52 protein-coding genes and 1 rRNA gene (1 of these 53 running past the window's edge) are annotated in these 57,671 nt (G+C 37.1%); 31 read left to right on the forward strand and 22 right to left on the reverse strand.

Going from position 1 to position 57,671, the window contains the following annotated elements; translation table 11 throughout:
• Positions 1–262: 262 nt before the first annotated feature.
• On the reverse strand, positions 263–1,024 hold the full coding sequence (locus tag ACFSQP_RS09730; RefSeq protein ID WP_376893897.1) for a LytR/AlgR family response regulator transcription factor: 762 nt from the start codon (positions 1,022–1,024) through the stop codon (positions 263–265).
• Between the two features lie 3 nt (positions 1,025–1,027).
• Positions 1,028–3,055 (reverse strand): histidine kinase, encoded by a 2,028-nt coding sequence (locus tag ACFSQP_RS09735; RefSeq protein ID WP_376893899.1) that lies wholly within the window; start codon positions 3,053–3,055, stop codon positions 1,028–1,030.
• A 494-nt stretch (positions 3,056–3,549) separates the two neighbouring features.
• On the opposite strand from ACFSQP_RS09735, the gene ACFSQP_RS09740 reads away from it, so the two are divergent.
• The 9 genes from ACFSQP_RS09740 (at position 3,550) to rrf (ending at position 10,597) form a co-directional block, all read left to right on the forward strand.
• Complete coding sequence (locus ACFSQP_RS09740) at positions 3,550–4,419, forward strand: hypothetical protein (RefSeq protein ID WP_376893900.1); 870 nt, start codon at positions 3,550–3,552, stop codon at positions 4,417–4,419.
• Positions 4,420–4,489: 70 nt separating this feature from the next.
• The gene (locus ACFSQP_RS09745; RefSeq protein WP_376893902.1) at positions 4,490–5,326 is read left to right on the forward strand and encodes a DUF4412 domain-containing protein; all 837 of its coding nucleotides are present in this window, start codon (positions 4,490–4,492) and stop codon (positions 5,324–5,326) included.
• Positions 5,327–5,341: 15 nt separating this feature from the next.
• Entirely contained in the window at positions 5,342–5,812 is a 471-nt protein-coding gene (locus ACFSQP_RS09750) for a hypothetical protein (RefSeq protein WP_376893904.1), read from the forward strand.
• A gap of 29 nt (positions 5,813–5,841) precedes the next feature.
• Positions 5,842–7,200: a T9SS type A sorting domain-containing protein gene (locus ACFSQP_RS09755; RefSeq protein ID WP_376893906.1), complete on the forward strand. Its 1,359-nt coding sequence runs from the start codon at positions 5,842–5,844 to the stop codon at positions 7,198–7,200.
• 139 nt (positions 7,201–7,339) lie between these two features.
• Positions 7,340–8,038, forward strand: coding sequence for a hypothetical protein (locus ACFSQP_RS09760; RefSeq protein WP_376893908.1), 699 nt, complete (start codon positions 7,340–7,342; stop codon positions 8,036–8,038).
• A 56-nt stretch (positions 8,039–8,094) separates the two neighbouring features.
• Positions 8,095–8,685 carry a hypothetical protein gene (locus ACFSQP_RS09765; protein ID WP_376893909.1) on the forward strand — a complete coding sequence of 197 codons (591 nt, stop codon included), beginning with the start codon at positions 8,095–8,097 and terminating at the stop codon, positions 8,683–8,685.
• An 86-nt stretch (positions 8,686–8,771) separates the two neighbouring features.
• On the forward strand, positions 8,772–9,677 hold the full coding sequence (locus ACFSQP_RS09770; RefSeq protein WP_376893911.1) for an Lcl domain-containing protein: 906 nt from the start codon (positions 8,772–8,774) through the stop codon (positions 9,675–9,677).
• 119 nt (positions 9,678–9,796) lie between these two features.
• The gene (locus ACFSQP_RS09775; protein ID WP_376893913.1) at positions 9,797–10,273 is read left to right on the forward strand and encodes a T9SS type A sorting domain-containing protein; all 477 of its coding nucleotides are present in this window, start codon (positions 9,797–9,799) and stop codon (positions 10,271–10,273) included.
• 215 nt (positions 10,274–10,488) lie between these two features.
• Positions 10,489–10,597: ribosomal RNA gene (gene rrf, locus ACFSQP_RS09780) — 5S ribosomal RNA — on the forward strand.
• A 52-nt stretch (positions 10,598–10,649) separates the two neighbouring features.
• Here rrf and ACFSQP_RS09785 read toward each other — a convergent pair.
• From ACFSQP_RS09785 to ACFSQP_RS09830, 10 genes are all read right to left on the reverse strand, one after another.
• The gene (locus tag ACFSQP_RS09785) at positions 10,650–10,895 is read right to left on the reverse strand and encodes a DUF6095 family protein (protein WP_376893915.1); all 246 of its coding nucleotides are present in this window, start codon (positions 10,893–10,895) and stop codon (positions 10,650–10,652) included.
• Positions 10,867–11,712 (reverse strand): N-acetylmuramic acid 6-phosphate etherase, encoded by an 846-nt coding sequence (gene murQ, locus ACFSQP_RS09790; protein WP_376893917.1) that lies wholly within the window; start codon positions 11,710–11,712, stop codon positions 10,867–10,869. The genes ACFSQP_RS09785 and murQ overlap by 29 nt, the downstream gene beginning before the upstream one ends.
• Positions 11,713–11,732: 20 nt before the next feature.
• A complete protein-coding gene (locus ACFSQP_RS09795; protein ID WP_376893918.1) occupies positions 11,733–12,554 on the reverse strand; it encodes a DUF4249 domain-containing protein in 822 nt (273 codons plus the stop codon).
• A 4-nt stretch (positions 12,555–12,558) separates the two neighbouring features.
• Entirely contained in the window at positions 12,559–14,934 is a 2,376-nt protein-coding gene (locus ACFSQP_RS09800) for a TonB-dependent receptor (RefSeq protein ID WP_376893920.1), read from the reverse strand.
• Between the two features lie 70 nt (positions 14,935–15,004).
• The gene (locus ACFSQP_RS09805; protein WP_376893922.1) at positions 15,005–17,230 is read right to left on the reverse strand and encodes an NADP-dependent isocitrate dehydrogenase; all 2,226 of its coding nucleotides are present in this window, start codon (positions 17,228–17,230) and stop codon (positions 15,005–15,007) included.
• A 771-nt stretch (positions 17,231–18,001) separates the two neighbouring features.
• On the reverse strand, positions 18,002–18,355 hold the full coding sequence (gene rplS / locus ACFSQP_RS09810) for a 50S ribosomal protein L19 (RefSeq protein ID WP_376893924.1): 354 nt from the start codon (positions 18,353–18,355) through the stop codon (positions 18,002–18,004).
• 140 nt (positions 18,356–18,495) lie between these two features.
• Entirely contained in the window at positions 18,496–19,173 is a 678-nt protein-coding gene (gene trmD / locus ACFSQP_RS09815; protein ID WP_376893926.1) for a tRNA (guanosine(37)-N1)-methyltransferase TrmD, read from the reverse strand.
• A 135-nt stretch (positions 19,174–19,308) separates the two neighbouring features.
• Positions 19,309–19,917, reverse strand: a complete 609-nt coding sequence (locus ACFSQP_RS09820) for a tRNA (guanine-N1)-methyltransferase (RefSeq protein ID WP_376893928.1) — start codon at positions 19,915–19,917, stop codon at positions 19,309–19,311.
• A 177-nt stretch (positions 19,918–20,094) separates the two neighbouring features.
• Complete coding sequence (locus tag ACFSQP_RS09825) at positions 20,095–21,543, reverse strand: glyceraldehyde-3-phosphate dehydrogenase (protein WP_376893930.1); 1,449 nt, start codon at positions 21,541–21,543, stop codon at positions 20,095–20,097.
• Positions 21,544–21,706: 163 nt separating this feature from the next.
• Positions 21,707–23,131: a trypsin-like peptidase domain-containing protein gene (locus ACFSQP_RS09830; protein ID WP_376893932.1), complete on the reverse strand. Its 1,425-nt coding sequence runs from the start codon at positions 23,129–23,131 to the stop codon at positions 21,707–21,709.
• Positions 23,132–23,276: 145 nt separating this feature from the next.
• Between ACFSQP_RS09830 and dapF the strand changes: the two genes are divergently transcribed.
• From dapF to ACFSQP_RS09855, 5 genes are all read left to right on the forward strand, one after another.
• Positions 23,277–24,056: a diaminopimelate epimerase gene (gene dapF, locus ACFSQP_RS09835; RefSeq protein ID WP_376893934.1), complete on the forward strand. Its 780-nt coding sequence runs from the start codon at positions 23,277–23,279 to the stop codon at positions 24,054–24,056.
• Positions 24,050–24,574: a GNAT family N-acetyltransferase gene (locus tag ACFSQP_RS09840; RefSeq protein WP_376893936.1), complete on the forward strand. Its 525-nt coding sequence runs from the start codon at positions 24,050–24,052 to the stop codon at positions 24,572–24,574. The genes dapF and ACFSQP_RS09840 overlap by 7 nt, the downstream gene beginning before the upstream one ends.
• Positions 24,575–24,577: 3 nt before the next feature.
• A complete protein-coding gene (gene mltG / locus ACFSQP_RS09845) occupies positions 24,578–25,621 on the forward strand; it encodes an endolytic transglycosylase MltG (RefSeq protein ID WP_376893938.1) in 1,044 nt (347 codons plus the stop codon).
• 3 nt (positions 25,622–25,624) lie between these two features.
• On the forward strand, positions 25,625–26,533 hold the full coding sequence (locus ACFSQP_RS09850) for a DUF2279 domain-containing protein (protein WP_376893940.1): 909 nt from the start codon (positions 25,625–25,627) through the stop codon (positions 26,531–26,533).
• A gap of 109 nt (positions 26,534–26,642) precedes the next feature.
• Positions 26,643–27,308 carry a peptidoglycan-binding protein LysM gene (locus ACFSQP_RS09855; protein WP_376893942.1) on the forward strand — a complete coding sequence of 222 codons (666 nt, stop codon included), beginning with the start codon at positions 26,643–26,645 and terminating at the stop codon, positions 27,306–27,308.
• A 2-nt stretch (positions 27,309–27,310) separates the two neighbouring features.
• On the opposite strand, the gene ACFSQP_RS09860 is transcribed toward ACFSQP_RS09855, so the two are convergent.
• The 4 genes from ACFSQP_RS09860 to dnaA all read right to left on the reverse strand — a co-directional run bounded on the left by ACFSQP_RS09860 (position 27,311) and on the right by dnaA (position 31,519).
• Entirely contained in the window at positions 27,311–28,027 is a 717-nt protein-coding gene (locus ACFSQP_RS09860; protein WP_376893944.1) for an SAM-dependent methyltransferase, read from the reverse strand.
• Positions 28,027–29,430: a PQQ-dependent sugar dehydrogenase gene (locus ACFSQP_RS09865; RefSeq protein ID WP_376893946.1), complete on the reverse strand. Its 1,404-nt coding sequence runs from the start codon at positions 29,428–29,430 to the stop codon at positions 28,027–28,029. Before ACFSQP_RS09865 ends, ACFSQP_RS09860 begins: the two co-directional genes overlap by 1 nt.
• A gap of 168 nt (positions 29,431–29,598) precedes the next feature.
• Positions 29,599–30,066 (reverse strand): low molecular weight protein-tyrosine-phosphatase, encoded by a 468-nt coding sequence (locus ACFSQP_RS09870; RefSeq protein ID WP_376893948.1) that lies wholly within the window; start codon positions 30,064–30,066, stop codon positions 29,599–29,601.
• Between the two features lie 22 nt (positions 30,067–30,088).
• Positions 30,089–31,519, reverse strand: coding sequence for a chromosomal replication initiator protein DnaA (gene dnaA, locus ACFSQP_RS09875; protein ID WP_376893950.1), 1,431 nt, complete (start codon positions 31,517–31,519; stop codon positions 30,089–30,091).
• A gap of 176 nt (positions 31,520–31,695) precedes the next feature.
• Between dnaA and ACFSQP_RS09880 the strand changes: the two genes are divergently transcribed.
• Positions 31,696–32,112: an acyl-CoA thioesterase gene (locus ACFSQP_RS09880; protein ID WP_376893952.1), complete on the forward strand. Its 417-nt coding sequence runs from the start codon at positions 31,696–31,698 to the stop codon at positions 32,110–32,112.
• Here ACFSQP_RS09880 and ACFSQP_RS09885 read toward each other — a convergent pair.
• Genes ACFSQP_RS09885 through ribD form a run of 4 tightly spaced genes read right to left on the reverse strand, consistent with a single transcriptional unit; the run spans position 32,096 to position 35,196 of the window.
• Positions 32,096–32,713: an IMPACT family protein gene (locus ACFSQP_RS09885; protein ID WP_376893954.1), complete on the reverse strand. Its 618-nt coding sequence runs from the start codon at positions 32,711–32,713 to the stop codon at positions 32,096–32,098. The genes ACFSQP_RS09880 and ACFSQP_RS09885 overlap by 17 nt on opposite strands.
• A 1-nt stretch (position 32,714) precedes the next feature.
• Positions 32,715–33,578, reverse strand: a complete 864-nt coding sequence (locus ACFSQP_RS09890) for an EamA family transporter (RefSeq protein ID WP_376893956.1) — start codon at positions 33,576–33,578, stop codon at positions 32,715–32,717.
• Positions 33,575–34,186: an HAD family hydrolase gene (locus ACFSQP_RS09895; protein ID WP_376893958.1), complete on the reverse strand. Its 612-nt coding sequence runs from the start codon at positions 34,184–34,186 to the stop codon at positions 33,575–33,577. The genes ACFSQP_RS09890 and ACFSQP_RS09895 overlap by 4 nt, the downstream gene beginning before the upstream one ends.
• Positions 34,183–35,196, reverse strand: coding sequence for a bifunctional diaminohydroxyphosphoribosylaminopyrimidine deaminase/5-amino-6-(5-phosphoribosylamino)uracil reductase RibD (ribD, locus tag ACFSQP_RS09900; protein WP_376893960.1), 1,014 nt, complete (start codon positions 35,194–35,196; stop codon positions 34,183–34,185). The genes ACFSQP_RS09895 and ribD overlap by 4 nt, the downstream gene beginning before the upstream one ends.
• 159 nt (positions 35,197–35,355) lie before the next feature.
• On the opposite strand from ribD, the gene prmC reads away from it, so the two are divergent.
• The 4 genes from prmC to ACFSQP_RS09920 all read left to right on the forward strand — a co-directional run bounded on the left by prmC (position 35,356) and on the right by ACFSQP_RS09920 (position 39,945).
• Complete coding sequence (gene prmC / locus ACFSQP_RS09905) at positions 35,356–36,222, forward strand: peptide chain release factor N(5)-glutamine methyltransferase (RefSeq protein WP_376893962.1); 867 nt, start codon at positions 35,356–35,358, stop codon at positions 36,220–36,222.
• A 5-nt stretch (positions 36,223–36,227) separates the two neighbouring features.
• Positions 36,228–38,222, forward strand: coding sequence for an NAD-dependent DNA ligase LigA (ligA, locus tag ACFSQP_RS09910; RefSeq protein ID WP_376893964.1), 1,995 nt, complete (start codon positions 36,228–36,230; stop codon positions 38,220–38,222).
• 93 nt (positions 38,223–38,315) lie between these two features.
• Positions 38,316–39,044: a hypothetical protein gene (locus tag ACFSQP_RS09915; protein WP_376893966.1), complete on the forward strand. Its 729-nt coding sequence runs from the start codon at positions 38,316–38,318 to the stop codon at positions 39,042–39,044.
• A 145-nt stretch (positions 39,045–39,189) separates the two neighbouring features.
• On the forward strand, positions 39,190–39,945 hold the full coding sequence (locus ACFSQP_RS09920; protein ID WP_376893968.1) for a hypothetical protein: 756 nt from the start codon (positions 39,190–39,192) through the stop codon (positions 39,943–39,945).
• Here ACFSQP_RS09920 and ACFSQP_RS09925 read toward each other — a convergent pair.
• Positions 39,935–40,852 carry a bifunctional metallophosphatase/5'-nucleotidase gene (locus ACFSQP_RS09925; RefSeq protein WP_376893970.1) on the reverse strand — a complete coding sequence of 306 codons (918 nt, stop codon included), beginning with the start codon at positions 40,850–40,852 and terminating at the stop codon, positions 39,935–39,937. The two genes, ACFSQP_RS09920 and ACFSQP_RS09925, sit on opposite strands and share 11 nt — an antisense overlap.
• Positions 40,853–40,857: 5 nt before the next feature.
• A complete protein-coding gene (locus ACFSQP_RS09930; RefSeq protein WP_376893972.1) occupies positions 40,858–41,619 on the reverse strand; it encodes a 5'-nucleotidase C-terminal domain-containing protein in 762 nt (253 codons plus the stop codon).
• A gap of 70 nt (positions 41,620–41,689) precedes the next feature.
• Here ACFSQP_RS09930 and ACFSQP_RS09935 point away from each other — a divergent pair, with 70 nt between their 5' ends.
• From ACFSQP_RS09935 to ACFSQP_RS09990, 12 genes are all read left to right on the forward strand, one after another.
• Positions 41,690–42,220 (forward strand): DUF6913 domain-containing protein, encoded by a 531-nt coding sequence (locus ACFSQP_RS09935; RefSeq protein WP_376893974.1) that lies wholly within the window; start codon positions 41,690–41,692, stop codon positions 42,218–42,220.
• Positions 42,210–43,109, forward strand: a complete 900-nt coding sequence (dapA, locus tag ACFSQP_RS09940) for a 4-hydroxy-tetrahydrodipicolinate synthase (RefSeq protein ID WP_376893975.1) — start codon at positions 42,210–42,212, stop codon at positions 43,107–43,109. The genes ACFSQP_RS09935 and dapA overlap by 11 nt, the downstream gene beginning before the upstream one ends.
• 95 nt (positions 43,110–43,204) lie before the next feature.
• Entirely contained in the window at positions 43,205–44,017 is an 813-nt protein-coding gene (locus ACFSQP_RS09945; RefSeq protein ID WP_376893977.1) for an outer membrane protein assembly factor BamD, read from the forward strand.
• An 11-nt stretch (positions 44,018–44,028) separates the two neighbouring features.
• A complete protein-coding gene (locus ACFSQP_RS09950) occupies positions 44,029–44,358 on the forward strand; it encodes a DNA-directed RNA polymerase subunit omega (RefSeq protein ID WP_376893979.1) in 330 nt (109 codons plus the stop codon).
• Between the two features lie 6 nt (positions 44,359–44,364).
• Entirely contained in the window at positions 44,365–45,576 is a 1,212-nt protein-coding gene (coaBC, locus tag ACFSQP_RS09955; protein ID WP_376893981.1) for a bifunctional phosphopantothenoylcysteine decarboxylase/phosphopantothenate--cysteine ligase CoaBC, read from the forward strand.
• Positions 45,569–46,456, forward strand: a complete 888-nt coding sequence (gene porD / locus ACFSQP_RS09960) for a type IX secretion system protein PorD (RefSeq protein ID WP_376893983.1) — start codon at positions 45,569–45,571, stop codon at positions 46,454–46,456. Before coaBC ends, porD begins: the two co-directional genes overlap by 8 nt.
• A 59-nt stretch (positions 46,457–46,515) precedes the next feature.
• Complete coding sequence (gene recN / locus ACFSQP_RS09965) at positions 46,516–48,168, forward strand: DNA repair protein RecN (protein WP_376893985.1); 1,653 nt, start codon at positions 46,516–46,518, stop codon at positions 48,166–48,168.
• Between the two features lie 46 nt (positions 48,169–48,214).
• Complete coding sequence (locus ACFSQP_RS09970) at positions 48,215–49,030, forward strand: enoyl-ACP reductase FabI (RefSeq protein ID WP_376893987.1); 816 nt, start codon at positions 48,215–48,217, stop codon at positions 49,028–49,030.
• Between the two features lie 131 nt (positions 49,031–49,161).
• Positions 49,162–50,883 (forward strand): FG-GAP-like repeat-containing protein, encoded by a 1,722-nt coding sequence (locus ACFSQP_RS09975; protein ID WP_376893989.1) that lies wholly within the window; start codon positions 49,162–49,164, stop codon positions 50,881–50,883.
• Between the two features lie 232 nt (positions 50,884–51,115).
• Positions 51,116–52,924, forward strand: coding sequence for a T9SS type A sorting domain-containing protein (locus ACFSQP_RS09980; protein ID WP_376893991.1), 1,809 nt, complete (start codon positions 51,116–51,118; stop codon positions 52,922–52,924).
• 217 nt (positions 52,925–53,141) lie between these two features.
• The gene (locus ACFSQP_RS09985; RefSeq protein ID WP_376893993.1) at positions 53,142–55,733 is read left to right on the forward strand and encodes a choice-of-anchor J domain-containing protein; all 2,592 of its coding nucleotides are present in this window, start codon (positions 53,142–53,144) and stop codon (positions 55,731–55,733) included.
• 241 nt (positions 55,734–55,974) lie between these two features.
• Positions 55,975–57,671, forward strand: partial view of a GEVED domain-containing protein gene (locus ACFSQP_RS09990; RefSeq protein WP_376893995.1) — the 5' portion only. The gene runs 886 nt beyond the window's last position; the window shows 1,697 of its 2,583 coding nt (coding positions 1–1,697); the start codon lies at positions 55,975–55,977; the stop codon falls past the right edge of the window.

The following is a 57,671-nucleotide window of genomic DNA, read 5'->3' on the forward strand; positions in this document are numbered from 1 at the left end:
GCGCCGATGGTACTGCATCTCGTGGGAGAGTAGGTCGCCGCCTTTTTTAAAATCCCGATTCAAATTACGAATCGGGATTTTTTTTTGTTTATAATTCTTTGGTTGTATATTGGGCTAAAGTGTGGTATTTCCCAAGATGCTTACTGTTCCTGGGACTTCTTGGTTTAAGGATTCCTCCATTATATGAGCATAAACCTTTTCTTTTTTTATTCCTTTTCATGTTAATCATTATTGCCCATTCGCAAACGATAGTAATACTCTTTTAATACTTAAAGCGTAACATGGACTCTAAAATACCAGTTATTTCACTGCGTTTTGCCCTTGAAACGGGAATTTCCTTGCCATCGCTCATAAGTACCGTTCCTCCGTCCTGTTTTAGAATGGCCTTTACGAACTGTGGATTGATTAAATGAGACTGGTGTACTCGTAAAAAGCCATAATTGCGAAGCAGTTCTTCTATTTCCTTAAGAGTTTTACAAATGAGTAGTTTTTGTTCGTTCTTAAGAAAGAAGTAGGTATAGTTATTGTCCGATTCACAGCGTGAAATATTTTTAATCTCCACAATGTGGTAGCCCACTCCTGTAGGTAGTGCTATTTTAGAAGTACTATTCGCGGAATTGTTTATATTTTTTTGCAACAATTGCCACTGTTCCATAGTGATTTTTTTGCGCCTTTTTTCCCAGTATGACAGGGCTTGAACAATACTTTTTTCTGTTATGGGCTTTAATAGGTAATTAATGGCACTATATTCAAAGGCGCGAATGGCATACTTGTCATAAGCCGTTGTAAAAATAATGTCGAAATCTATGGGTAGCATTCTATCTAACAAAGCAAATCCATTAAGATTGGGCATTTCAATGTCCAGAAATAAAAGGTCTGGGGGATTAGCTTTAATAAATTCTAAACCCTTCAAAGGATTATAAAAGGCGCCTAAAATGTCATAATCTGGATGCGCTTTTTTAATAAGATTTAGCAACACATCTACACAGTGTACTTCATCATCGATAATAATAATTTTTACCATGGCCTAATCTATATATGTTATGGTTATACGTGTACCTGAAGGGACACCATTCTCTTCAAGGTCTAAAATATTCAGTTGCATTTGGGTATGACTTATATGGTTATACAAGGTTAATCGCTCTTTTGTGATATTGGTTCCTAGAGGTTGGTGCATTTTTTTTGCTTTTCCGCTTTCCATTCGTCCAATACCATTGTCTTCAATGATAATTTTGAGCTGTTTGGAGGTGTCAAATATCACTGAAAGATTTTTTTGGGGTTTGTTGCTTGGGTGTAGGCCATGCCATATAGCGTTCTCTACAAAAGGTTGCAGCAACAATGGCGGTATGGTATATTGGGATAGTGCTTCACGGGAATTACATTGGATGTGGTAAGAAAAATTATTACCCAGCCTGCTTTTTTCTAATGAAAGATAGAGCACTAATATTTCCAGCTCTTCTTCCACGGTAATGATGTTTTTACTGCTGTTTTGCAAGATGGTTCGTAACAGTATTGAAAAATCATCCAAATAATTAATGGCAGCCTCATCTCGCGATTGCATTACCAAACTTTTAAGGGCATTAAGGCTGTTAAATATAAAATGTGGATTCATTTGAGAGCGCAATGCCAGCATTTCCATATTCCGAAGCCGTTCGGTAAACGATTTCTTAAACTGTTCCTCTTTTTGCTTTTCTATTTCTGAATAGAGTTGTATCAGTTCTTCGGTTTTTTGGTTAATTTGTTTATCCAACTCCTTGCGCATATTGCTTTCCATAATCTGGTTTTGCTGTAATTGCTCAATTAGTTTTTGGCTCGTCTTTTCTTTTTCTTTTTGAACAAGAAACATGCTTTCGCCCAAAGCTATTGAAAAACAAAGCACTTCGCCCAATAACCCAGCCATAAAGATGATGTTTTGGGAATGCCAAAAATTAAAAATACCATTTGGCACTAGGTGTAAGCCGTTGTAGTAAACAATGGATGAAAGAACGGAACCTACAAAAAAGAGACTCTGTCCGACAACAAAATATTTTAACAATGGATGTTTTACTTTGTAAATTATCCAACCAAACAAGAACAGATTAAATGGTAAAACAACAATACGAATAATGATGGATGCCATCCTTCTGACGTCCGAGTTGAAGTGAAAAACATTAAATCCAAACCACAATAGGGCATATCCAAAGCATACAATAGCCAGTATTTTTAAAGCTTTGGCAAGTTTAAGGCTAAAGGTTTTTAAAGAAAGCAAATACAGTATAAAGTATATATAAAAACCAATGAAGATAAATTGCACTGATTCTGCAATCAGGTATGAAAAATGGGGAAAATGTTGAGCCAGGTTTACTATAGTTGCAGGTGTGCTCTGTAAAACCAGAAATGCATAAACAATTTGAAAAAACAGATACATAAAGTAATAGTAATAGACTTGTTTTTTTAAACGAAAGCAAAACACTAATGTAAATAGGGCAATACAGCAAAGCGAAACCAAATAGACATAGATAAAGGCTACAGGCGGCGAATGTGCTCGTTTAACAGTGTCCATAAACTCCAAATACCCAAGTTTTGAAAACAAAATGGGCGCAGTATAATTTTTTTTATCGCTATGAGAACTCAATTTTATATAACATTGCGCTTGTTGAAATGCTGCAAGTGTGAGTTCTGTAAAATAATACGATTTCGGTTCAGATCGTTGGTTTACTGGTCTGAAGTACCCATTTTTGTAATGTTCGTAACCATTTTCTTGTTCCAAATAAATGTCCACGTAATAACCACCGTAAAAAAGATAAGTTGTGAGACTATCTTGAGAGGTGTTTTTTATTTCGAAATTAATCCATACTGCCGTTTCGCTATTTACAGCGAAAGTAGAATCGTAAGCCTTCCAGTTATTGGAGCCTAAAATAGTTTTGAAAGCAACATTACTATTGGTTTTAAGCGCTTTTACTTCTGGATGGTTTATGAGATCTAATTTTATAGCAACAGTATCAGCATTTATCTGCCCAGATATAGCAAGACAGTTGAAAATGAAAAAAATACCAATGATTACCGCTTTTTTCATGTATTAGTAATTATTCTTTCCTGGGATGTTTGTAACACCCAAATTAACATTTTGCTTAACACTTAAAACGCAATGAAGGGTCATTTTCATTTTTTCGTATTCTAAATCTAAAACCAATATTATCTTAACCTTCAATACCTTACAATATAAAAAATGATTTCTACTCCTTTATACAAAATTTAGAATTTGGTTGCCTGAATTTAGAATTTGGTTAACTAAAGCTTCTTTTTCCAAATTCTAAATGGAATCTGCCAAATTCTAAATACGTGTTTTTAAAACAACTGTTGCTAGTTAGATTTGGCATATACCATAAAATCCTAGCCATTATGAAAACAAAAGCTCTATTTCTTATCCCAATCGCTACCTTATTGTTATTAGTTACAGGATGCGATGCAGATAACAACGATGTAATACCCAATCCAGTTTATGACGTGTATGCAGTTGGTGCAGAAGTGATTAATGGTGTTAATGTTGCTAAACTTTGGAAAAATGGAGTGTCTCAAGACCTAACTGATGGAACAAACAAGGCAATAGGCTATTCCGTATTTGTTTCCGGAAATGATGTGTATGTTGCAGGTGCTGAAGACAATGGTTCAATCTGGGTTGCCAAACTCTGGAAAAACGGTATAGCTCAAGACCTATCCGATGGAACCAGGAATGCCACAGCGCGTTCTGTCTATGTTTCTGGTAATGATGTTTATGTTGCTGGTCGGGAACGCAGTGCTTCTACCTCTCAATGGGTTGCCAAACTATGGAAAAACGGCATGCCCCAAGATTTAACTGATGGGTCCAATCAAGCTGAATCCCATTCAGTTTTCGTTTCTGGCAATGATGTTTATGTAGTTGGACAGGAGCGAATTAATTCTACAGATGTTGCCAAACTCTGGAAAAACGGTGTGGCTCAAAACTTAACCGACGGGATAAACCATGCCAAAGCCCAGTCTGTTTATGTTTCCGGAAACGATGTGTATGTAGTTGGACGTGAATATAATGGTTCTGTTCATGTGGCCAAACTTTGGCGAAACGGAATATCTCAAGACCTAACCGATGGCGCAAACAATGCTGAAGCGCTTTCTGTGTTTGTTTCTGGTGACGATGAGTATGTGGTTGTGAACGAATATATCAATAATCATCACAGGGCAAGACTATGGAAAAACGGAGAAATAGTTCAAAACTTATCGGGCTTTCCATCTAGAGCCATGTCGGTTTATGTGTCAGAAAACGACGTGTATGTAGTCGGGGAAGAATCTGATGGTTTTTCCACTTTTAAGGCTATGCTCTGGAAAAATGGCGTACCAGAAATACTTTCTTCTTCCTCAATATCAGCCAGCTGTCAGGCAGTATTTGTAGTACAATCGAATTGATAGCGTTTTAAGTATAAAAAGTGAATAGCGAAAACGAGAATTTTAAATTTAAAAATCTAAAAAGATGGTCATGGAAAAAATAAAACACATCATACTCTTGCTTTTGGCAGTTTTCGCCTTTGTGCCAACCGCCGAAGCTCAATTTTTAAAGAAACTCAAGAAAAGGGTTGAAGAGAAGGTAGAACAGACGGTTGTTGAGAAAACTGCCAAAAAAGCCTCCGATAATGCGTCCAATTCTTTAGACAAAATTTTTGATGTCAATCTTAATAGTTCGCCATCAAAGGGTAAAAAGGTAGATGCCAAAAATGTTCCCGATTCTTATCAATTTTCATATAGGTACCAATTAAAAATGACCACCTCTAGCGGCGATATGGACATCGATTATTTTCTCCAGCCAGAAGCCACATATATGGGTATGAAAATGAATGCAGGTGTCCCTTTTTTTATGGTTATAGATGATGATCTAAATACCACCTATATGTTCATGGAAAGCGGCGGCAACAAAGTGGTAACGGCAACCTCTTTAGATATGAACGAAGACCTAGAGGATATTGACGACATAAAAGCGCCATCGTTAGAGAATTTAACCATAACAGACCTTCCCAATAAAACAATTTTAGGTTACGATTGTATAGGTAAAAAGTTTGAAAATGATGCCTATACATTTGTATCCTATTTTACGGTAAATGCTCCTGTAAGTTTAGATCACCTATTCAAATCTGAAATGGACCGGTATCCCGACCCCATTAAAAACCAGTTTAAAGAGTACGAGGGTGCACTGTTAATGTACATGGAAATGATTGATAAAACGAACAAGGGCAAGAAAAATACGTCTGGAACTATGACGTGTGTGGCCATTGAAGCTGTAGACTATAAGTTTAGCACCAAAGATTATTTAAAACTATAAAATACAATTTACTGTATGAAATCTTTTATCTATCCCATTGTTTTTATGCTCAGTATGTTTGGTTCTACCACTTTGGGGCAATCACTTTCGGGCAATCTTATTGTGGAAGGTTGGGGTAAAACCACCACATTAAAATTACAGGAACCAGTAGCTCTGTTCAAAAACTTTAGGGATGGCAAGCACAAAATCCTGTTCCGATTTAAGAATAATTCGGGAAACGAGGATTTAGTGCTCTTTCAAATGAAAACTACCATTACTTATAATGGAAAAGTTGTAGGGAGTAGCAGCCGTAACGATTGGCCATGGTTACCGGGTGATATGTATGTTCCCGTGGAAGCTTTCGATTTTATTCCGTTGCTTCAAAAAACAACCATTAAAAACAAAGGCAAACTCGCTCCAGGAAATTATGAAATACAACTGGAAATGAAACCAGTAAAGATAAATTCAGAATCCATAAATACCACGCTTTCGTTTAAGGTTGATTGATTTCTAGAATAAATTAAAACATGACAAATATGAAAACAACACTACACAATTTTACATTTTTTATAGTTTTAACACTATGCACTATACCATTGTCCATTGCACAAAGTTGGGAATATGTGGGTACGCCAGGGTTTTCAACTGGAGTTTCGACTTATTCTTCGATGGCTCTTAATAGTGCCGACGAGCCTTATGTCGCTTTTCGTGGTGGAAGTGGTAATTTTGCACATATTGAAGTCATGAAGTTCGATGGAACCGATTGGATAGGTGTTGGGCAACCAGATTTCTCGGCACAAATGGTTTCGGATATCTCTTTGGTATTCAGTAATACGGATGAGCCTTATGTGAGCTATACAGACCATGGGAATGATTTCAAGGCTACCGTTATGAAATTTGACGGAACCAATTGGGTTAATGTTGGTATTCCCGGTTTTTCAACAAGTGGTACACAATTTACCTCATTGGCGTTTAGCAATAGTGGTGAACCATATATAGCTTTTGCCGATGCCTCATTTTCACAAAAAGCAACCGTAATGAAATTTAATGGCACTGATTGGGTATATGTTGGATCACCAGGTTTCTCTGCTGGTAAGGCCGACTTTATTTCATTTAAGTTTAGCAGCAATGATGTACCACACATTTCTTATAAAGATTTTGGCAATTCAGAAAAGGCAACAGTGATGAAGTTTGATGGTACCAATTGGGTAGATGTGGGAACACCAGGCTTTTCAACAGGAAAAGCGTGGAACACTTCTCTAGCATTTAGTAGTAATAACGAGCCGTATGTGGCTTTTTATGATTTTATTGAAGATAGCTCCGTTATGAAGTTTGATGGCACCAATTGGGTAAACGTGGGATTATCAGGTTATTCGGGTGGTGGTCAAGATTATATTTCCATGGCACTAAACTCTAACGACGAACCTTATGTAGCCTATTCGGATGGTAGTTATCTTTATTGGGGATCCGTTAAAAAATTTAACGGCAGTAGCTGGGAAACAGTCGGAAACCAAGGTTTTTCCAATGAACAAATATACTACACTTCTTTGGTATTTAACAGTAATAATGAACCAATTGTAGCATTTACTGATACTGGCTACGGTTTCGAATTGTCCGTTATGAAATTTACAAACACTTTGAGTGTTCAAGACAACGAAGTTTTAAGGGTTTCTTTATATCCCAACCCAGCCAACGATTTGGTAACCTTATCAAATTTACCAAATGGCGAAACGGACATAAAAGTTTTTGACATTACGGGAAAAGAAGTGTTTTCAACAAACACCAAAAAAGACATAGAAACCATTAACACAACCAATTTTACCAACGGCATCTACATGGTACGCATTGCCCACAAGGATAAAATAACCTATAAAAAATTGGTTGTCAGTAATTAAGTTTAAGGCCGTCATCCTTGGGTGTAAAACACGAACAACGAAGCACTTTTCACAAATGATAACCAACCATTGAAAATGTTTCGTTTTTGACTGCTTTTAGGTTTACAATAACAAGTCTACAAACATTAAAAAACATACAATGAAACAGCAATTATTTACATTTCTTGGTCTACTTCTATGTATTTTAGGGCATACACAAACCCATACTGGAAAGCTTGAAAACCCGTTAAAGAACATGCCCGAAATGGACATAGTACTTTGGCCTATGGGGATGGACAGCGCTGTAACCATTGGGAAATTAAGCGCCAATGGTACTTTGGAATTCAATTTTCCGGAAAAAGAAGCCTTTCAATCTGCCGATACGGAAAAACAAATGGTAGCGGACGCTTTTAAATACGCACTCCGTTTTAATTGCATTGGGCAAGACGAACCCGAGTATCCAAAGGTTATGGCTACCAGTATAAGCCCCATTACACTGTGGCACAAAAACCGTTATGTAGGCGTATTGTTTCCAGTTACCGATGAGCGGTTGATGCATTGGATGGAAGACGAAGCCTACAACAATCCCGTTGAGGGCACATTTTACGAAATGGTTTACGTTGCTGAAGCCACCACACTTAAAACCGAATGTGCTACTATATTTCAGTTTTCAGAAGAGACGGTAAACGCCAGCTATCACTATCAATTGGAACTAAAAGCAGGATTGAATGTTATTGCCTATACCATTGAAGATATTCATAAAATGAATCCGAAAATTACCTCTAATAAACCTAGTAAGGTTGTAGTTAAAAATGTTCAAGCAGAGGACGGTATTAAATGGATTGCAAAATATTTCTAAACAATAGGAAAAAAACAAAATGACTTGTATATGTTGAATTTTAAAACCAAAATCTTATGAGACCCATTTTTTTGATGCTGATTTTCATCTTGTTAGCAACGAGTTCATGCAAGCAATCTTCAAATAAGGAAAATAATGTATTTGAAGAAAAGATGGATGAACTTGAAAATTCGACTAAAGTTGGTTCTTGGCAACAAAACTTGATAACAACAGAACCATTGCAAATAGACCAACTCAAGGCTAAACTGCCTAAACAATTGGCAGGTTTGCCTTTAAGAAGTTCAGATTCGCCAGCACCGCAAACCGTTGTAGGAACCTATAGTGTAAGTACAAACCCTAATCATGAAAGCGAAAATATAACAGTTCAAATTTTGGATGGTGCCGGAAATTATGGCTTTGGGCATGTCAATGCCGTCCACAAAATGATTTCCATGGAGGTAAACAACAAAGGGGATAATTATTGGGCAAAAACCCAAGACCATCAAGGTGTTAGGATGTTATTAAAAGAAGAGCGTGTTAAAGACATCCAATTTTCGGAGTTGCAATACATCAAACAAAACCGCTATCACATAGCCTTGACTGGTAGAAGACTTGACAGTAAAAAGCTGTTGCAGGCAAAAACCGATTTAGAAAAAATCAATTTTTAATAGATTGATGCCTTAAAATGGGTTCGGTAATAAGAATGAACTGATTAGGACAATTATAAAAAACGAAATAACAAAAACAGATTCACATGAAAATAATACTACAAATTATGGTGCTTTTCCTTTTTGGAAGCACGTTCGCACAACAAGGCATTAATTATAAAGCCATTGTAAAAGACGGCTCTGGTAACGTGGTTGCTAACGATTTAATACAGGTACAGTTTACCATTTTGCAAGGTGCCACAAGTGTATATCAAGAAACCCACAGCCCAACCACCGATGCCAACGGCATTGTTATTATAAACATTGGCGAGGGCACACCCATTTCAGGCACATTCAGCACCATTGATTGGAGTGCAGACGACCATTACCTAAACGTACAGATAAATACAGGAGGTGGTCTTACCGATATGGGTACGACGCAGTTTATGGCAGTACCTTATGCCATACACGCACAAACTGCTGAAAGTGTAAGCGGTGTAACCACCTATTCTGTGGGTGACTTTGCCCATGGAGGCATTGTATTTTGGGTTGACGAAACGGGACAACATGGTCTTGTTTGTGCCAAACAAGACCAAAGCACAGGAGTAAGATGGCATGCAGGGACCAACGGCAATACTCAAGCCAGAGGAAACGGACCTTATGCTGGCAAAGCCAACACATCAATTATTATTGCTGCACAAGTTGCCATTGGCGATGATGGTAACACCTATGCAGCTCGTATTTGCAATGAATTACTAATTACAGAAAACGGTAAATACTATGGCGATTGGTATTTGCCCTCGAAATACGAACTAAACCTGATATATCAAAACATGGTAAGCATTGATACTACGGCAATAGCAAACGGAGGTAGCCTTTTAAGTTATGCCCTCTATTGGAGTTCTACCGAGAGCAGTAGTAGCGACGCATGGTATCAGGACTTCGGCGATGGCAGCCAGCTCAGCGCTGGTAAACTCAACACACTCCGGGTTCGCGCTATTCGGGCTTTTTAACTATTCAATAATTTAACCGCGAAGCGGTCGAATTTTTGAAAAAAACTATAACAGAGCCAAGCTTGTTTGGGTTAAATGTAGCCGAAACATAGACTTTATAAAACAATAAAAATTAACACATGAAACACATACTAACATTCATCATCGGCTTTGGGTGCTTATGGGCTCAAGCTCAAACCATCGAAAAATTTTCTATTGATAGTGGTGGTAACAGTACTTCAAACGGCAACATAATTGTACTTTATACTATAGGTGAAGTAAACGTACAAGAACGCAATGCAGGTAACATACTTTTATCTGAAGGCTTTATAAGTCCGGATTTTGGAGAAACTTTAAATATTGGTTATGAAGACTCTACTGGTAACCAATTGTTGTTGTACCCAAACCCTGCTAAAGATTATGTAACTATTACCAATTTGCCTCATGGCGAAATACAAATGATAGTTTTTGATATAAATGGAAAAGCAATTGTGTCAAAAACAGCAAATACCGGAACCGCAAGGATAGATACATCCAATTTTCCCAATGGCGTTTACCTTTTGCGGTTTGACCACAATGGATATATAATTCATAAGAAATTGATTGTAAACAACTAGCAGTTGTTATGTTGAAAAATGATTTTACGAGGTAACCTTAAATGGTAAAAATAATCTCGTTTCAACTGTCTCGAACAACAACTGGAAAGTTGACATGAACAAAAAAATTAAACAATTGATATGATTTACACAGTGCCTTATTGTTGTTTCCTGTCTGTTTCTGAAAAATATATAATACAGAACTGTAATTACTCACCAAGTTAGAGGTCAAAATTCAAGGTGGTTATAGCAACGGGGCTCAACTCGTACCATTCCAATCCGAGAAGTTAAGTCCGTTAGCGCCGATGGTACTGCGTATTGTAGAAGAGTAGGTCACCGTCTTTTTTTATAATTCCATTTACTTTTTGTATTTGGGATTTTTTAATCTCGTTCGTTACTATTTTTTCTTTCCAAACATACTATCCATTATGGTATTTATACCTTTAAAAGCAAAATATATAGCTGCCGTACAAACAGCTATTCCTAGCGCTAAAATGGGTATATACAGTGGTTTTTCCTGATTTGAAAAAGCTATGTAAATTAACGTAGGTCCTATAAACATGGTTAGCACGGATAAGGCCATTTTTTTTATGCCTGTAATTAATAAATCTTTATCAGTGTGTTTGGTTTTTGCTTCTTTCATAATAGGTCTGTATTGCTTTATTAACGTTTTTATGTGTTTCTAATAAGCTAATAGCTTCTTGTTGGGATATGTTTAGTTGCTCTTGCAACATTTTTACACCTCTATTTTTTAATTTTTCGTTACTTAACATCATATTAACCATCTTGTTGTCTTTTATATAGCCCAGCTGAATCATGCTAGTGGTGGTTAACATGTTTAAAACTAATTTTTGAGCGGTGCCTGCCTTCATTCTGGAGCTTCCAGTTATAAATTCGGGTCCTACTATTACCTCTATTGGGTATTTTGAAATACGCGAAATAGGGCTATTTTTATTACATGTAATACTGGCGGTTGTAATTTGCGATTCGTTACATTTTTTAAGAGCGCTAAAAACATAAGGTGTCGTTCCAGATGCGGCAATACCTACTACCATATCTTTTGAAGTTATGTTGTGAGCCATTAAATCCTCCCAACCTGTGTTAGTGGAATCTTCGGCGTTTTCAACAGCATGTTTGAGAGCCTTATCGCCTCCTGCAATAATACCAATTACTAGGTTTGGAGATACGCCAAACGTAGGTGGGCATTCCGAGGCATCTAGTACCCCTAAACGGCCACTTGTTCCGGCGCCTATATAAAACAGTCTGCCGCCATTTTTTATTTTTTCAACAATTTTAATAACTAAACTTTCAATTTGAGGCAGTGCTTTTTCAATCGCTTTTGGTACGCTATTATCTTCCTTGTTTATATTTTTAAGAATATCGGCAACCGGCATATTTTCCAAATTGGAATAATGTGAGTCTTGTTCCGTTGTTTTGTGAAATGATTTATTAGGTTTCATTATTGCAGGTAATCAAGGTTTTATGGTTGCATTATAGTGTAGTTAATTTGAGCCACTTCAGACAGTCGAAAGTACCCTAAAGGATAATTTTCTGGATTGGTATTGTTTATACAGTTTCCGCGCACGGTAGCTGGTTGTGTTTCAAATGGACCACCACCATTATTACCTGTTTGTTGCAACAAAATAAACATGTATTCATAAAAGCGTTCCGATACACCATGGTTACGTATTGTAACAGATTCACCTGGTGTGAGGTCTTCCTCTACATAATAGCCAAATATTTGGTTGCCATTAACAAATTCGTCCTCTAAAACAGACAGTGTTTTGGTAACGGGAATGCTTGGTATAAATTCGAAAAAGTAATAATTTGTTGTTGCTCCTGGGTCTGTAAAATAGGCCTTAATTTCCGTTTCTTCGCCTGAAAACCCACCTTCCAATTTTTGCTCAATATAATCGAAATCTGGCACCGATGTCAATATTTCTGTTGCCGTATAGGTTTCATTATTATAAATTACTGTTAGCGTATACACCTCGTTTATAACGGGTATAAAGTTGGTGTTTAAGTATGTGCCGCTAGCACCGTCCTCAATAAAAGAGAATATAGTACTATTCTGGTTGGTTATAAAAACTTCAGCATCGTTTGCAGGTGGGATGGTGGTATCAAAATAAGGAGCTGTTAGTGATAATTTAATTTGTTGTTCATTACCACTAGTACCTTTTATCCAATTTATAGACGCATCTATAACTAATTTTGGTTCGGATGTGGGAACATTTACATCTATAACATCTTCACAACTAATAAGTAAAAGTCCTGTAATTATTAAAAGAATTCGATTTTTCATGAATTTAAAATTTAAAATTATAGGTTATAGATGGTACAATACCAAAAATAGATAATCTCGTAGCTTCATTTACCCCTGTATCTCTGTTTTCTGAAAATGTAATACTTGCCGCATTGGAGCGGTTATAAACATTGTAAATACCAAATACCCACTCGCTTTGCCAGCCTTCTTTTTTATCGGGTTTAGGCGTATAGGTTGCTGAAATATCTAATCGGTTGTAGGCCGGAAGTCGGAATTCATTTCGTAAACCGTAGTTTGGTATTTTAATGCCATTGTATTCGTATTGTGCATTTGGATAGGTTACTGGTTGGCCTGTTTGAAACAAAAAGTTCGCATTAAAACGCCATTTTTTGTTGTATTTATAGCTGGACGTAATAGATATATCGTGTGTTTTGTTGTAAGCCGTTTTGTACCATTCGCCGTTATTTATACCGGGGTCTGCAGAAGTAATTCCGGGTGTACGTTGTTCGGAATTGGATAATGTATATGAAAGCCATCCGGTAAGTTTACCTGTATTTTTTCGAAACAAAACCTCTAATCCGTACGCTTTGGCTTCACCATTCAAAATTACTTGCTCTATAGCATCGTTGGCAATTAAGTTGGCACCATCCACATAATCTATTCTATTTTTTACAGTTTTATAAAATGTTTCTACTTCAAGGGAGTAAGTATCGTTATTAAAGTTCTTAAAATATCCAAGCGCTACCTGATCTAGTAACTGCGGTTTTGTATAGCGGCCGCTGGGTGTCCAAATATCCAAAGGAGTGGGGGAACTGGTATTGGATAGTAAGTGCAAATATTGGGTAAGTCTGTTATAACTAGCTTTAACAGAGGACTGACTATTAATTTGGTAGGCAAGGGCTAATCGAGGCTCTAAATTTCCAAAACTTTTCATAACCTTTCCGCGTTTAAAGTTTTCTACGCCAATGGGCTTTGCTTTTTCATAAATTTGTAACTCGGAATTAAATACAACAGGCCTATTATTAGCGTATATATTTAGTTCGTCCTGACCTAATCGTAAAAAAGTACTATATCGCAAGCCATAGGATAGCTGTACTTTATTGGACAACTTTTGTTCCACATCTATATAAAAAGCATTTTCAAAAGCATATTTGTCAATTAATTTATCGGGGTTAATTCCAGAATCATCGGACGATGGTTTTATTTCGCCTGGATTAAATTTATGATAAATACTATTTAGGCCGTATTGCAAGGTAAAATTGTTGTTAAGGTAATGTTTAAAATCGTATTTAATATTAAAGTTTTGAATACCTGAATCCCAATTAAAACCTATGAAATTGAGGTTTAGTCCATAATAATAATCGGAGTAAATAAGCGATAAATTTGAAAACAGTTTGTTGCTAAACAAATGATTCCATCTAAAATTTAAAATAGTATTGCCATAGGTGTTTTTGAAACTATCGTTAAAACTTAACACATCGCGTCCAAAATAGCCCGATAAATAAATGTTGTTATTTTGGTTTAACTTATAACTTATTTTTGTGTTTAGGTCGTAAAAATAGGCACTGTTATCCAAATCGAATAGCGGTAAAAATAAATGCGCATAAGTTGCTCTTCCTCCCAATAAAAAGGAACCATTTCCTTTGTTTATTGGGCCTTCAGCCAATAATCTGCTAGAAATTAAACCAATACCACCATTCATTTTAAACGCATTTTTATTACCTTCTTTTTGGTAAATGTCTAAAACCGAAGAAACTCTGCCACCATATCGTGCAGGAATACCACCTTTGTAAAGCTTTAAATCTTTAATAGCATCCGGATTGAATACGGAGAAAAATCCAAATAAATGCGATGAATTATAGATAGTTGCCTCGTCCAACAGTATTAAATTTTGGTCGGCTGCGCCACCACGAACATTAAAGCCAGAAGCGCCCTCGCCAGCGGTAGTTACACCGGGTAATAAGCTAATAGACTTAATAACGTCTGCTTCACCAAAAACCACAGGAATTTCTTTAATGGTGTTTGCCGATAGGGCATTGAGGCTCATTTGTGGTTTTCGAATATTAAGTTTTTCAACGTTTTCTGTAATAACGACTTCATTTAAACTTTGAACAGATTCTGATAACAGAAAGTTTTTTGTGGTATCTGTTGTTAAGTTAATGGTATCGGATATTTGTGTATAGCCCAAATAGCTAATTACAATGGCATACGTTCCTTTTGGCAGGGTAATGGAATAAAAGCCATATTCATTGGTTGTTGCACCAGATTTTAATTCGGGGAATAGGATATTGACCCCAATTAAGGTTTCACTGCTTTCGGAATCGGAAATAATACCTTTTAAGGTAACTTTGTCTTGAGATAAACTAGTTTGTATACCACCAACAAGAAGTAGTACCAATCCGATTATACGGAATTTCATAAGCCAATTTTTATTAAAAATATAAAAAAAGCTCCTAGTAAAGGAGCTTTTAACATAATCTTATTTTAAGTTATAAGGTGTTTAATATCTTATTTAAGGTATTGCTTGGGCGCATAACATGCGCTGTTAATTTACTGTCTGGCGCATAGTAGCCACCAATGTCTGCTGGTTTTCCTTGAACCTCGGTTAATTCCTTCATAATGGTTTCTTCTTCGGCAGTAAATAACAGTGCTATTTTTTCGAAAGTTGCTTTCAAATCGCTGTTTTTAGATTGTTTAGCCAAAGCTTCAGCCCAGTATTTTGCTAGGTAAAAGTGACTGCCTCTGTTGTCTATTTCGCCAACTTTTCGGGATGGTGATTGGTTGTTGTCTAGAAGTTTTTCTGTAGCCTCATCCAATGCTTCTGCTAAAATAGCCGCTTTTTCATTTTGGGTTACCGTTGCTAAATGCTCTAGGGAAACCGCCAGAGCTAAAAATTCGCCAAGTGAGTCCCAACGTAGGTGGTTTTCTTGCACTAGCTGTTCTACGTGTTTTGGAGCCGAACCTCCTGCACCGGTTTCGAATAAGCCACCACCGTTCATTAAAGGAACAATAGAAAGCATTTTAGCGCTGGTTCCTAACTCTAAAATAGGAAACAAATCGGTTAAATAATCGCGTAATACATTTCCAGAAACGGAGATGGTATCTTTACCAGCCTTAACGCGTTCTAGTGTGAATTTAGTGGCTTCAATTGGCGATAAAATACGAATATCTAAATCTGTAGTGTCGTGATCTTTTAAATATACGGTTACTTTTTTAATTAATTCTTGGTCGTGTGCACGGTTTTTGTCCAACCAAAATACAGCTGGCGTTTGTGATGCTCTAGCACGGTTAACGGCTAGTTTTACCCAATCTTGAATTGGCGCATCTTTTACTTGGCACATTCTCCATATGTCGCCCGTCTCTACAGCGTGTTCTATTAATACATGGCCATTGGCATCTGCTACGGTTACAGTACCGTTTTTACTTATTTCGAAAGTTTTATCATGCGAGCCATATTCTTCTGCTTTTTGTGCCATTAGGCCAACATTTGGAACAGTACCCATGGTAACCGGATCAAATGCGCCATGCTCCTTACAAAAATCTATGGTTGCTGCGTAAATACCAGCATAGCTGCTATCTGGTATTACGGCTTTTGTATCTTGTAGTTCGCCATTTTTATTCCACATTTTTCCAGATGTCCGAATCATTGCTGGCATAGAAGCATCAATAATTACATCGCTTGGCACATGCAAGTTGGTAATACCTTTATCGCTGTTTACCATGGCTAAATCTGGGCGATTTTCCATAACTGTTTTAATATCCGCTTCAATTGCTTCACGTTTATCGGCTGGTAACTCGGAAAGATTGCTTAAAAGATTTCCGAAACCATTATTAACATCAACGCCTATTTTTTCAAAATCGCTTTTATAGGTTTCAAAAAGATCTTTAAAGAATACGCGTACAGCATGACCAAAAATGATAGGGTCGCTAACTTTCATCATGGTGGCTTTCATGTGCAATGAAAAAAGAACATCCTGTTTTTTAGCATCGGAAATTTCTGACTCCAAAAAGTTTATAAGCGCTTTTTTACTCATAACACTGGCATCTATAATTTCGCCTGGAAGAAGCGGAAAGGCATTTTTAAGAAGGGTTTTGTTGCCTTCCGTGTCTGTGTGGGTAATAGTTATGCTTGTAGCATTAGTTACCGTAACAGACTTTTCGGTGTGGGCAAAATCGCCTTCAGACATAGTAGCTACATGGGTTTTAGAATTTTCATGCCATACACCCATACTATGAGGATTCTTTTTGGCAAAATTTTTAACGGCTTTTGGAGCACGACGATCCGAATTTCCTTCGCGAAGTACCGGGTTTACGGCACTTCCTTTTATTTTATCGTATCTGTTTTTAATATCTTTTTCGGTATCTGTTTTAGCCGCTTCCGGATAGTCTGGAAGGGCAAAACCTTTAGCTTGTAATTCTTTTATAGCTGCGGTTAATTGCGGGATAGATGCACTAATATTTGGAAGTTTTATAATATTGGCTTCTGGTGTTTTTACCATATTGCCTAAGATGGCCAAAGCATCTTCTACGTGTTGGTCCGGCGTTAAGTATTCTGGGAAAGCTGCTAAAATTCTAGCCGCTAATGAAATATCTTTAATTTCTAAAGTAATACCAGATGGTTTTGTAAAGGCTTTAACTATAGGTAAAAAAGACGCGGTTGCCAGCGCTGGTGCTTCATCTGTTTTTGTATAAATTATGGTAGAAGAGTTTGTCATTGCTTTGATTATAATTTTGTTATGTGCATATATTTAAAAGTTCTGCAAATATATGAAATTCTATTAGGATAGCATCTGTAGAAAGAGGACTCTATTTGGAATTAATAAGGAATGAGCAGGGGGTGATTTTAGCTATTAGTTGGTGTGGTTTTTTTGTGAAGCGGTGTGTGATTAAAACAAAAGCCATATCCGAGCAAACCTATGTTTGTTTAGATATGGCTTTCTTTTGAAACGGTAATATCTGTTGTAATTGTTTCATACTCTCACTCCTTAAATAGGTGGTGAGTAAACAGACAAACAGTTTCAATTTCGAAACGATTTGCAAAAGTAGTTTTTAGCTACTTCCGTTTATAACATCTTATTTTTGCGCTTTTGTGGCATTATGTTACCAAGAGGGTACATAATTATATACTAGAACAAAACAATTTGCTGGCTGTAACTTTTATAAAACCCACATGTGCTTTAAAACGCTACTGTACATTAACACGATGTAGGTACTAAATCGTCTGATTTAGTTTACAATTAAACCGTTACAAATTACTCCTAAAAATAAGATATGTGCAAGAACGTTTCGGATAACAAATTAATAAGAATCTTAAAACAAAATAAATGAGATTTCCATTAATTTGATATTCAAATATAGGAAATTATAATAGATTTTTAAAATTAATAACATTCTGTTTTTCAACAAGTTATTAATATTGGTTATTAACATTTGTTCATAAAAAAAGCCCTGTAATTACAGGGCTTTTCAACGTTATAAACAATTAATTAACGTTTCATACTTTCTTTAATTCTAGCTTTCTTACCAGTTAAGCCTCTAAAGTAGTAAATACGTGCACGACGCACTTTACCACGTTTGTTAACTTCAATTTTTTGTAAAGCTGGCATATTTATTGGGAAAATACGCTCTACACCTACAATACCAGACATTTTTCTAATTGTAAATGTTTCAGAAGTACCTGTGCCTCTTTTTTGAATAACTACGCCTCTAAAGAACTGTGTACGTACTTTTTCACCTTCTCTAATTTCGTAGTAAACCGTAATTGTGTCTCCAGCTTTAAACTCTGGAAAATCTTTTTTTGGTACAAACTCGTCTTGTACAAATTTAATTAAAGATTCCATATTTTATATTTTTTACATTTAAATCCAAAACAACATACACGGTTCTCGCCAGAGGTTACTTTGAAATTGGGTGCAAATATAGCTATTTAATATAAATTAACAATTAATAAATTTACTTTTTAAAAGCTAGTTTTATGTTTTTAGGAGTCTAGTAGGTCTGGACGCCTTGCTTTGGTTCGTTGGTAGGCCTGTTCTTCTCGCCATTTTTCTATTTCTGGAAAATTACCACTAAATAATAATTCGGGCACTTTCCATCCTTTATAGTCACGTGGACGCGTGTAAATAGGTGGCGCCAGTAAATTGTCTTGAAAAGAATCTGTAAGGGCAGAGGTTTCATTGCCCAAAACACCAGGTATTAATCTTATTATGGCATCGCATAATACGGCTGCTCCTAATTCACCTCCGGACAAAACATAGTCGCCAATAGAAATTTCTCGTGTTATAAGTTTATCGCGAACGCGTTGGTCAACGCCTTTATAATGGCCACAAAGAATTATAATATTTTTTTTTAACGATAAGGTGTTGGCAATACCCTGGTTTAAGGTTTCGCCATCGGGTGTCATATATATAACTTCGTCGTAATGCCGTTGGGCCTTTAAGCTGCTAATACATTTATCAATTGGTTCTATCATCATAACCATACCAGCACCGCCGCCAAACTGGTAATCGTCCACGGTTTTATATTTATCGGTTGTATACTGGCGTAAATTATGGAAGTGAACAGACACCAAATTGGCATCAATAGCGCGTTTCAAAATAGAAGCCTCGAAAGGGCTTTTAAGTAACTCAGGTAAAACCGTTATAATATCTATGCGCATACTGGTATTTTTAGAGTGCAAATATATCGATTTCGTGGCGTTGTGTCTTGGTTTTTATTTCAGGTTTATGAAATATCAAAAAAAACGCATCGCTACTTGAATTTTTTAGGTTGAAAAAGGGGATTAAAATAGTTTTTACGAAGTACCTTTCTGTTTGTTAATCTCGTCTTGTAACTGGCGTCGTACTTTCTGTTCGCGCTCTAGCGCAATACGTCTGTGTTCTTCAAACTCGGCTTCTGTTTCCAAAAGGTTTTTTTGTGCCTGGCGGGTAATGGCATGACTATTTTTAAATTTGTAAACAAATAATAATAGTAAAAAGAAAAGCAAAGCAACTAGGGACCACATTACTAAATTATAATTTGGCTTTGTAAATTGTAAACCAAACATTTCCATATTATTTTTTTCGTTGGTGGTTTGCTGTAAACGCGCTATGGTGTCGTCTAAATTGGTTTGTAGTGTGTTAATTTCCGATTCGTGTTTCGTTATTTTGGCTTGTGCGTTTGCCAATTCCGAATGAATAGATTTTAAAGAATCCAGTGTATTAGCTTTAAGCGTGTAAAGCCAATTTTTTTTAACTACTTTATAATCTTGATAATTGTTGGAGCGTTGTATTACATATTCAAACTGATTGTCCAGTGTCCCATTTTCTAATGATAGTTGATCTGCTTCCGACTGATTTTGTGCTTGTAGCTGTATAATACTTAATAAGGTGATTAAAAATCCGAATTTTTTTAGAGTTTTCATTGAATGGGTTTGTAAAGATAGCTTGGCTAAAATAAGAAAATATGTTAAGTAATGGCTATAAATTCATAAAAGCCCGAATAGCTAGGGAGGTATTTTTTACTATTACGAACTAATTGGGCACAAAAAATCCCGTTTTATTAGAAACGGGATTTTAGTAAGGTTTATTGTTGTTTGCCACTAATAGTAGGTGTAGCGTCTAACTTTAGCTATATATTTTGCTAAACGAATTACTTGATAACTGTAACCATATTCGTTATCGTACCAAATGTATAAAATGGCATTTTTACCATCGGGACGTACAATGGTGGCTTTACTATCGTATATAGCAGGAGCCGAACTACCAACAATATCCGATGATACCAATTCGTCACTCAACTCATACTTTATTTGCTCTACCAAATCGCCTTCTAAAGCATACTGTTTTATTTGTTTGTTTAGAGCTTCCAGTGTGGTTTCTTTTTCTAATTCTAAATTTAAAATAGCTAGAGAGCCATTAGGTACTGGAACGCGAATAGCATTGGATGTTAATTTACCTTCAAAACTTGGTAGGGCTTTAGATACGGCACTTCCAGCTCCAGTTTCGGTGATAACCATGTTTAAGGCTGCGGCGCGACCACGGCGGTATTTTTTATGGAAATTATCTACCAAATTTTGGTCGTTTGTGTAGGCGTGTATGGTTTCTAAATGTCCACTACGTACACCAAAGGTGTCTTCCATTACTTTAAGGACCGGTGTAATGGCATTGGTGGTACACGATGCTGCCGAAAAAATATGCACAGAATCCGGATTGTGGGCTTCATGATTAACACCATGCACTATATTAGGAACACCTTTGCCTGGTGCTGTTAGTAACACTTTATCTGCCCCTTTAGATTTTAGGTGTCTGCTTAAAGCGTCATAATCTCTAAAAGCACCTGTATTATCTATAACCAAGGCGTTGTTAATGCCATATTGTGTGTAATCTATATCCTCCGGTTGGTTGGCAGATATAATGTTAACAGTGGTACCATTAATAATTAATGCGCTGTTTTTGGCATCGGCTACCACCGTTCCCGAAAATTCGCCATGCACGGAATCATTGCGCAATAAAGACGCTCTTTTTTCTAAAACGGTTTCGTTTATAGCACCACGTGTAACAATGGCGCGCAAGCGTAACTGACTACCTTTTCCAGTTTTAAACATAAGTTCGCGGGCAACTAGCCTACCAATACGACCAAAACCATACAAAACAACATCTTTTGGTTTTATACTATGTTCTTTATTCGCATCTTGTAATTTATGAGCAACAAATGCTAACGCATTACTGAATTTTTTCTCTTCTAAATGGTATTCATAGGTTAGTTTACCAATATCTAAACGAGATGGCGGTAGATCCAATGTTTGGATAGCTTGAGCTATTTCTACTGAATCGAAAATGGAAATTGGTTTTTGAACAAACTCACCGGCATATTCATGAAGGTTCAAGATTTCGCTTACATTACGGTCTATAAGCTGATTTCTGAACAAAACCAATTCAATGGATTTGTCGTACCATAAGTCGCTAATAATTTTAATAAATTCTACCGTTGCACGACGCCTGTCGGCCTGAAATGCTAATTCGCTTTCATAAGTTTCGTTAAAACTCATTGTTTACTAATTTTAGTGTGTTGTTAAATGGTTTTTATTTAGGTTGCCTAAATTATGCGGTAAAAATAGTATATTTCAATGGTTTAAATTGCGTTTTGTGCAATAAAAAATCCCTATTACTTAAAGCTTTGTAATAGGGATTTTTAAAATATTTAAATTTCTATTATCTAAAAATGAAACTTTGTTTTTGGCCACGCTTGGTAATAATGCTAATTTTTTCTAGATGTTTGTCTAAAGCGTTACCATATCTTCTTTTTAGTGTGGCAATATCTTCAATAGATTTTATAGGAACATCGTTAATTTCTGTAATAATATAGCCTATACTTAAGCCTATTTTTTGATACAGCCAATAGTTGTCACTGTCGGTAACGATTACGCCATAATCTATTCCGTAATGTTTTTTTATACTTTCGGTGATATTTTTTACTTCAATATCTAAAAATTCGGTTGTTAAAATTTCAAATTTAGATAAAGTAACAGGAAGTAATTTTTCTTTATCGTCTCGAACTACTAATACACTTACCACATCGTTTGGTCGTTTGGTGTTTAAATAACCGCGTAGGTCTGCAAATTTGCTAATTTCAACGTTATCTATTTTAGTTATAATATCGCCTTTTTTTATACCTGCTTTGTCTGCGCCGGATTTGGCTTCTACATCGCTTACATAAAATCCTTGCGTAATGTTTACGTTTAATTGTTCAGCGGATTTTCCTCCAAGGCTAATACCGCTCACGCCTAATATACCGTTTTGCACATTGCCAAACTCCAACAAATCTTCCACCACCTTACGTGCAATGTTACTTGGCACCGCAAATGAATAGCCTATGTATGAACCGGTTTGTGAGCTAATGGCAGTGTTTATGCCTATTAAATCGCCATTAATATTTACCAAAGCACCACCAGAATTACCGGGATTAACCGCAGCATCTGTTTGAATAAAAGACTGGTAACTTTGTCCGGTTAAATCGCGAGACTTGGCCGAAATAATTCCAGCCGTTACGGTTGAGGTTAAATTAAAAGGGTTTCCTACGGCTAAAACCCACTCGCCAACTTGTGCCGTATCCGAATCGCCAAATGTTACAAAAGGTAAATCGGTTTCAGCTTCAATTTTTAGTAAGGCTATGTCGGTTTTAGGATCGGTTCCTATTAGCTCTGCAGCATAAATTTTGTTGTCGTTGGTTGTAATAGAAATTTCTTTGGCTCCATCAATTACATGATTATTGGTTATAATATAGCCATCTTTATTAATAATTACGCCGCTACCAGTTCCAATTTGTGCTTGTTTAGAGCGTCTGCCAAAAAATAAGTCTTCCATGGTTGTGGGCGCCGAAACAATACTGGTGTTTTTAACGTGAACCACGGCGTGTACTGTTTCTTCAGCAGCTTCTACAAAATTTGGACCTATTGCCGAATCCAATGCAACGGGACGCGTGTAATTTGTTGGAAAATAGGCGGCCGCTTCATTTTGGGCCGGGTTGGTAACTATAGGCAGGTTTGTTGCGCCATTTTGTTCAACTAATTTGTATGCAGTTAAGGTTAAAACGCCACCTAAAATAGAAACGAACAAGAGGGTTAAAAGTTTTCTCATAATACGTATGGGTGTTTACTGTTTTATTAAACTAAAATTAAATTTTTATTCTGTGTCTTTTTCACGTTTAACTATTTTTAACGTCCAATTTAACGCGTATTTAACATGAAAAAAAACCGCGTTAAATTTATATCTTTGCTGGTTCATGACGAATTCATTTTATAAATATCAAGGAACGGGCAACGATTTTGTTATTATAGATAACCGTACAAATAGCTTCGGCAAAAATAATACCAAACTAATTAAAAGCTTATGCGACAGACGTTTTGGCATAGGAGCCGATGGTTTAATTTTATTGGAAAACCATCCGGAATACGATTTTAATATGGTATACTACAACGCCAATGGATACGAAAGTACCATGTGCGGTAACGGTGGGCGTTGCGCTGTAGCTTTTGCTAATTTTTTAGGAGTTATTAAAAATAAGGCTACTTTTTTGGCTGTAGATGGTGTGCATAAAGCGCATATTGAAGGGACCCATGTGAAATTACAAATGCAAGACGTTACTGCTGTTACCATACAGGATAATTTTGTTTTTTTAGATACGGGGTCGCCACACCATGTACAAATGGTTTCTAATTTAGAAGATTTAGATGTGGTTTCCAAAGGCGCTGCCATTCGTTATGGAGCACCTTACAATGAAACTGGTACTAATGTAAATTTTGTTAAAAAAATAACAGATACCCGTTTTGCTGTTCGCACATACGAGCGCGGCGTAGAGAACGAAACCCTTTCGTGTGGTACAGGTGTTACAGCGGTAGCTTTGGCCATGCACGCCATTAAAGAAACCAATAATACCATTATTACTTTGGAAACCCAAGGCGGTAGGTTGGAGGTTTCTTTTACAAAAACAGCATTAGGCTACCAAAATATTTGGTTAACAGGACCAGCTACACAGGTTTTTAAAGGAAACATAACATGGTAACATTGCAAGGAAACCTTATTTATTTACGAGCTTTAGAACCAGAAGACTTGGATTTTATCTTTACTATAGAAAACGATGAAACCATTTGGGAATTAAGCAGCACCCAAACCCCTTACTCCAAGTATGTGCTAAAAAACTATTTGGAAAACGCACATCTGGATATTTACGATGCCAAGCAACTCCGATTGGTTATTGTAAATAAACACCATGCACCCGTTGGATTAATAGATTTATTCGATTTCGATTTTAAAAACAAACGAGCCGGTGTGGGTATTGTAGTATACCATAAAAAAGACCGGCATGCAGGTTATGGCACCGAAGCGCTGAAATTAGTGACGCAATATGCCAAAACACATTTAAATTTACATCAATTATTTTGTAATATCGAGGCTGGTAATACAGCCAGCTTACACTTATTTAAACAACAAGGGTTTACCAGTGTTGGTCTTAAAAAAGATTGGAATTATGCCAATGGTACTTTTAAAAGCGAATACCTTTTACAACGAATTTTAAATTAGAAAATGTACATAAAAAAAATACTTTTAGCCATTGCGCTACTCGGTTTGGTAGTAGCAGCTTACTTAGCCTATTTTGTTTACAATGCTATGTTTGCGCCTAATACCGCTTTTAATAACGAGGAAGCCTATATTTTTGTTCCTACTAATGCGCCTTATTCAGAGGTAAGGGAACAGCTAAAACCACTGCTTAAAGACATAGCATCCTTTGATGCGCTTGCACAGCGTAAGCAATATATTACAAACGTAAAAGCGGGCCGTTTTGCTATTAAAAAAGGTATGAATAATAATGCGATTATTAATAGTATTCGGAGTAAGAACTTACCTATTACGGTGGCATTTAATAATCAGCCAACGTTAGAAGATTTGGCTGGTCGTATTAGCATGCAAATTGAAGCAGACAGTACCGCCTTGGTAGCGGCTATGCGCGATACATTGTTTTTGAAGCAACATAACTTTTCGGCTTTAAATGCCCTAGCTATGTATATTCCCAATAGCTACGAGTTTTTTTGGAATACCTCTGCCAAGCAATTTAGAGAACGTATGCAGACAGAGTATGAGCGTTTTTGGACAGCTAGTAGATTGCAAAAAGCCAAGGCCTTAAATTTATCACCACATCAGGTAATGACTTTAGCGTCTATTGTTCATGAGGAGACCAAACAAGCAGACGAACAGCCAAGAGTAGCCGGCGTTTACATAAATAGATTACGAATTAATATGCCATTGCAAGCAGATCCTACGTTAAAATATGCGGCGTATCAATTACCTGAATATAAAAATACAGTCATTAAGCGCGTATTAAATAAACATAAGGAAATCGATTCGCCTTACAATACGTATATGTACGGTGGTTTGCCACCAGGATTGGTATCCATGCCGGATATCTCGGCTATTGATGCGGTTTTGAATTACGAAAAGCATTCGTATTTGTATTTTGCTGCCGATGCCAAACGTATTGGCTATCATAAATTCGCAAAAACGCTGCGTCAGCATAATGCTAATGCGCGCGAGTACCATGCCTACTTATCTAAACAAGGTATTTATAAATAGCATTTGAAGCCCTTTTGTACATTTTTTATTGTCCTGTTATGCGGGTTAAATGGTTTTTCACAATCTGGAATTAATACCTTTTTAAAGCCAAGCGATACCCTACATGTGCCACGGCGCAATGCGGTTGCGCTAACCGAAGTTGTTTTGGGTGCAGGCGCTTTAGTTGCTTTAAATCGGTTGTGGTATGCCAATTATTCGCAATCTAAATTTCACGTTTACAACGATAACGCGGAGTGGTTACAAATGGATAAGCTGGGTCATGTTTTTACGGCATACCAAATGGGTAGGTTAGGTGCGAGTGCCTTAAATTGGAGTGGTGTAAGTAAAACAAATCAGTTACTTTATGGCGGCACATTAGGATTTACATTTTTAACTGCTGTAGAAGTCCTGGATGGCTTTTCTGAAGAGTGGGGATTTTCTTGGGGCGATATGGTTGCAAACGCTGCTGGTACTGGTTTGTTTATAGGCCAAGAGCTCCTTTGGCAAGAGCAACGTATTTTATTGAAATATAGTTTTCACAGAACAAGCTATGCACAACAACGCCCAGATGTACTTGGAAATGGATGGACCGAGGAGTTTTTAAAGGATTACAACGGACAAACCTATTGGTTGAGTTTTAATTTACACGCCTTTTTAAAAATAACGAGCCTGCCTAAATGGCTAAATATAGCTTTTGGTTACGGGGCGGATGGTATGCTTAATGGTAGCAACGTTAAAAATTCTCATACCATTTTAAACCAACAACAAGCGCGTCAATTCTATTTAAGTTTGGATGTAGATTTGACAAAGATTAAAACAAAATCGCACGTTTTAAAATCTGTTTTCGAAATTTTTAATGCCGTAAAAGTGCCATTTCCTGCACTTGCGTTTCATACTAAAAATGGGTTTTCGGTACACGGAATCTACTTTTAAAACCACTTAATCGATTAATTGTCAGATATTAAAAAAAAGTTGTATATTTGCACGCTGAAATTTTACACCCAATGCCTGTGGCAATTGGCTGTAAAAAATTCAATACATCATGAGAAAAAGTATCTTAAATTACCTAGTACTAGTGCTTGTAATATGCGTGTTAATTTTTAGTTCTTTTACGTCTAATAAGCGCATTGAAACGACCAATTATCAGGTTAATGATATAGCTTTAAATGAGTCGGAAGATTCAGAGCTTCCAACCGATTATTTTCTGCCATCGGAGAAAGTGTACAAACCTTTTTCGCCTAAATTAGGAAAGTCGTTTGTAGGTTTTAAGGAGGCTTTAGCGTTTAAGGAGTCTAGAGGCGACTACTTTATAGTTAACACCTATGGTTATTTGGGTAAATACCAGTTTGGAAAAGAAACCCTAAAATTAATAGGTATTCATAATCCAGTACATTTCCTTAACAATCCGGAGTTACAAGAAAAGGCCTTTGTAGCAAACGCACAGCGCAACAAATGGATTTTACGCAAAGATATTAAGCGTTTTGAGGGTAAAGTAATAAATGGTGTGCGCATAACCGAGTCTGGAATTTTAGCAGCAGCACATTTAGCGGGCCCCGGTAATGTAAAAAAATACTTACGAAGTTACGGTCAGGATGGGTTTAAGGATGCCTACGGAACCTCCATACAGTATTATATTAAGAAATTCTCTGGATACGATACTTCAAAGGTGGAAGCTAACCGAAAAGCAAAAGTGAAGCTTACAGCCTAAAATTAGCTTCTATGAATAATAAACAGTGCTGGTCTTTTATGAAGGTCTGCACTGTTTTTTTTCCATAAAGTTACCGATTGGGTTTTTATAAACTCGGTTGGTAAGGTTATATCGCAGGCTACACAAACCTGTGTGTCTGGATGCAAAACTTTACAAATATCTTGAAGCATGGCATTGTTTCGGTAAGGAGTTTCTATAAACAACTGCGATTGATTTTGTTGAAGCGATACACGCTCCAATCTTTGTAATTCTGCTTTACGTGCTTGTTTGTCTATTGGTAAATACCCATTAAAAGCAAAACTCTGACCATTCATACCAGAAGCCATAACAGCCATAATTATAGACGATGGCCCTACCAGTGGCACCACTTGTATTTGTTGGTTGTGAGCTATGCTTACAACATCTGCACCCGGATCGGCTACTGCGGGGCACCCCGCTTCAGATAATAAACCAACATTTTGCCCATTAAGGCATGGCTCTAAAAACGTTGGAATAACGGCTTCATCGGTAAACTTATTGAGAAGAAATAAACGCAGTTCGGATTGCTTTTTATGGGGTGTTATTTGTTTTATAAACCGCCTAGCTGTTTTTTCGTTCTCTACAATAAAAATTGTAAGATTTTCAATGGTTTTTTTTACGGTAATGGGTAGTACATCTAATGGGTTCGTATTTCCTAATGTTGTTGGAATTAAATATAGTTTTCCGAGTTGGGCGTTCATTAATTTTTGGCTATTTTTTTTGTAAATATACGATTGTTACTATCATAAATTTCTAGAAAATACAAACCCTTTGCTAGGTTGGCGGTATTTATAGTTATTAAGCTACTGTTTTTTCCCCAATTTGTTTCAAGGTATTTGCCGTCTGCGCTGTATACTAATACTTTTTGTAAAGTAATTGAGCTGTTTGTGGCACGCACATTTACTTCTGTTTTTGCGGGATTTGGATATAGTTGTATGTTAATTTTATTGGTTTCTTCTACACTTAAATTAGCATCTGTAATTTTAAAAACTTCGCCAGTTAAGGAGGCTACAATATACAATTCGCCCGCACTATCCTCTCCAAAGGAGGTAAATCCTTTATTGTTTAAAGGCGGTGTAAAGGACATATTCCAGGCGTTGTTCTCAAAACTTAAAATGCCTACTTCATCGCTACAGTAATCTGCAAAGAAATATTTCCCTATAAAATTAGGAAAGGCAGCTCCGCGGTATACATAGCCCCCAGTAATGGAGCATTTAAAATTACCGCTACCTGTATGGGTGTATTGGGCGACCGGAAATTGAAGCGTGTTGGGGTCAGGACATCCAGATGTGTTGTAAGGAGCATTTCCTTCGTAACAGCGCCAACCATAATTAATACCTGCAGTGGTGGTGTTTACGGCATTTATTTCTTCAATATTATTTTGGCCAACATCGGCAATCCAAATGGTATTATTTACAGTGTCGAAAGAAAAACGCCACGGATTTCGTAAACCATAAGCCCATATTTCATTTAAGGCATTGGGTGTATTAATAAAAGGGTTGTCTTGCGGAATACCATAATTATTGCCATTAGTTGCTTGGTTAACATCTATGCGAAGTAACTTGCCCAATAGGGTGGTAAGATCCTGCGAACGGTTTTCTGGATCGCCCCCAGAGCCACCATCGCCCGTAGCAATATATAAATAACCATCTGGACCAAAGGCCATATCGCCGCCATTATGGTTACCGTATGGTTGATTAATGGTTAATAAAATAAGTTCGGAATTAGCAGTGGCAACATTTGCATTGGTAGTACTCGTGCTAAATCGAGAGATTACGGTGTTGCCCGAATTATTAATGTAATTCACGTAAAAATAGCCGTTGCTGGCATAGTTTGGATGAAAGGCAAGACCCAGTAAACCGCGTTCGCCACCACTATTACTAACCAAATTATCTATGTTTAAAAACGGTGTCGTTAACACGTTTTGTTGCGCATCTATAATTTTTATTAGTCCGGCTTTTTCCACAACAAACAACCTATTATCGTTAGCGTGTTTTAAACCAACCGGGTTGTTAAAACCAGCGGCGTGCAAGTTAAATGTTAGCTGTTGCGCAAATAGGTTACAACCACTCCAAAGGATAAGTATAATGGTAACTAGTTTCATAATTTATAATTTTAGCTACAAATTACAAAAAAGCTACTTGTAAATACATGTTTTTTAAAGTAATTAGATTTTAACAGTTGTTTTAAAGGCGCTTTATAGGGTATTGGGGAGTTGAAAAGTTTTACTAATAAGTTACAAATACAACTGGGTAAAAGACATGTTTCGCTGTTAGGACTGAAGTTTTTCGGCTATCCGATTGCAAGCGTCGTCTAGCATTTTAAAAGTACTTTCAAAACCTTGTATGCCACCTGTATACGGGTCTGGAACGCTGTGGTTCTGATTGGGATAAACTTCGTTAAGAATGTAAGTTACTTTTTCAGCGTCTTCCGGGTTTGGTGCCATGTTTACCACATGCGTGTAATTAGCACTGTCCATAACGTATATAAAATCGAAGTTTTTAAAGTCAGACACCTTAAACTGTCTGCCGCGCTGTTCCGAAATATCAATGCCATATTTTTTAGCTACTTGAATAGAACGCGGGTCGGGCGCTTCATTTATATGATAATCGCCGGTACCTGCAGAATCCACAACAAAATTAGTGCTTGGTAACTTCGATTTTAAAATGCCTTCAGCCAGTGGCGAACGACAAATGTTGCCCAAGCATACCATAAGAATTTTAGTTTGTTTTGATTGCATTATACGAATTTTAAAACCAGCGTTAAATGGATAGTTTTTTGGTTAAATCTTCAACGTACTTTTTAAACTGCTTATCGGTTGCCGATAAATTATCGACCGTCTTACAGGCGTGCAATACCGTGGCGTGGTCGCGTTTTCCTATTTGTGAACCAATACTCGCCAAAGAGGCTTTTGTGTATTTTTTGGCAAAAAACATAGCTAATTGTCTGGCTTGTACAATGTGTCTTTTGCGTGTTTTGGATTGAAGGGTATCCACATCCATTTGAAAATAGTCCGATACAATTTTTTGAATATAGTCTATGGATACTTCGCGCTTGGTATTTTTTACAAATTTTTCAACCACTTGTTTGGCTAAATCGGTTGTAATTTCTTTTTTGTTAAACGATGACTGCGCAATTAACGATATTATGGCACCTTCTAATTCTCGGATATTCGACTTAATATGTTTTGCTACATATTCTACAATTTCTTCTGGCATTTCCACGCCGTCGCGGTAAAGTTTATTCTTTAAAATAGATACACGCGTTTCAAAATCAGGGCTTTGCAATTCTGCCGATAAACCCCATTTAAATCTAGAAAGCAAGCGTTGTTCAATGTCTTGCATATCTACAGGTGCTTTATCGCTAGTTAAAATTACCTGTTTACCGTTTTGATGTAAGTGATTAAAAATATGAAAGAAAACATCTTGCGTCCCCGATTTTCCGGATAAAAATTGAACATCGTCAATTATTAATACATCAATAATTTGATAAAAGTGTATAAAATCGATTCGGTTATTTTTTTTAACCGCATCTATGTATTGTTGTGTAAATTTTTCCGCAGAAATGTACAAAACCGTTTTTTCTGGGTACTTGTCTTTTATATCAACTCCTATGGCGTGCGCTAAATGCGTTTTTCCCAAACCTACGCCACCAAAAATTAGTAGCGGATTAAAAGACGTACCACCAGGTTTGGCAGCAACTGCTAATCCGGCACTTCTGGCCAGTCTGTTGGAGTCGCCTTCCAAGAAGTTTTCAAAACTATAATTAGGGTTTAACTGCGATTCTATTTTTACATTCCTAATACCTGGAATAACAAACGGGTTTCGAAGTTCCCGATTTTTATTATTCATAGGAATGTCCACGTCTTGAGCCTTTACGGCAGAGGCGCGGTTGGCACTAGGAATACGTTCTGTAAAAGGCTGTTTGTTGCCATAGGTATTTTCCATTTTTATAATGTATACCAATTTGGCATTTTCACCTAACTGTTTTGTTAGGGCCACTTTAAGTATTTTAACGTAGTGCTCTTCCAGCCATTCGTAAAAAAATTTACTTGGTACTTGAATGCTTAAAGCGTTGTCTGCAAACTTAACGGCAACAATCGGTTCAAACCAGGTTTTGTATGCCTGCGGTTGTATATTATCTTTAATAAATTCCAGACAATTTTCCCATACCGTTTGTGCAGTTACACTCATTATTGAAAAAAAAATTTACGCGTTAGTAGATGACAGGAACGAATTTCCTAGCTGATTATCGTTAGGCAAATATGTGAACAAAAATCTTAAAAAAAAAATGTAAAACTATTGAATGTTAAGATATTTTTTCGCATGTTGTAACGGTCGACTAATCTACAAAAAAATATTTATAACAGATGCTATTTTTTAATGAAATTCCAGTGCGTGTTCGATATGCTGAAACCGATCAAATGGGAGTGGTTCATCATGCTAATTACCCGTTATATCTGGAAATGGGACGCACCGAATGGCTTCGCGAAATGGGCCTTTCTTACAAAGAGTTGGAGTTAAGCGGTATTATGCTGCCTGTAATTTCTATGGCGCTTCAATATAAAAATTCGGCTTATTACGATGAGGTATTAACTGTTAAAACAAGCCTTAAAAAAATGCCTACTGTTAAGTTGGAATTCGATTATAAAATTAGCAATTCCGATGGCCTTGTTCTGGTGGAAGCTAACACTATTTTAGCATTTGTTAATGCTGCTACCAAACGGCCTATTCGTTGTCCGGAATATATTGAAGAAAAAATAGCAGCGTTTAGTTCAAAGCTTTAATGGAAACTTCGTAAATGGTTTTAAATTTAGCTGCAACAGATTCGCTATTTTTTAAACGGACAGAAAAGATAATTTGACAGTCCAATGCAAGGGTTTGGTCTGTAATTTTTAAATTATTCTCTTTAATGATACGCATGACTTTGTTGAGGTTTTTATAATCGCAAGTCACAAGATATTGTTTCTTTATGGTTCGGGTTACAGTTTTGCTGGCCTCAATAGCCATTTGTGATGTTGTTTTATACGCGTTTATAAGGCCGCCAACTCCCAACTTAACACCACCAAAATAACGCACCACCACAATAAGTATGTTTGTAAGTTGAAACGATTGTATTTGGCCATAAATAGGCATCCCAGCGCTATTGTTTGGTTCGCCATCGTCGTTGGCTCTAAATTGAAATTGTTTTGGATCTGTTCCTAACTGGTAAGCATAGCACCAATGACCTGCCGTATGATGTTTTTTTTTAAGATAATCTAAATTGTCTTTAACCGCTTCCTCTGTGGTTACAGGAAAGGCATAACCAAAAAACTTACTGTTTTTATCTTTAAATAATACAGGTTCTGATGCTTTTTGAATGGTTTTATAGGTGTCTGTTAACGTCATTTTATAAGGCAGTTACTAGTAAGATGGAAATCATAGCTAAACAAATTCCTAGCCAGTTTTTTCTGGAGAGTTTTTCTTTAAACAAAAGTAGCCCCAAAAGCGATGTACATAAAATAATAGCTACATTATTTACGGTAAAGATGGTAGAACTCTCTAAATTTTCGTGGTCTAGTGCTTTTAAGATGTAATAAATAGAGGCATAATTAACCAAACCTAAAGCCATACCGCCAACAATACTTTTGGGGTTAAAAACAAACTGGCCTCTAATTTTTTGCAACACTAACAACAAAACACCAACAACCGCAGCGAAACAGAATATAGTAGCGGAAAAAATAGGTATGCCGTTGTCTGGCAAATAGGTGGTTTCTATATATTTTATGGCGGTGTCTATAATACCCGAACCCAAAAATATAATTATTGGAAATATATAATATCCCTTATTTTTTATGCGTGTTCCTGGTTTTATAGAGGCTAAATATACAGCTATTAACGCAGCTAAAATACCCAGTATTTTAAACAAGCCCGCGCTTTCATTGTAAACATAAATACCAAAAACAACGGGAATAATAACACTCATTTTTGTAGCAACGCTAGCTACCGATAAGCCCACGCGTTGCGATGTTATAGCCATTACATTAAAAATAGCAATAAATAAAAAACCCAATGCAATAGCGCCATAAAACCAAGTGGAACTCACAATGTATTCTAAATTAACAGGTTCTGAATAAGCTAAAACGCCTGTTGTACAGGCTGTTATGTAATTAACTACAATGGCTTGTAGGGTATTAATTTTATATTTTTCAAAAAGTTTGAAAAGAATAAAAATGACCGTCGAGGCTAAAATACTTAACAAAAGATATATCAAAACAAGTCTTTTTTGGCGGTGAATAAATTAACAACATCGTGTTTTTCAGGATTTAAATGCCACGTATGGATACCCAAAGCGTGAGCGGCTTCAATATTCTCCTTGGTATCATCAATAAAAAGGCAATTTTCTGGTTGTAGCCTATTACTGTCCAATACAAATTTATAAATATCGGCATTTGGTTTCCGTAATTCGATGATATGCGATAAGTAAAATTGATGAAATTGAGCTTGGAAAGTTTCGTAAAACGACACGTTTTTCTTTATCCAATCTATATGAAGTTCGTTTGTATTACTTAACAATATGAGTTGGTAATTATTTTGTGTTGCTAACTTTTGTAAAAATGCGAGTCGGTGTGGCGGAAAGTCCCTTAAAAGCGCATTCCAAATAGTTATTAACTGGTTTTTAGTAGCGTTAGGAGCTAATTTTTGGTAAAAATTTAAGAAGGCATCGGTACTTATTTTGCCGGTTTCGTAGGCTTCATTGCAGGCCATCATTTCTGGCGAAAATTCTGTGATGTTAAAAAATTCCAGTGCCTTTATGCTAGCGCCTGTTTTATCTAAATTGATAAATACATCGCCAAAATCAAATATTATTGTGGTTATCATAGTGGGTTTTTGTAGTAGCAAAGCCTATCGTTTAATATGCCTATTTCCTTTTCTTTAGTTGGTGTTGATTTAAAAATGGGTGCTTTTGTGCCTGTTTTAAAAGTGGTACTACCTGTAAATACACGTGCTTCGTCCCATAAGTTTTCGTTAATAAAAGTTTGTAAAGTTTTAGTGCCGCCTTCAATAATAACCGACTGTATGTGGTGCGCATGTAAAATAGAAACTATTTGTTGGGCTAAAGGTTTTTCAGGATTAATATCCTTTTTAGTCAGTTTTAGGGTGTGACTTTCTTGGTTAAAAACGGCGTAGTGGTTTGGTATTTTTTGGTTTAAATCTAAAACCACTCGAGTTGGATTTTTACCAGCCCAAGTGCGAGCTGTTAATACGGGATTATCTGCTAAAACTGTTTGCGTGCCCACTAAAATAGCTTGTTCTTCAGTACGCCATTTATGCACTATTTGCCTGGAAAGCGGGTTGGTTATCCATACTGGTTTTTGTGCATCCCTGCTGCTCGGTGCTATATAGCCGTCTGCTGTTTCGGCCCACTTTAAAATAACATAAGGTCGCTTTAAGTTGTGAAATGTAAAAAAGCGTTTGTGGTGCAATTGGCAGGCGGTTTCCATAACACCAAGTGTAACTTGGCACCCCGCTTCTTGAAGCATTTTTATGCCAGTACCGGCCACTTTACTATGCGTATCCATAGTGCCAATTACCACACGAGGAATATTATGCGCCACAATTAAATTAGTACAAGGCGGGGTTTTTCCAAAGTGGCTGCAAGGCTCCAAAGTAACATATAAGGTAGCTTGGCTTAATTGCCGTTTATTCCGAACCGATTCTATGGCTTTTACCTCGGCATGTGGTCCGCCAAACGGACAGGTAAAACCCTCGCCTATAATACGGTTTTTATAAACAATTACCGCACCAACCATGGGGTTTGGGGCTGTTGTACCTAAACCATTTTTTGCAATTTGAATGCATCGTGTTATATATTTTTCATGTATCTTCATCCCAGAATTTCAAAGCATAAAAATATAATAATTTAACAAGCGGCGGTAGTTATTGGTTCGGAATATATTGCGTTCGTTCCTAATGCAACTGCTTTTTGCAATTAAACCGGTTTTTATGCGGCATGTTAGCTTTTTAAAATACTAAAACAAACAGATGTTGTGATATTAAAAGATATTGAACATATTTTTCATCAAGAATTAGATGCTATTTATGGTTCGGAGGAGGTAGGTAGTTTTTTTAATTTACTTATTCAGCACTACCTCGATTTAAACCGAATTACCTTGGTTTTAGAACCACAACTTGCTGTTACCAAACAAGAGGAACAACCATTATTTGAAGCTTTAAGTCGCTTAAAACAGGAAGAACCCATTCAATATATAATAGGCGAAACTGCCTTTTTTGGATTGCAATTTAAAGTAACCAAAGACACATTAATTCCCAGACCAGAAACAGAAGAGCTGGTGGCTTGGGTTTTAAAAACCGAAGGCCTCGCCACCCAAACACCTTTGCGTGTGCTGGATGTGGGCACTGGTTCAGGCTGTATAGCCATTAGTTTAGCAACACAACTTCCGCAGGCCGAAGTTTATGCTGTGGATATTAGTAAAAAAGCATTGGAGGTTGCTCGTGTAAATGCGCAAATAAATAAGGCGCCAGTGGTGTTTGTAGAAGCGGATATTCTGCAGTTGCACCAGCCATGGTTAGAAACTAAAAATGGCTTTTTTGATGTGGTTGTTTCTAATCCACCTTATGTACGCCAATTGGAAAAAGCTTACATGAGGAATAATGTTTTAAATTATGAGCCCCATCAGGCCTTATTTGTAAGTAATAATAAGCCATTAGTTTTTTACGAGGCCATTGTGCAGCATGCCAAGCAGGTATTAAAACCGCAAGGTCATCTATTTTTTGAAATTAATGAATATCTTGCTACAGATATGGTAAATCTGCTAAATAATTACGGTTTTAAACAAGTTGAACTTAAAACAGATATTTTTGGCAAACAACGGATGCTAAAAGGAATACGTTAATTTATATGACAATACAAGAGCAAATAGAAGCCATTCGCGAAGAATTACGCCAACATAATTACGCATATTATGTAATGGACAATCCTACAATTTCGGATTTTGAATTTGATGCCAAACTTAAACAGCTTCAGGCATTAGAATCTAAACATCCAGAATTTTTCAATCCAACGTCACCAACTAACCGAGTGGGTGGTGAAATAACTAAAAATTTTGAAACAGTGGTGCATGAACACCGCATGTATTCTTTAGATAATTCCTATTCTAAAGAAGATTTATTGGATTGGGAAACGCGCCTTAAAAAAGCTATTGATGGTCCTATTGAATATACCTGCGAGCTAAAATACGATGGCGCCTCTATTAGCATTACGTACCTTAACGGAAAGTTGCATAAAGCCGTTACAAGGGGCGACGGTTTTCAAGGAGACGATGTAACTGCCAATGTTAAAACCATTAAATCTGTTCCTTTGCAATTACGCGGCAATTACCCCGAAAAATTTGATATTCGGGGTGAAATTGTTTTGCCTTTCGACGGATTTATAAAATTAAATGAAGCGCGTGTAGCGCAAGGTGAAGAACCATATAGGAATCCGCGCAACACAGCCTCTGGAACATTAAAACTGCAAGATAGTGCAGAGGTTGCCAAACGCCCCTTGGAATGCTTGCTGTATAACCTAACAGGGCAGAATTTAAACATTCAAACGCAAATGGAAAGTTTAAACAAGGCGCGCGAATGGGGATTTAAAGTTCCAGAAATTGCGAAAAAAGCAAGCAATATTGCCCAAGTTTTAGATTTTATAGCCTACTGGGATACGCATAGACACCAGTTGCCATACGAAACAGATGGCGTGGTTATAAAGGTTAACAGTTTGCAGCATCAAGAGGAGTTGGGCTATACAGCCAAGGCGCCACGGTGGGCAATTGCTTATAAGTTTAAAGCAGAGCAAGTAGCTACACGATTAAATAAAATTACCTATCAAGTTGGCCGAACTGGGGCCATTACGCCGGTGGCTAATTTGCAGCCAGTGGAGTTGGCAGGAACCACGGTAAAACGGGCCTCATTGCATAATGCCGACCAAATAGAAAAGTTAGACATTAGGGAAGGCGATGTTGTTTTTGTTGAAAAAGGTGGCGAAATAATACCAAAAATTATTGCCGTAGATGTCACCCAACGTCCCCAAAACTCCAAGCCCACAGTGTACGCCACACATTGCCCAGAATGTCAAACACCATTGGTAAGAAAAGAAAGCGAAGCACAGCATTACTGCCCAAATGATACTGGTTGTAATCCCCAAATTATTGGTCGTATCCAGCATTTTATAAGCAGGAAAGCCATGGATATTGAAGGGTTGGGAGGCGAAACTGTTGCGCTTTTAGTAAACGCGGGACTTATTTCTAATTATTCCGATTTGTATGAATTAACCATAGCAGACGTCCTACCTTTAGAACGTATGGCACAAAAAAGTGCCGAAAATTTAATTAACGGTATTGAAGCCAGCAAACACATTCCGTTTGAGCGTGTTTTGTTTGCTTTGGGTATTCGTTATGTGGGCGAAACTGTTGCTAAAAAATTAGCAAATCATTTTAAATCGATTACTGCTTTAAAGAAGGCTTCTGTAGAAGAACTTATGGCGGTGGACGAAATTGGTAACCGAATAGCCGAGAGTGTAACAAGCTTTTTTGCAGAAGACATAAATAATAACATTGTTGAAAGGTTAAGTACATTTGGTGTTCAAATGGAAATTTCGGCGGAAAAACGCGCAAACCAAACCAATGTTTTGGCTGGGCAAAGTTTCGTGGTTTCGGGTGTATTCTATAAAGTTACACGAAATGAATTAAAAACACTTATTGAAAATAACGGCGGAAAAGTAGCCTCGTCCATTTCTTCTAAAACTAATTTTGTGGTGGCAGGCGATAAAATGGGACCGAGTAAAAAAGAGAAAGCCCAACAGTTACAGGTGCCCATACTAACGGAAGACGATTTTTTGAAAATGTTACCATAATTTTGTGTCGGATAATTTTCCGATTAAGTGTTGTATTTATTCGGTTAATTACTTAAATTGTTTATATTTGACATCCAATACGTACGTGAATTGATGAAAAAAACGGATATTCTTATATTTTTTATTATTGCCTTTTGTGTTATTTTTACATTACTGCAAATAAATGGCAAAACAGAACTTTCTGGTTTAAGCAAAGCCCTAATAGCGCCTCTTTTTGCTTTAATGTATTTTATTAATGTAGAGAAAAAAACCAGATATTTTTCACTTTTTTTAATAGCATTTTCTGCTGCAGAATTGTTTGTTTTTGTAGAATACTTTTCACTAAAAGCACCTCAAATTAATCTGGATGCTGTGTATGTAATAGGTAATCTATTTTACATGCTCTCCTATGTTTTTCTGATTATAGAGGTGTCTAAAACCATAAACTTTCGGAAAGCATTAAAAAATTATATTGTTCACATACTCATTTTAATGGCACTCAATATTTACATTGTTTATGTGTTGTTAACCATTGTGTTTCCTAGTTTTCCAAAAGGAGCCGAACTCTTTATTATGGTAGAACTGGTTTACAATATAATTATGTTGTTATTGCTATCTATATCGTTAATTAGTTACTTCTACAACGATAACAAAAAAACACTTTTTTTGTTCTTTGGGTCTATTTGTATTGTTTTTTCCGAGGTAATTCAAATTGCATATTACTATGTTGCCGAAGAGCAGGGTGTGCTTAATATTGTTCAAACGCTCTTGTTTTTAATGGCTTTCTGCTTCTTTTATGTGCAATCGAAAGTTAAAAATGAAAAGGTAGAGCTTTTTGTTTAAGTTTTTCCTGTAAGGAATCTAGTTACCTTTTCTGTACACACTAATATTTCGTTAAATACCGTCAATTAGTCGATAAAAAGCTAATATTTAACGATGAAATTCATTTTTTTGTTTATATTTGTCGCAACCTACTTATCTATCTACTGTGAGAAACTATCTCAAAATTAGTTATAACAGGAACGTATTACTTGTCCTGTTTGTTCTTATAGCCGTGCATGTTTTGGCTATTTTAAGCAACCATCATGTATTGCTACAAGTAACCAAGCCCTTATTTATACCATTTCTTTTTATGTGCTATTTGTTAAAGAATAAGCAAACAAAACCGGTGATGGTTGTTTTTCTGATTTCTTTTTTTCTGGCCGATTTTTTATCGGCTTTGGCTACCTCGCCGCTGTTAATAGGTTTAGCTAAAATATGTTATACCATTAGTTTTGTTAGTTTAATAACAGCTGTAGTTACCAGAATGGCTTTGCGTAATTTGGATAAGGTAATAGCTATTTGCTTGCTGCTGCTTTTTGGAATTGGTGTGTATCTTTTGTTTGGGTTTATATCCCTACTTCAAGTAGATGTATGGCAGTCCAAAGCTTTCCTATTAATTTTAGGAAAAAGTATTACCGTATTGTTGCTGGCCATTATAGCCTTTGCCAACTTTATTAGTAAACAAACCAGCCGATCTATTTTATTTTTAATAGCAGCGCTATGTTTTGCCTTTGCCGACACGTTTTTTTATGTACACAATTTTTTTGTAAGCCATTGGATTCTTGAGGTACTTAATACGGTGCTGCAGGTTGTTGGGTTGTTTTTCTTGTTTAAAGTGAGTGTGCAGTATGCCCAAGAGACCAAAAAAGCGTCGTTACTAAAAAACGGACAACATCCCAATAAAATGGTTTTTAAACAATAATGGCAGCACCTTCACTGCTTTCCAAACGTGTATTTTTAAAATAAAAATCTATTCTTCCTAGGTTTAAGCCAAAGCAGCCCACTTGATTAACCAATACGTTTTTGTTCTCACTATTTTTAACCACAGTTGGTTTGTCTAGAAAGGTGTGCGTGTGCCCTCCAATAATTAAGTCGATGTTTTTTGTTTTAGCCGCTAGTGTTAAATCGCAAATTTTGGAAGGATTTTTTTTGTAGTAATAACCAATATGCGATAAGCAAATAACCAAATGGCATTGTTCCTCATCCTTTAAAATGCGGGTTATATCCTGGCTAATTTCAACCGGGTCGTAGTATTTGGTTTCTTTGTACATGTTTTTGTCCACCAAGCCATCCAACTCGACACCAAGCCCAAAAACGCCTATTCTAATACCGTCTTTTTCGAAAACTTGGTAGGGTTTAATGTGGCCCTCTAAAATGGTGTTAGAAAAATCGTAATTAGCAGATAAGAATGAAAATTGAGCATGGGGTAGTTGTGCTAAAATACCTTCTAGTCCGTTATCAAATTCATGGTTACCAATGGTTGCCGCATCGTATTTTAATTTGCTCATTAATTTAAACTCCAATTCGCCACCATAGTAGTTAAAATAGGGCGTACCTTGAAAAATATCACCTGCATCCAAAAGAAGGGTATTGGGGTTTTCTTGCCGTATACTATCAATTAATGTTGCCCGCCTTGCCACGCCGCCTTTGTTTGGGTTTCTACCGTCCTTGGGTCCAAAGGGATCAATATGACTATGAACATCGTTGGTGTGTAATATGGTAATTTTCTTGGTGCTATTGGCAGGCGAAAAAGCGTTTAAGCTTAAACCACCCATGCCTAAAAAGGCACTGGTGGCCGCTGTTTGTTTTATAAATATTCGGCGTTTCATGAAGTTTAATTATTCAGTTTTATAAACCGGTTATCGGAAATGGGATTAATAGTATCCGTTTTTTTAAAATAGTCAATTAGTGCGTGGCGTATTTTGTAGTTTAAAACCGCAACCGATTCGTTTGGTTTAAAAAAGCTCATATTGTCGCCGCCGCTATACAAATAGTCGTTTGTTGCTACATAATAGGTGTGCTCCGGATTTATAGGGTTCCCCGAAATAGTAGCTGTTTTAACCTGGTAATTAGAATCCAATACCAACTGTAATTTGGCAATGGGATGTGCTGTTTTTTTCTGGGCTAAATAGGTAATTAACTCATTAATTTGACTGCCTTTTAAACCTACAACAACAATGCTATTCTCAAAAGGCATAATACTATAAGCGGTGCGTGCACTTACAGGTCCTTCGGATATAATGGCTCTAATGCCACCATGGTTTAGTAGCACCATGTCTATATTGTTTCCTGTGCGTTCTAAAAAAACAGGATTGGCTTGTTCAAAAACAACATCGGCAAACAAGTTTCCAATAGCTGTGTTTAATTCGCCATCTTTTTTAGAATAAGTTGCAACAGCATAACTTAATGTGCTGTCCAAATCTTTGTTAACATGGTCTCTGTAGGGTTTTATAAACGCCTCAATTTCTGCTTTACCAGTTAAGGAGTCCGTAATTTCTATCTGCTTGCCTACTACCTTATTTACTTGCCAATGCTTTGGTTTGCAGCTAGCTACTAATAGGGCGACACAAACAATTTTTATAAGATGTAATTTCATAGAAACGCTCGTAAATTTAATATGTGATTGTGGGTTCTTTTAGTACATTTGTAAAAAGCATAAAGATATAATGATTTTAAAGGGTTTTAAAGAAAAATCTATTAAAAAACAGCTTCGGTTGTTGTTGCGAGCTTCCGAAGGTACCCGAAAACCACAACCTGTTAAACAGGTAGGTGTTCTTGTAAATACGGGCGAAGTATCTAATATGGATATGTTTAAAGCGCTTATCTCTAGTTTGCATTTGGCCGCCAATAACTTACACGTTATTTGTTATTCCACAGAAAAGGATGAAGCCGTGGCTAGGGAATCGGGTTGTTTTTATTGTAAAGACATCGGGTGGAATGGTGCTGTAAAACATCCAGATTTACAACGGTTTTTGGATCGAGATTTCGATTTACTTATAAGCTATTATACAGCAGATTTGCTTCACTTAAAATGGTTAACCACGCGATCTAAAGCGCATTTTAAAGTGGGCATTTTTCAAAAAGATTACCGGTTAAACGATTTAATAATAAATACACCTATTCAAGATTTTAAAGCCTTTAATAGCGAACTTACAAAATATTTAAACGTATTTAATACTACAAAGCATGACACATAAACTAACAGGTACAGGAATTGCCATAGTAACCCCTTTTAAAACCGATTTATCGGTAGATTATGACGCCTTAACTAGCTTGGTGGATTTTAATATAAAAAATGGTGTGGATTACATTGTTATTTCAGGCACCACTGGCGAAAGCGTTACCATAACACCCACCGAAAAAACAGCTATTACCAAAACCATTATTCATGCCAACAAGGGGCGTGTGCCTTTGGTTTTAGGAATAGGCGGCAACAATACCCAAGCCGTTATTGCTGAAATAGAGGCAACAGATTTTAGCGATATAGATGCTATTTTATCTGTGGCTCCGTATTACAGCAAGCCAACGCAAGAAGGTTTAAAGGCGCATTTTTTGGCTATTGCTAATGCGGCTCCAAAACCTGTTTTATTATACAATGTACCCGGCCGTACGGGCGTTAATATGGCTCCAGAAACAATCATAAGTTTGGCGCAGGCCTCTAAAAACCTTGTTGGAGTAAAGGAAGCAGCTGGTAATATGGCGCAGTACTTACGGTTATTAAAAGATAAACCAGCCGATTTTTTAGTTATATCAGGCGATGACGATTTAGCTTTACCCGTTGCCTTGGCTGGTGGAGCAGGTGTTATTTCGGTAATCGCTCAAGCATTTCCCAAAGCATTTTCTAGCATGATGGCTTTAGGCTTGGCAAAAAACGCGGAAGCAGGGTTTCAAATACATAACCAATTAATGGATATAACGCGTCTTATTTTTTCTGAAAATAACCCTGCAGGAATAAAAGCCTTGCTACAAACAATGGGTAAATGCCAGGCAACCGTTAGATTGCCATTAGTTGAAGCATCCAGTACTTTGAAAAAAAATATAGCCGCTTTTGTAAACCAAAATAGCAAAGCGTTAAATAATACTTAATCTGCATGTTTACCTAATTATAGCTTGTATTTTAGCCGCATAAATATTTTTAAATTCCAATTTATTAACCTAATTTTGCACCTTGTTTTAAAACTATGAAGTCATTTATTTATATAATTATAACCTGCACACTGTTAAGTTCTTGTAGCGAATATCAGAAGGCCTTGAAGTCTGTTGATACAGGAACAAAATACAAAGTAGGCGAAAAACTATACAATGAAGGTAAATACGGCAAAGCTAATAAGCTTTTTGAAGCCATATTACCCGTGTATAGAGGAAAGCCACAGGCCGAAAAATTATCATACTTAAATGCAAAAAGCTATTACGAAGAAAAAGACTGGTATCTAGCAAGTTACCATTTTGAACGTTTTGTAGATGCCTATCCCAATAGCGAAAAAGTAGAAGAAGCAGCTTTTTTAAGTGCAAAAAGCGCATACATGTTATCGCCAGTTTACTCTAAAGATCAGCAAGAAACCAGAGAAGCCATAGAAAAATTTCAAGCCTTTATTAATTTGTATCCAGAGTCTACTTATTTAGCCGAAGCAAATGCATTAGTAAAAGAGCTTGATTTTAAACTGGAAACCAAGGCGTTTAGCATAGCGAAACAATTTAATACCATTGCGGGTTATACACGCGATTTTCAAGCTCCTATGAAGGCTATCGATAATTTTATATTCGATTTTCCTGGAACTTCATACAGAGAAGAAGCACTTTTTATCAAGTTTGATTCCGCATACCAATTAGCTATAAATAGCGTTTACAGTAAAAAAGAAGCGCGCTTAAAGGATGCTAGGGACTATTATTATAACTTTAAGAGGTCTTATGCCGATTCCAAATTTTTGGAACAAGCTGAAGAAATGATTAAGGATATTGAACAAGAATTAGAAAATTACAGTACTAAAAGTTAAGAAATCATCATATGGATTTAAAGAAAATTAATGCGCCAGTAAATACCATTACTTATAACCGTAATAAAATAGATGCGCCAACAGAAAATATTTACGAAGCAATTTCTATTATCGCCAGACGCGCCGATCAAATTAACTCTGAAATAAAAAAGGAATTAATTGAAAAGTTAGAAGAGTTTGCCACCTACAACGATAGTTTGGAAGAAATTTTCGAGAACAAAGAACAAATAGAAGTGTCTAAATTCTATGAAAAATTACCAAAGCCACATGCCCTGGCCGTACAAGAATGGTTAGATGGTAAAATTTACTACAGAAATACAGCGGACGATACTCAAGCCTAAACCAATATGTCCATTTTAAGCGGTAAAAACGTATTACTCGGCATAAGTGCTGGTATAGCTGCTTATAAAACGGCATCATTAGTGCGGTGTTTTATAAAAGCAGGTGCTCACGTAAAAGTTGTTATGACGCCTGCTTCAAAAGAATTTGTTACACCGCTTACATTATCTACTCTTTCCAAAAATCCGGTATTGTCCTCATTTACAAATCCAGAGGACGACAATGAAACCTGGAATAACCATGTGGAGCTTGGTCTTTGGGCCGACTTATTTCTTATTGCGCCTGCCACGGCACACACCCTCGCTAAAATGGCAAATGGCGTATGCGATAACTTATTGTTAGCAACCTATTTATCGGCTAAATGTCCGGTGTATTTTGCGCCTGCCATGGATTTAGATATGTACAAGCATCCGTCCTCTAAAACTAGTTTCGACACCTTACAAAGCTTTGGAAATGTTATGATTCCGGCTACATCGGGCGAGCTAGCTAGTGGATTAGTAGGGCAGGGCCGAATGGCAGAGCCAGAGGATATTGTACGTTTTATAGAAGATCATTTGTTAAGCAACATGCCGCTTCGTGGGCGGAAAGTACTTATTACAGCCGGACCAACCTATGAAGCCATAGATCCAGTACGATTTATTGGTAATCACTCCAGCGGTAAAATGGGTTTCGAAGTAGCTAAAGCCGCCGCTAATTTAGGCGCCCAAGTGGTGCTTATTGCGGGACCTACCCAGCAACAAATAAATCATAACTTGGTTAGCGTTATACCGGTGGTTTCTGCAGCCCAAATGTATCAAGCCGCTCACAACCACTTTAAAGATTGTCATATTGCAATATTAGCCGCTGCTGTAGCAGATTACAAGCCCAAACAAGTTGCTACACAAAAAATTAAGAAAAAATCGGAAAACCTAACCCTAGAACTTGAAAAAACCCAAGATATTTTAGCTTCTTTAGGCGCTATTAAAGAACAGCAGTTTTTGGTAGGTTTTGCTTTGGAAACCACAAATGCCCTAAAACATGCAAAAGAAAAATTAAAGGCTAAAAATTTAAATTTAATTGTATTAAATTCGTTACAAGATAAAGGCGCAGGATTTTCAACGGATACTAATAAGGTCACACTTATTGACGCCCACGAACATGAAACAAGTTTCAGTTTAAAATTAAAATCGGAAGTCGCGGCAGATATCATGAACGTTATAATAGAGCAATACCATGCATAAATTTTTTGTACTTATTTTAGGTTTATTTTCCATAACTACTTTTTCGCAAGAGCTAAATTGTAATGTGGTTGTTAATGCCCAGTTTACAGGTAATGAAAACCTACAAGTTTTTAAAACACTGGAAAAACAGCTACAAGAATTTGTAAATAACACACAGTGGACACAAAAAGAGTATGCCCCTCAAGAACGCATAGAATCTGGTATTTTTATTAATATTACCGAGTATAGCTCCGATGTGTTTAAAGGCACTATACAAGTGCAATCTTCCAGACCCGTTTATGGCTCTACCTATACCACACCTGTATACAATGTAAATGATAAGGATTTTACCTTTCGGTATGTGGAGTTCGAAAATTTGTTGTACAACGACAATCAATTCGAGTCCAATTTAGTTTCTGTTATAGCTTTTCATGTTTATATGATTATTGGTTTGGATGCCGATACCTTTGCCTTACAAGGTGGCGACCCTTATTTAAAACAAGCACAAACCATTGTTAATTATTCGCAACAAGAAAATGCGAAAGGTTGGAAGTTGGAAGACGGCCTTCAAACACGGTTCGCGTTAATAGACAACCTGCTATCGCCTACTTTTAAAGAATACCGACAAGTATTGTACGATTATCACCGTTTAGGGCTAGATACCATGCACGAAAACCAAAAGGAAGCAAAAGCGCTTATAGCTTCCGCTATTCAGGAGTTAGAGCCAATGAATAGAAGGCGGCCAAATTCTTTTTTAATGCGTACGTTCTTCGACGCCAAAGGCGATGAAATAGAGCAAATATTTACGAGTGGTCCTAATGTAAATATTACTAATTTAGTGTCTGCTTTAAATAACGTAGCACCTATGTACTCCAGCAAATGGCGCAATATTACTTTTTAATAAGTAAGCGCTATATTTCAGTTGTTAAAATTATTCATAAACTTAAAACCTAAAAAGTCTTGTTAACAGCTTTAACTATAAAAAATTACGCGTTAATAGATCATCTTCAAGTTACTTTTAATAACGGACTGACTATTATTACTGGCGAAACAGGCGCCGGAAAGTCTATTTTGCTGGGTGGACTATCGCTTATTTTGGGTAAACGTGCCGATTTAAGCGCATTAAAGAACAGCGATACCAAATGTGTTATTGAAGCCGTTTTTAACGTTTCTAAATACAATTTACAAAACCTTTTTAAAGAGCTAGATTTAGATTTCGATAACCAAACTATTATTAGAAGAGAAATTTTACCCTCGGGTAAATCCCGTGCCTTTGTAAACGATTCGCCTGTTACCTTAAGCAAATTACAAACTTTAGGAACCGAATTAATAGATATTCACTCGCAGCACGAAACCATGCAATTAACCGATGATGCCTATCAGTTTGAAGTTATTGATGCCTTGGCCAACATAAAAACAGAATTACAGGACTACAAAGCTACCTTAAACAGTTATAAAAAGTTGGAAAAGGAGCTGGAACAGTTGCGTGTGCAAAAAGCGGAAGCCATAAAAGAGCAGGACTATAATACGTATTTGCTTAACGAACTACAAGAAGCGAAATTAGTTGATGGCGAACTACAGGAATTAGAAGAGACCTTCGAAACTTTAAATAATGTCGAGTTTATAAAAGAGGAATTAGCCACGGTAAACCACTTGTTAAGTGCTGAAGAAATTGGTATTATGGCAGCGCTTTTAACGGCCAAAAACAGTTTGCAAAAAGTAGCTAAATTTTCTACCAAATACGATGAGGTTTTTAACCGACTTACAAGTTCACTTATTGAAGTTTCCGATATTTTCTCGGAAATAGAAGGCCTTCAGGAAAATCTTGACTCCAATCCCGAACAATTGGAAATCGTTAGTAATAAACTAGCATTGTTAAATACTTTGTTCAAAAAACATTTAGTTTCTGATGTTTCTGAATTAATTCAAATTAAAAACGATTTAGCTAAAAAAGTAAGCGATACAGAGCGTTTGGACGACTGGATAGCCGAAAAAGAAAAGGCTTGCCATAATACCCAGCAAGTCTTGTATAATTTAGCAGAAGCTATTCATAAAAAACGATTAAAAGCTATACCTGGCTTGAAACAGGAGTTGGAGGAACTGCTTGGGCTGTTGGGCATGCCAAACGCTAAATTTAATATAACACTTACCAGTACCAAAAATTACTATTATAACGGCACCGATAATTTGTCTTTTTTGTTTTCAGCAAATAAAGGTGGTGCCTTTAATGAATTAAAAAAGGCAGCATCCGGTGGCGAGTTGTCTCGAATAATGTTAGCTATAAAGTCTATTTTATCCAATTATGTGCAATTACCATCCATTATGTTCGATGAAATTGATACCGGTGTTTCAGGAGAAATTGCGCATAAAATGGGTGAAATAATGCGCAAAATGAGCGCAAGTATGCAAGTTTTTACCATTACACATTTGCCGCAAATTGCTGCCAAGGGAACGGTGCATTTTAAAGTATATAAAGAAGATGTAGCCGACACTACACAAACCAATTTAAAAGAATTAAACTACGAAGAGCGCATTACAGAAATAGCGCAAATGCTCGGTGGTACAGAAATTTCTACTTCTGCCAAGGCTCATGCTAAACAATTATTGAATTAATACTATATTTGAACTTTATTTAACAGTAAATAATACACAAAAAACTATGTCACATAACTTACTAAAAGGAAAACGCGGAATTATATTTGGAGCTTTAGATGAAAACTCTATTGCCTGGAAAACAGCCGAACGCGTGCATGAAGAAGGCGGTACCTTTGTTTTAACAAACGCACCTGTTGCCATGCGCATGGGGCAAATAAAAGAGTTAGCCGAAAAAACAGGCTCGCAAATAATTCCAGCAGATGCCACTTCTATTGAAGATTTAGAAAATTTAGTAGAACAAGCTATGACTATTTTAGGTGGCAAAATCGATTTTGTTTTGCATTCCATTGGTATGTCTATTAACGTAAGAAAGGGCAATCATTATACCAACCAAAATTACGATTGGACGCAAAAAGGAACCGATGTATCTGCAAATTCCTTCCACAAAGTTATGCAAACACTGTATAAAAAAGATGCTATGAACGAGTGGGGTAGTATTGTTGCTTTAACTTACATGGCTGCGCAACGTGTGTTTCCAGATTATAATGATATGGCGGACAACAAAGCATTTTTAGAAAGCATTGCACGTAGTTTTGGTTACTTTTTTGGTCGCGATAAAAAAGTGCGTGTTAATACCATTTCTCAATCGCCAACACCAACTACGGCTGGCAGTGGTGTAAAAGGTTTTGATGGTTTCATTTCATACGCCGAAAAAATGTCGCCACTAGGTAACGCTACAGCCTTAGATTGCGCCAATTATACCATTACCTTGTTTAGCGATCTATCCCGTAAGGTAACCCTTCAAAATTTATTTCACGACGGAGGTTTTAGCAATATGGGTGTTAGTGATGCCGTTATGGAAGCCTTTACAAAAGAGTAATTACAGCTTCTCAAAATATTTTATAAAGCGCTGGTCTTGTTATAAGTCAGCGCTTTTTCTTTACCCTAAATCCACTTCTTTTATTACAAAAAATTCACTACCTTGGTAAGTCATATTTTAAAATCGGGCTTATGAAAAATCACTACTTTATTTTAGGCTTCATTCTGGTTTCAAATGTTATGGCCGCACAAGTTGTCTTCTCCAATCAGGCTTTAAACGCTGGCATTATTGCTACGGCAGGCGATACTTATTTGGGTAATGGCATTTCTTTTTGCGATTATAACAACGACGGTTGGGACGATATTACCATAGCAACACAAAATAATGCGCCAGTCTTGTTTTTCAAAAATAGAAATGGCACTTTTGAAGCAGATGCTTTAAACATCCCCGCCAATACATACCAGCATAAACAAGTAATTTGGGTAGATATTGATAACGATGGCGATAAAGATTTGTTTGTTACAGCTAATAATGGCCCTAATAAATTATATGAAAATTTAGGCGATTTAAATTTCCAAGACATTTCAACGGCTGCTGGTTTTTCTTCCGAAAATTTAGAATCCTACGGAGCCTCTTGGGGGGATTATAATAATGACGGGTATTTAGACCTGTTTTTAAGCAATAGGAGCGAATCCAATTCCCAACGCAACTATTTTTTTAGAAACAACGGTAATAACACGTTTACCGATGTAACCGAAGAGGCTGGTTTTGATTTAAATAGTCATATGACGTTTTGTGCGGCTTTTTTCGATTTTAATAACGATGGATGGCAAGATTTGTACCTATCTAGCGATAAATATTTTAATCAGAACTTTCTGTATCAAAATAACGGCGATGGCACCTTTACAGATGTGAGTGTGCCTAGCAATACAGGTATAATTATAGATGCTATGTCCACGACCATTGGTGACTTTAATAACGATGGATGGTTTGATTTGTATATTACCAATACACCAGCGGATGGTAATGTGCTTTTTAGAAATAATGGAGATGGTACCTTTACAGATTTGGCTGTTTTTTCTGGAACGCGCTTGTACAGCTACGCATGGGGTGCAGTGTTTTTGGATGCCGATAACGATATGGACGAGGATCTTTATGTTAGCTGCGAATTCGATGGCTCTAATCCGCCTTACCAATCTTCAGCCTTTTTTCAAAATAGAGGTAATAATACTTTTGCTAATAATACACAAACTGCTGTAAGTGGCGATGCTGCTAAAAGTTATGCCAATGCTGTTGGCGATTTTAATAACGATGGTTTGCCCGATATTGCCGTAAGTAATATAAACTACGAAAATATTTATTTATGGGAAAACCAAACCACCACTTCAAATAATTGGTTAAAAGTAACTTTAGAAGGTGTAGAAAGCAATAGGGATGGTATTGGTTCGCGGATAGAAATTTCTGTAAATGGCCTAAAACAATACCGGTACACTATTAGTGGCGAGGGGTATTTAAGTCAAAATTCGAGTGCAGAAATTTTTGGTTTGGGTAATAGCTCCAGTATAGATTACATAAGGGTTACTTGGTTGAGTGGTACAGTAGATTATATTGAAAACGTAGCTGCTAATCAATCCATTCATATCCAAGAAGGCAGTAATACTTTAAACGCACCGCAAACACCTAATTGGAAGGTAAGTTTCTACCCAAACCCTGTTAAAAATAAGCTTGTGCTAAACGCGCCTACTCCTATAACTGCGGTTCATGTTTATACCCTTCTTGGTCAAAAAGTTTTAGAAACAGCAGCGCAAAATAGCCAGATAGCAATGGACGTATCTGCTCTAAATACCGGTGTGTATATGGTAAAAGTGTTTTCTAAAACGGCTATAAATACCTTTCAAATTATAAAAGAATAATGAGGTTTTGGTTCGTAAAAAATGGTTGAAAATGGCAGTAAATATAACGGTTTAAAAAACGGTTCTAATGGGCTAATTAGGCTTAAAAATTTCCTTCTTTTTTAGTTTTTAACATGTTGCTGATCAGTTTTTTAGATGGATTTTTTGTGTTGATTTTAATGTGTCAAATTTATTAGGAAATTAGTTCCAAATTAAGTATCTTCAAGGTTAATCAATTAAACATCTATTTGTCATGAAAAAAATTACAATTTTATTGTTGGTTTTCAGTTTATGCAGTCTATTTAGTTATGGACAGTATTTAACTGAAGGTTTTGAAAACACAGTTCCACCAACGGGTTGGACTTTAACACAGGTAAACACGGCCGAAACTTGGATAACGTCTCCAAATGCACATTCAGGAACAGCAGCGGCCGAGGTTAATTATGATGACGCTCTAAATTCGCAGAACGAAACACTTACAACGCCCGTTTTGGACTTGTCTGCAGCAACCAATCCAAGATTAGTGTTTTGGTTTAGTATGAGTTATTTTTGGGCTATAGATCCAAATAATAATTACGATTTTACGGTAAGCTTAACCGATGGCACCACCGAAACAGTTATTTGGCAAGAAGCCGATTTTGGGGTTTTTGAAAGCTTTACATATTACAAAGTAGAACTAAACCTTGCTGCCTATGCCGGACAAAGCAACGTGCAGGTACTATTTAATTATTCAGGTTTAGATGGTGCTGCCTTATATTTGGATGATGTTCTGGTAGAGGAAACGCCAACTTGCCCAGCACCAGAGAATATTGTAGCAACGCCATCTTTTACAACAGCTAATTTTACATGGAACGCCGTAACAGAGGCTTTATTAGGTTACGAATGGGTTGTTATGGTTACAGGTGAAGCTCCGGATGCTGGTACTGCCATCGATTCGGGCGCTACTGCCTCGGGCGAGCTAACAGCTAATGCAACTTTATTAAATGAGGCAACGGATTACGATTTTTATGTGCGATCGGTTTGTAGCACCACCGATACTGGAAATTGGGCGCCTGTTATAGGTTTCAGAACTTTAGCCCCGGCACCAAACTGCGCATCTACACCGTTTCCTGCAGATGGTGCTGTAGATGTAGCTACGGGCGACATTACGTTTTCGTGGGAGGCGCCTACCACGGGACCAACACCAACCTCTTATAATTTGTATGCGGGCGAAACACCTTCAGGCGATGATTATGGTTTAATTGGTAATTTTACAGAAACCACAGCAGAACTTACTTTGTCAGGTTATGATTTAGAGCTCTATTGGATTATAAAGCCAGTAAATGAGACCACCGAAGCCGAAGGCTGTCCTGTTTGGAGTTTTACCACCGGTCCCGCACCAACTGGCGCTGTTTGCGAAAATGCTATTGTAGTGTCTAGTCTGCCATATAATACCACAGACAATACGGCGCTTTATGGTGATGATTACGAGCGTACAGATGTGCCCGATATAAGTACCGCACAATATACGGATGGTACTGGATCTACTTACTACATTACTGGCGATGATGTAGTGTACCAATTTACACCAGATGCAGATGGGACGTATAATTTTAATTTAAGCGAGACTTTAGATGATTGGATTGGTTTTTGGCTTTTTGAAGGATGCCCATTTACATCTGTAGTAGCATATCACACCGCTACATCTGGAACTACCAGAAGTCTGCCAGCCATTAACTTAACTGCAGGAACTACGTATTATGTGGTAATTTCGTCATGGCCAGCGCCACAATCTACAGCGTATACCTTGGATATAACAGTAGAATCCTTGAGTACAAATGAATTTCAGCAAGCTAATGGTTTTACATATTATCCAAACCCGGTTACCAACCTATTAACAGTTGAAGGAACACAAACTATTCAGAGTCTTTCTGTGTTTAATTTGTTAGGTCAGGCAGTATTGCGCGCTACGCCAAATGAAGTGTATCATAAACTGGACATGTCTAATTTACAGTCTGGTGTTTATGTGGTAAAAATTAATACCGCATCTGGCACAGAGACTCTCCGGGTAATTAAAAATTAGTTTTAACACAAAAAAAAAGGGCTTGTACATAAAACGAGTCCTTTTTTTATTAAGTAAACCATAAGGTGCTGATAATAAATTATTTAAGTTAATTAAAACCATCTCGTCTATTTAAAGTGCTTTTAATCGAATAGGCGGTTTTTTGTTTCTAAATTCGTTTTTTTAGTGATAATTTAGGAAATTAATCAAATAACATTTTAACCAAAAACACAAAGACATGAAAAACATTACAATGCAATTTTTCGCAGTTTTGGTTTTTGCCTTCTCATGGCAGGCACAAGCACAATTCTCGGAAAGTTTTGAAACAGGAATTCCAGCGCCATGGACCATAATTAATGGCGGTGGTAGCAACGCTTGGGCACATTCCACTAGCCCAGCTGGCGGCGCTTTTGACGGTACTGGTGTTGCCGCTATTGAATTTAATAGTGTGGCACACGACGACTATTTAATTACACCACCAATAACAGTGGCTGCTGGTGTAAACGATGCATTATCGTTTTACGTAAAGTCAAGATCTAGTATCTTTCTAGAATCTTATGAGGTGTTGTTATCTACAACTAACACCAATGCCACATCTTTTACAACTACCTTACAGGCATCTTCTCTAGCACCAAATGCGTGGACAGAAGTAGCACTTAATTTGTCTGCTTATGTGGGGCAAACTATTTACGTAGCGCTTCGTGCTACTGGCACGGACGAGTTTGCACTTTATGCCGATCTTTTTGTAAATGGTCCCCTTCCAAGTTGCTTGGCGCCTTCTAATTTAGATGCAACCGTACTTAGTGGTAATACTACAGCAGCGTTATCTTGGGACGATGAGCCAGGCGCGACGTTAGGTTATAATTGGGCAGTAATGGCTTCCGGAGAGAATCCAGACCTAAATACACCAGTTGCATTAGGAAGCACCGCAGGAGGTGTTATAACTGATACAGCCACTGGCTTAACAGCTGGCGAGGCCTATGATTTTTACGTACAGTCTAATTGCGATGCTAACGGTTTAAGCGAGTGGGCAGGACCCGTATCGTTTTTAGCCTTTGGACCTCCAGTTAACGACGATTGTGCAACAGCCACCTCCTTAATAGTAGAAAGCGATTTAAATTGTTTAAATCCTGTGGCAGGCAGCACTATGGGAGCAACACAAAGCCTTCCTGGTTGTTTAGGAAATGCTAACGACGATGTGTGGTATTCGTTTACGGCTACTACTAGCTTACATACTATTATAATAAACAATACAAGTGGAACTCCCGATATTGTAACCGAAGTATTCGACGCTTGCGGTGTCGTTAGTTTAGTTTGTCAGGATACGCCAAATTCGCCAGTAGCAGTTAATAACTTAACTGCCGGAAACACCTATTATTTCAGAATTTACACATGGAGCTCGTCTGATTCAACGAGATCAAGCTTTACGGTATGTGTAGGTACACCACCTGCTCCACCAGCAAACAACGATTGTGCAAATGCTGAAGTTATTACGGAATCCGGAGATAGTAATTGTAGCAATACCGTGTCGGGTACAACACAATCTGCAAATACCAGTGCCGATTATTCTAATGCTTGTGCTAACAATTATAACGATGTGTGGTATGCGTTTACACCAACAACCACGGGTGAATATAATGTAACACGTACGCTAACCAGTGGAACTAGTTCTACCTACCTATCTATCTGGGAGGGCTCCTGCGGCGCGTTAACACGAATTAACTCTAGTTGTTTCTCTACGTCATTAAGTGAAGATTTAGTGGCAGGTACCACATATTATATTTCAGTGGCAACACTTAATTCGGGTGCAACATCATTCGATTTATGTGTGTACCCATCACCAACCTGTTATGTTCCTGAAGATTTAGCTGCCAGCTTTGTGGCCCCTGATGGTGTAAACCTATCGTGGTCTGCACCTACAGATGGTACGACACCAGTTGGTTATAACTGGGAAATAGTACCTCAAGGTAACGCGCAAGGTATTGGTGTTATTGATAGCGGTAGCGTTACAGTTACCAACGCGTCTGCTACTGGTTTAACGCCAGAAACCTTGTACGACCTATACGTGCAATCAGATTGTGGAGCCGGCGATTTAAGTGTTTATGCTGGACCGTTTACCTTTAATACAGGACATTGTTTACCTTCTGGCACAAACACAAATACGTATATAAACGATTTTACTGCTACCGGTCCGTATACTAATATATCAAACTTGGGTTCTGGTTTATCTACTAATAACTATGGCGATTTTTACAATACGCAAGCTATTGAAGTGGTACCAGGAATGTCATTCGATTTCAGTACAACTATTGTGAGTGGTACAGTGGGTTCAACTATTTGGATTGACTGGAACAATGATTTTGTGTTTGATCAGGCAACAGAAACCATGTTCACTACTACAAGTTTTGGTAATGGGCCATTTACAGGAAGCATTACTGTACCAGCAGGCATTGCAGATGGCGATTACAGAATGCGTGTTATGATAGATTGGAATGATTCTAATCCATCTGAAGATGCATGCGCGTTAAATTTTGGTAGAGGAGAAGTAGAGGATTATAAAGTAACTGTAAATGCAACACTTTCGGCAGATAGTTTTAATCAAATTGCATTTAACTACTATCCAAATCCTGTGTCTAATGTGTTAACAATAAAAGGGCAACAAACCATTGAAAAAGTGTCTGTTTACAACATGTTAGGGCAAACAGTATTAAATACAACGCCAAACGCAGCAACAAGCCAAGTAGACATGTCTGCACTGCAGGCTGGTGCCTACTTTGTAAAAGTAACCATTGCTAACAGTACGGAAACTATTCGTATAATTAAGAATTAAAATAGCATTTAATTTTAAAAGGCCGTCTTACTAGACGGCCTTTTTTTGTTTTTTAATTAAAATACATTTAAATAATTGATTGTATGGTTATTATTAGTTTCTAAAAAAAACTAAATTTCTTTTTATCCCCAAAAAATGCATTTTGTCGATTTCGAAAGGTTTATCTTTTTATTCTATTAATTTCAAACTAAATTGAGCAATTAATCAATTAAACGTATAATATTAACATTAAAACTACAAAATGAAAAAAATTACAATTCAATTTTTAGTCTTTTTAGCTTTGGCCTTTTCTTGGCAAGCTAATGCGCAGTGTAATTACACTTTGGAAATGAACGATTCCTGGGGTGATGGTTGGAACGGTAATACCATGGACGTCTTGGTAAATAGCACTCCTGTGTTATCCGGGGTAACCTTGAATGATGGTGAGCAAGGGCTCCTAACGTTTTCGGTAAATACCGGAGACGATGTTACCACAGTATGGAACGGCGGCGGAGCATACGGAAGTGAAACTAGTTACCGAATTTTAGATTTTGGCGGTGTTGAAGTTGGTACCGGAGCGCAATCTGATATAACTTCTGGTACGATTACTGCTGCTTGCCCGTCATGTACGATTGGTGTGGTAGCTTCGGAAACAATAAATGAAGACTGTTTAGCAGGTACCTATACAATTACGGTAGAGTTCTCTACAGTAGGCGATGCTACGGGTGTATCAGATGGTGCAGGCACTTACCCAATTACAGGAACAACAGCAGTGGCAGGACCGTATACTATAGGTTCAGAACAAGATTTAACGGTTATACATTCAAGCGCTAGCTGCGACTTTGCTCTAGGTACTTTTGTGGACGATTGCCCAACGCCTGTTACATGTGGCACACCTTTAAACCAAACATTTTGCTACGGACCAAATGACACGACTGAATTTGTGTACAAAAGTAATGATGGTTCTAATTTAAAAGTTATTTTCAATGCAGGTGATATTGAAAGCTGTTGTGATGATTTAGTAATTTTTGATAGTGATGGTGTCACTGAACTTTACAGAGGCGCTAACGGCGGCGATTTAACAGGTTTGGAATTCACAGCTTCTGGCGATACTATAACTGTTGCTGTCGATTCTGATGGTAGTGTACAATCTTGTGCAACTGTAACTGGTGCAGACTGGGATTGGGATGTTATCTGTTTAGGCTGTACACCGGGTGAAGCATCTGTAACGCTTGTTGAAGACTGTGCAAATGAAACATATACGTTAGAAGTTGTTGTAACCAATCAAGCAGATGCGTTAACAGTTACAGACGGGACGGCTTCCGAGGTTTTTGCAGGTACTGTAGTAATGGGACCTTATGCCTTTGGAACAGCCACAACGTTAACAGTAGAACATGCTGATGTAACATGCAACTACGGGCTAGGAACCTTTAATATTAATGCGTGTCCTCCACCAAATGATGAATGTGCCGATGCTATTGGATTAACCGTTAATACCGATTTGCAATGTGGTACAGTAACTTCTGGTACCGTTTTTGGTGCAACAGATTCTGGTAATACAGGTTCTGGATGTTTTGGTACACCAAACGACGATGTTTGGTATAGTTTTGTAGCAACTTCTACAGAACACACAGTGTCTTTAATTAATATAGCAGGTAATACTACAGATTTGTATCACGCTGTTTATAATGCCACACCAGGATGCGGTTCGTTGGGAGAAGCACTTGTTTGCCGTGATCCAAACAGTACCGAGTTAACTGGTTTAACCATAGGACAAACATATTATATCCAGGTATATACTTGGGGAAGTACACCTAATCGCGACACAACTTTTGATATTTGTGTAGGAACGGCGCCAACTTGTTATGTTCCTGAAGATTTAGCTGCTAGCTTTGTGTCTCCAGATGGTGCAAACCTATCATGGTCCGCACCTACAGACGGTACGACACCAGTTGGTTA

It is taken from the genome of Bizionia sediminis, assembly GCF_042684585.1.
Taxonomy (GTDB): domain Bacteria; phylum Bacteroidota; class Bacteroidia; order Flavobacteriales; family Flavobacteriaceae; genus Algorimicrobium; species Algorimicrobium sediminis.

Excerpts from the sequence above, each read along its gene's own strand:
- ACFSQP_RS09950 (WP_376893979.1), top strand. The coding sequence starts at position 44,029 with ATGGATTTAAAGAAAATTAATGCGCCAGTAAATACCATTACTTATAAC.
- ACFSQP_RS09745 (WP_376893902.1), top strand. The coding sequence starts at position 4,490 with ATGGAAAAAATAAAACACATCATACTCTTGCTTTTGGCAGTTTTCGCC.
- ACFSQP_RS09855 (WP_376893942.1), top strand. The coding sequence starts at position 26,643 with ATGAGAAAAAGTATCTTAAATTACCTAGTACTAGTGCTTGTAATATGC.
- dapF (WP_376893934.1), top strand. The coding sequence starts at position 23,277 with ATGACGAATTCATTTTATAAATATCAAGGAACGGGCAACGATTTTGTT.
- ACFSQP_RS09840 (WP_376893936.1), top strand. The coding sequence starts at position 24,050 with ATGGTAACATTGCAAGGAAACCTTATTTATTTACGAGCTTTAGAACCA.
- porD (WP_376893983.1), top strand. The coding sequence starts at position 45,569 with ATGCATAAATTTTTTGTACTTATTTTAGGTTTATTTTCCATAACTACT.
- ACFSQP_RS09880 (WP_376893952.1), top strand. The coding sequence starts at position 31,696 with ATGCTATTTTTTAATGAAATTCCAGTGCGTGTTCGATATGCTGAAACC.
- ACFSQP_RS09925 (WP_376893970.1), bottom strand. The coding sequence starts at position 40,852 with ATGAAACGCCGAATATTTATAAAACAAACAGCGGCCACCAGTGCCTTT.
- ACFSQP_RS09795 (WP_376893918.1), bottom strand. The coding sequence starts at position 12,554 with ATGAAAAATCGAATTCTTTTAATAATTACAGGACTTTTACTTATTAGT.
- ACFSQP_RS09750 (WP_376893904.1), top strand. The coding sequence starts at position 5,342 with ATGAAATCTTTTATCTATCCCATTGTTTTTATGCTCAGTATGTTTGGT.
- ACFSQP_RS09975 (WP_376893989.1), top strand. The coding sequence starts at position 49,162 with ATGAAAAATCACTACTTTATTTTAGGCTTCATTCTGGTTTCAAATGTT.
- ACFSQP_RS09980 (WP_376893991.1), top strand. The coding sequence starts at position 51,116 with ATGAAAAAAATTACAATTTTATTGTTGGTTTTCAGTTTATGCAGTCTA.
- ACFSQP_RS09935 (WP_376893974.1), top strand. The coding sequence starts at position 41,690 with ATGATTTTAAAGGGTTTTAAAGAAAAATCTATTAAAAAACAGCTTCGG.
- ACFSQP_RS09765 (WP_376893909.1), top strand. The coding sequence starts at position 8,095 with ATGAGACCCATTTTTTTGATGCTGATTTTCATCTTGTTAGCAACGAGT.
- mltG (WP_376893938.1), top strand. The coding sequence starts at position 24,578 with ATGTACATAAAAAAAATACTTTTAGCCATTGCGCTACTCGGTTTGGTA.
- ACFSQP_RS09820 (WP_376893928.1), bottom strand. The coding sequence starts at position 19,917 with ATGAAAACTCTAAAAAAATTCGGATTTTTAATCACCTTATTAAGTATT.
- ACFSQP_RS09885 (WP_376893954.1), bottom strand. The coding sequence starts at position 32,713 with ATGACGTTAACAGACACCTATAAAACCATTCAAAAAGCATCAGAACCT.
- murQ (WP_376893917.1), bottom strand. The coding sequence starts at position 11,712 with ATGAAACCTAATAAATCATTTCACAAAACAACGGAACAAGACTCACAT.
- ACFSQP_RS09930 (WP_376893972.1), bottom strand. The coding sequence starts at position 41,619 with ATGAAATTACATCTTATAAAAATTGTTTGTGTCGCCCTATTAGTAGCT.
- ACFSQP_RS09805 (WP_376893922.1), bottom strand. The coding sequence starts at position 17,230 with ATGACAAACTCTTCTACCATAATTTATACAAAAACAGATGAAGCACCA.
- ACFSQP_RS09970 (WP_376893987.1), top strand. The coding sequence starts at position 48,215 with ATGTCACATAACTTACTAAAAGGAAAACGCGGAATTATATTTGGAGCT.
- ACFSQP_RS09755 (WP_376893906.1), top strand. The coding sequence starts at position 5,842 with ATGAAAACAACACTACACAATTTTACATTTTTTATAGTTTTAACACTA.
- ACFSQP_RS09865 (WP_376893946.1), bottom strand. The coding sequence starts at position 29,430 with ATGAAACTAGTTACCATTATACTTATCCTTTGGAGTGGTTGTAACCTA.
- ACFSQP_RS09945 (WP_376893977.1), top strand. The coding sequence starts at position 43,205 with ATGAAGTCATTTATTTATATAATTATAACCTGCACACTGTTAAGTTCT.
- rplS (WP_376893924.1), bottom strand. The coding sequence starts at position 18,355 with ATGGAATCTTTAATTAAATTTGTACAAGACGAGTTTGTACCAAAAAAA.
- coaBC (WP_376893981.1), top strand. The coding sequence starts at position 44,365 with ATGTCCATTTTAAGCGGTAAAAACGTATTACTCGGCATAAGTGCTGGT.
- ACFSQP_RS09895 (WP_376893958.1), bottom strand. The coding sequence starts at position 34,186 with ATGATAACCACAATAATATTTGATTTTGGCGATGTATTTATCAATTTA.
- ACFSQP_RS09985 (WP_376893993.1), top strand. The coding sequence starts at position 53,142 with ATGAAAAACATTACAATGCAATTTTTCGCAGTTTTGGTTTTTGCCTTC.
- ACFSQP_RS09730 (WP_376893897.1), bottom strand. The coding sequence starts at position 1,024 with ATGGTAAAAATTATTATTATCGATGATGAAGTACACTGTGTAGATGTG.
- dapA (WP_376893975.1), top strand. The coding sequence starts at position 42,210 with ATGACACATAAACTAACAGGTACAGGAATTGCCATAGTAACCCCTTTT.
- trmD (WP_376893926.1), bottom strand. The coding sequence starts at position 19,173 with ATGCGCATAGATATTATAACGGTTTTACCTGAGTTACTTAAAAGCCCT.
- ACFSQP_RS09860 (WP_376893944.1), bottom strand. The coding sequence starts at position 28,027 with ATGAACGCCCAACTCGGAAAACTATATTTAATTCCAACAACATTAGGA.
- ACFSQP_RS09915 (WP_376893966.1), top strand. The coding sequence starts at position 38,316 with ATGAAAAAAACGGATATTCTTATATTTTTTATTATTGCCTTTTGTGTT.
- ACFSQP_RS09735 (WP_376893899.1), bottom strand. The coding sequence starts at position 3,055 with ATGAAAAAAGCGGTAATCATTGGTATTTTTTTCATTTTCAACTGTCTT.
- ligA (WP_376893964.1), top strand. The coding sequence starts at position 36,228 with ATGACAATACAAGAGCAAATAGAAGCCATTCGCGAAGAATTACGCCAA.
- ACFSQP_RS09770 (WP_376893911.1), top strand. The coding sequence starts at position 8,772 with ATGAAAATAATACTACAAATTATGGTGCTTTTCCTTTTTGGAAGCACG.
- ACFSQP_RS09760 (WP_376893908.1), top strand. The coding sequence starts at position 7,340 with ATGAAACAGCAATTATTTACATTTCTTGGTCTACTTCTATGTATTTTA.
- ACFSQP_RS09775 (WP_376893913.1), top strand. The coding sequence starts at position 9,797 with ATGAAACACATACTAACATTCATCATCGGCTTTGGGTGCTTATGGGCT.
- dnaA (WP_376893950.1), bottom strand. The coding sequence starts at position 31,519 with ATGAGTGTAACTGCACAAACGGTATGGGAAAATTGTCTGGAATTTATT.
- ACFSQP_RS09830 (WP_376893932.1), bottom strand. The coding sequence starts at position 23,131 with ATGAGAAAACTTTTAACCCTCTTGTTCGTTTCTATTTTAGGTGGCGTT.
- ribD (WP_376893960.1), bottom strand. The coding sequence starts at position 35,196 with ATGAAGATACATGAAAAATATATAACACGATGCATTCAAATTGCAAAA.
- ACFSQP_RS09825 (WP_376893930.1), bottom strand. The coding sequence starts at position 21,543 with ATGAGTTTTAACGAAACTTATGAAAGCGAATTAGCATTTCAGGCCGAC.
- ACFSQP_RS09800 (WP_376893920.1), bottom strand. The coding sequence starts at position 14,934 with ATGAAATTCCGTATAATCGGATTGGTACTACTTCTTGTTGGTGGTATA.
- ACFSQP_RS09785 (WP_376893915.1), bottom strand. The coding sequence starts at position 10,895 with ATGAAAGAAGCAAAAACCAAACACACTGATAAAGATTTATTAATTACA.
- ACFSQP_RS09870 (WP_376893948.1), bottom strand. The coding sequence starts at position 30,066 with ATGCAATCAAAACAAACTAAAATTCTTATGGTATGCTTGGGCAACATT.